The organism is Pseudomonas entomophila (genome assembly GCF_029193575.1).
In the GTDB taxonomy this organism is placed as follows: Bacteria; Pseudomonadota; Gammaproteobacteria; order Pseudomonadales; family Pseudomonadaceae; genus Aquipseudomonas; species Aquipseudomonas entomophila_G.
In genome coordinates this window covers 113,149-168,064 of sequence record NZ_JARGCS010000010.1, presented here as the reverse complement: position 1 = coordinate 168,064, position 54,916 = coordinate 113,149, and the positions used below count along the sequence as shown (strand labels likewise).

The 54,916-nt window shown below is 63.7% G+C and carries 55 protein-coding genes, 2 pseudogenes and 1 riboswitch (2 of these 58 running past the window's edge); of the genes and pseudogenes, 33 read left to right on the top strand and 24 right to left on the bottom strand.

Going from position 1 to position 54,916, the window contains the following annotated elements:
• Positions 1–783, bottom strand: partial view of a hypothetical protein gene (locus P0Y43_RS04635; RefSeq protein WP_275636128.1) — the 5' portion only. 264 nt of this gene lie to the left of the window's left edge; only the first 783 of its 1,047 coding nucleotides appear in the window; the start codon lies at positions 781–783; the stop codon falls past the left edge of the window.
• A gap of 209 nt (positions 784–992) precedes the next feature.
• Between P0Y43_RS04635 and P0Y43_RS04630 the strand changes: the two are divergent.
• Positions 993–1,172 (top strand): annotated as a pseudogene (locus P0Y43_RS04630) (DNA-3-methyladenine glycosylase I); the annotation flags it as partial.
• A 678-nt stretch (positions 1,173–1,850) separates the two neighbouring features.
• Here the strand turns inward: P0Y43_RS04630 and P0Y43_RS04625 are convergent.
• The 5 genes from P0Y43_RS04625 to P0Y43_RS04605 are packed head-to-tail and all read right to left on the bottom strand — an operon-like array spanning position 1,851 to position 7,991.
• Positions 1,851–3,806, bottom strand: a complete 1,956-nt coding sequence (locus P0Y43_RS04625) for a hypothetical protein (RefSeq protein WP_275636127.1) — start codon at positions 3,804–3,806, stop codon at positions 1,851–1,853.
• Entirely contained in the window at positions 3,803–4,687 is an 885-nt protein-coding gene (locus tag P0Y43_RS04620) for a TRAFAC clade GTPase domain-containing protein (RefSeq protein WP_275636126.1), read from the bottom strand. Before P0Y43_RS04620 ends, P0Y43_RS04625 begins: the two co-directional genes overlap by 4 nt.
• Before the next feature lie 2 nt (positions 4,688–4,689).
• Positions 4,690–5,607, bottom strand: a complete 918-nt coding sequence (locus tag P0Y43_RS04615; protein ID WP_275636125.1) for a TRAFAC clade GTPase domain-containing protein — start codon at positions 5,605–5,607, stop codon at positions 4,690–4,692.
• A 17-nt stretch (positions 5,608–5,624) separates the two neighbouring features.
• The gene (locus P0Y43_RS04610) at positions 5,625–6,695 is read right to left on the bottom strand and encodes a GTPase-associated system all-helical protein GASH (RefSeq protein WP_275636124.1); all 1,071 of its coding nucleotides are present in this window, start codon (positions 6,693–6,695) and stop codon (positions 5,625–5,627) included.
• 15 nt (positions 6,696–6,710) lie between these two features.
• Positions 6,711–7,991 carry a metallophosphoesterase gene (locus P0Y43_RS04605; RefSeq protein WP_275636123.1) on the bottom strand — a complete coding sequence of 427 codons (1,281 nt, stop codon included), beginning with the start codon at positions 7,989–7,991 and terminating at the stop codon, positions 6,711–6,713.
• A gap of 213 nt (positions 7,992–8,204) precedes the next feature.
• Here P0Y43_RS04605 and P0Y43_RS04600 point away from each other — a divergent pair.
• A pseudogene (locus P0Y43_RS04600) lies at positions 8,205–8,384 on the top strand (DNA-3-methyladenine glycosylase I); the annotation flags it as partial.
• 73 nt (positions 8,385–8,457) lie between these two features.
• Here the strand turns inward: P0Y43_RS04600 and P0Y43_RS04595 are convergent.
• Genes P0Y43_RS04595 through arsC form a run of 3 tightly spaced genes read right to left on the bottom strand, consistent with a single transcriptional unit; the run spans position 8,458 to position 9,825 of the window.
• Entirely contained in the window at positions 8,458–8,877 is a 420-nt protein-coding gene (locus P0Y43_RS04595) for a DUF2069 domain-containing protein (RefSeq protein ID WP_275636122.1), read from the bottom strand.
• Positions 8,870–9,475 carry an NAD(P)H:quinone oxidoreductase gene (gene wrbA, locus P0Y43_RS04590; protein WP_275636121.1) on the bottom strand — a complete coding sequence of 202 codons (606 nt, stop codon included), beginning with the start codon at positions 9,473–9,475 and terminating at the stop codon, positions 8,870–8,872. Before wrbA ends, P0Y43_RS04595 begins: the two co-directional genes overlap by 8 nt.
• The gene (gene arsC, locus P0Y43_RS04585) at positions 9,472–9,825 is read right to left on the bottom strand and encodes an arsenate reductase (glutaredoxin) (RefSeq protein WP_275636120.1); all 354 of its coding nucleotides are present in this window, start codon (positions 9,823–9,825) and stop codon (positions 9,472–9,474) included. The genes wrbA and arsC overlap by 4 nt, the downstream gene beginning before the upstream one ends.
• Before the next feature lie 86 nt (positions 9,826–9,911).
• Here arsC and P0Y43_RS04580 point away from each other — a divergent pair, with 86 nt between their 5' ends.
• A complete protein-coding gene (locus P0Y43_RS04580) occupies positions 9,912–10,379 on the top strand; it encodes a TlpA disulfide reductase family protein (protein WP_275636119.1) in 468 nt (155 codons plus the stop codon).
• 100 nt (positions 10,380–10,479) lie between these two features.
• Here P0Y43_RS04580 and P0Y43_RS04575 read toward each other — a convergent pair whose 3' ends face one another.
• From P0Y43_RS04575 to P0Y43_RS04560, 4 genes are all read right to left on the bottom strand, one after another.
• Complete coding sequence (locus tag P0Y43_RS04575; protein WP_275636118.1) at positions 10,480–10,884, bottom strand: META domain-containing protein; 405 nt, start codon at positions 10,882–10,884, stop codon at positions 10,480–10,482.
• A complete protein-coding gene (locus P0Y43_RS04570; protein WP_275636117.1) occupies positions 10,881–11,318 on the bottom strand; it encodes a hypothetical protein in 438 nt (145 codons plus the stop codon). Before P0Y43_RS04570 ends, P0Y43_RS04575 begins: the two co-directional genes overlap by 4 nt.
• Before the next feature lie 31 nt (positions 11,319–11,349).
• Positions 11,350–12,339 carry a 2-hydroxyacid dehydrogenase gene (locus tag P0Y43_RS04565; RefSeq protein ID WP_275636116.1) on the bottom strand — a complete coding sequence of 330 codons (990 nt, stop codon included), beginning with the start codon at positions 12,337–12,339 and terminating at the stop codon, positions 11,350–11,352.
• A 117-nt stretch (positions 12,340–12,456) separates the two neighbouring features.
• Positions 12,457–15,213, bottom strand: coding sequence for a response regulator (locus tag P0Y43_RS04560; protein WP_275636115.1), 2,757 nt, complete (start codon positions 15,211–15,213; stop codon positions 12,457–12,459).
• A 293-nt stretch (positions 15,214–15,506) separates the two neighbouring features.
• Between P0Y43_RS04560 and P0Y43_RS04555 the strand changes: the two genes are divergently transcribed.
• The 7 genes from P0Y43_RS04555 (at position 15,507) to P0Y43_RS04525 (ending at position 23,834) form a co-directional block, all read left to right on the top strand.
• Complete coding sequence (locus P0Y43_RS04555) at positions 15,507–16,223, top strand: response regulator transcription factor (RefSeq protein ID WP_275636114.1); 717 nt, start codon at positions 15,507–15,509, stop codon at positions 16,221–16,223.
• Between the two features lie 2 nt (positions 16,224–16,225).
• A complete protein-coding gene (locus tag P0Y43_RS04550; protein ID WP_275636113.1) occupies positions 16,226–17,638 on the top strand; it encodes a sensor histidine kinase in 1,413 nt (470 codons plus the stop codon).
• A 135-nt stretch (positions 17,639–17,773) separates the two neighbouring features.
• Complete coding sequence (gene cysM, locus P0Y43_RS04545) at positions 17,774–18,673, top strand: cysteine synthase CysM (RefSeq protein WP_275636112.1); 900 nt, start codon at positions 17,774–17,776, stop codon at positions 18,671–18,673.
• The gene (gene rlmD, locus P0Y43_RS04540; protein WP_275636111.1) at positions 18,673–20,031 is read left to right on the top strand and encodes a 23S rRNA (uracil(1939)-C(5))-methyltransferase RlmD; all 1,359 of its coding nucleotides are present in this window, start codon (positions 18,673–18,675) and stop codon (positions 20,029–20,031) included. Before cysM ends, rlmD begins: the two co-directional genes overlap by 1 nt.
• A 95-nt stretch (positions 20,032–20,126) precedes the next feature.
• Complete coding sequence (relA, locus tag P0Y43_RS04535; protein ID WP_275636110.1) at positions 20,127–22,367, top strand: GTP diphosphokinase; 2,241 nt, start codon at positions 20,127–20,129, stop codon at positions 22,365–22,367.
• A gap of 67 nt (positions 22,368–22,434) precedes the next feature.
• Positions 22,435–23,268 carry a nucleoside triphosphate pyrophosphohydrolase gene (gene mazG, locus P0Y43_RS04530; protein WP_275636109.1) on the top strand — a complete coding sequence of 278 codons (834 nt, stop codon included), beginning with the start codon at positions 22,435–22,437 and terminating at the stop codon, positions 23,266–23,268.
• Between the two features lie 26 nt (positions 23,269–23,294).
• Positions 23,295–23,834, top strand: a complete 540-nt coding sequence (locus tag P0Y43_RS04525; RefSeq protein WP_275636108.1) for a DUF2058 domain-containing protein — start codon at positions 23,295–23,297, stop codon at positions 23,832–23,834.
• Positions 23,835–23,879: 45 nt separating this feature from the next.
• Here the strand turns inward: P0Y43_RS04525 and P0Y43_RS04520 are convergent, their stop codons facing one another.
• From P0Y43_RS04520 to purM, 4 genes are all read right to left on the bottom strand, one after another.
• Complete coding sequence (locus tag P0Y43_RS04520) at positions 23,880–24,062, bottom strand: hypothetical protein (RefSeq protein WP_275636107.1); 183 nt, start codon at positions 24,060–24,062, stop codon at positions 23,880–23,882.
• Positions 24,063–24,300: 238 nt separating this feature from the next.
• Positions 24,301–25,011 carry a DUF3108 domain-containing protein gene (locus P0Y43_RS04515; RefSeq protein WP_275636106.1) on the bottom strand — a complete coding sequence of 237 codons (711 nt, stop codon included), beginning with the start codon at positions 25,009–25,011 and terminating at the stop codon, positions 24,301–24,303.
• Between the two features lie 8 nt (positions 25,012–25,019).
• Positions 25,020–25,673, bottom strand: coding sequence for a phosphoribosylglycinamide formyltransferase (purN, locus tag P0Y43_RS04510; RefSeq protein WP_275636105.1), 654 nt, complete (start codon positions 25,671–25,673; stop codon positions 25,020–25,022).
• Positions 25,673–26,731, bottom strand: coding sequence for a phosphoribosylformylglycinamidine cyclo-ligase (purM, locus tag P0Y43_RS04505; RefSeq protein WP_275636104.1), 1,059 nt, complete (start codon positions 26,729–26,731; stop codon positions 25,673–25,675). Before purM ends, purN begins: the two co-directional genes overlap by 1 nt.
• A 331-nt stretch (positions 26,732–27,062) precedes the next feature.
• Between purM and P0Y43_RS04500 the strand changes: the two genes are divergently transcribed.
• From P0Y43_RS04500 to P0Y43_RS04480, 5 genes are all read left to right on the top strand, one after another.
• Positions 27,063–28,118, top strand: coding sequence for a DUF2066 domain-containing protein (locus tag P0Y43_RS04500; protein ID WP_275636103.1), 1,056 nt, complete (start codon positions 27,063–27,065; stop codon positions 28,116–28,118).
• 12 nt (positions 28,119–28,130) lie between these two features.
• On the top strand, positions 28,131–29,204 hold the full coding sequence (locus tag P0Y43_RS04495) for an AI-2E family transporter (RefSeq protein ID WP_275636102.1): 1,074 nt from the start codon (positions 28,131–28,133) through the stop codon (positions 29,202–29,204).
• A 178-nt stretch (positions 29,205–29,382) separates the two neighbouring features.
• Positions 29,383–30,087, top strand: coding sequence for a DnaA regulatory inactivator Hda (gene hda, locus P0Y43_RS04490; protein WP_275636101.1), 705 nt, complete (start codon positions 29,383–29,385; stop codon positions 30,085–30,087).
• A gap of 127 nt (positions 30,088–30,214) precedes the next feature.
• The gene (locus P0Y43_RS04485; RefSeq protein ID WP_275636100.1) at positions 30,215–30,853 is read left to right on the top strand and encodes a C40 family peptidase; all 639 of its coding nucleotides are present in this window, start codon (positions 30,215–30,217) and stop codon (positions 30,851–30,853) included.
• A 143-nt stretch (positions 30,854–30,996) separates the two neighbouring features.
• Positions 30,997–31,533 carry a C40 family peptidase gene (locus P0Y43_RS04480; RefSeq protein ID WP_275636099.1) on the top strand — a complete coding sequence of 179 codons (537 nt, stop codon included), beginning with the start codon at positions 30,997–30,999 and terminating at the stop codon, positions 31,531–31,533.
• A gap of 58 nt (positions 31,534–31,591) precedes the next feature.
• On the opposite strand, the gene P0Y43_RS04475 is transcribed toward P0Y43_RS04480, so the two are convergent.
• Positions 31,592–32,908 carry a PQQ-dependent sugar dehydrogenase gene (locus P0Y43_RS04475; RefSeq protein WP_275636098.1) on the bottom strand — a complete coding sequence of 439 codons (1,317 nt, stop codon included), beginning with the start codon at positions 32,906–32,908 and terminating at the stop codon, positions 31,592–31,594.
• 73 nt (positions 32,909–32,981) lie between these two features.
• Positions 32,982–33,560, bottom strand: a complete 579-nt coding sequence (locus P0Y43_RS04470) for a hypothetical protein (RefSeq protein ID WP_275636097.1) — start codon at positions 33,558–33,560, stop codon at positions 32,982–32,984.
• 227 nt (positions 33,561–33,787) lie between these two features.
• A riboswitch (cobalamin riboswitch) is annotated at positions 33,788–34,006 on the top strand.
• Positions 34,007–34,153: 147 nt separating this feature from the next.
• On the opposite strand from P0Y43_RS04470, the gene cobO reads away from it, so the two are divergent.
• The 15 genes from cobO to P0Y43_RS04395 all read left to right on the top strand — a co-directional run bounded on the left by cobO (position 34,154) and on the right by P0Y43_RS04395 (position 46,629).
• Entirely contained in the window at positions 34,154–34,765 is a 612-nt protein-coding gene (gene cobO, locus P0Y43_RS04465) for a cob(I)yrinic acid a,c-diamide adenosyltransferase (RefSeq protein ID WP_275636096.1), read from the top strand.
• Positions 34,762–36,057 (top strand): cobyrinate a,c-diamide synthase, encoded by a 1,296-nt coding sequence (locus P0Y43_RS04460; protein ID WP_275636095.1) that lies wholly within the window; start codon positions 34,762–34,764, stop codon positions 36,055–36,057. The genes cobO and P0Y43_RS04460 overlap by 4 nt, the downstream gene beginning before the upstream one ends.
• Entirely contained in the window at positions 36,054–36,704 is a 651-nt protein-coding gene (gene bluB / locus P0Y43_RS04455) for a 5,6-dimethylbenzimidazole synthase (protein WP_275636094.1), read from the top strand. The genes P0Y43_RS04460 and bluB overlap by 4 nt, the downstream gene beginning before the upstream one ends.
• A complete protein-coding gene (gene cbiB, locus P0Y43_RS04450) occupies positions 36,701–37,609 on the top strand; it encodes an adenosylcobinamide-phosphate synthase CbiB (protein ID WP_275636093.1) in 909 nt (302 codons plus the stop codon). Before bluB ends, cbiB begins: the two co-directional genes overlap by 4 nt.
• Positions 37,602–38,594: a threonine-phosphate decarboxylase CobD gene (cobD, locus tag P0Y43_RS04445; protein ID WP_275636092.1), complete on the top strand. Its 993-nt coding sequence runs from the start codon at positions 37,602–37,604 to the stop codon at positions 38,592–38,594. Before cbiB ends, cobD begins: the two co-directional genes overlap by 8 nt.
• Positions 38,591–40,045 (top strand): cobyric acid synthase, encoded by a 1,455-nt coding sequence (locus tag P0Y43_RS04440; RefSeq protein ID WP_275636091.1) that lies wholly within the window; start codon positions 38,591–38,593, stop codon positions 40,043–40,045. The genes cobD and P0Y43_RS04440 overlap by 4 nt, the downstream gene beginning before the upstream one ends.
• 1 nt (position 40,046) lies before the next feature.
• Complete coding sequence (gene cobU, locus P0Y43_RS04435) at positions 40,047–40,568, top strand: bifunctional adenosylcobinamide kinase/adenosylcobinamide-phosphate guanylyltransferase (protein ID WP_275636090.1); 522 nt, start codon at positions 40,047–40,049, stop codon at positions 40,566–40,568.
• On the top strand, positions 40,565–41,620 hold the full coding sequence (gene cobT, locus P0Y43_RS04430) for a nicotinate-nucleotide--dimethylbenzimidazole phosphoribosyltransferase (protein ID WP_275636089.1): 1,056 nt from the start codon (positions 40,565–40,567) through the stop codon (positions 41,618–41,620). The genes cobU and cobT overlap by 4 nt, the downstream gene beginning before the upstream one ends.
• Positions 41,617–42,186, top strand: a complete 570-nt coding sequence (gene cobC / locus P0Y43_RS04425) for an alpha-ribazole phosphatase family protein (RefSeq protein WP_275636088.1) — start codon at positions 41,617–41,619, stop codon at positions 42,184–42,186. Before cobT ends, cobC begins: the two co-directional genes overlap by 4 nt.
• Positions 42,187–42,912, top strand: coding sequence for an adenosylcobinamide-GDP ribazoletransferase (locus tag P0Y43_RS04420; protein WP_275636087.1), 726 nt, complete (start codon positions 42,187–42,189; stop codon positions 42,910–42,912).
• A 108-nt stretch (positions 42,913–43,020) separates the two neighbouring features.
• Positions 43,021–44,199 (top strand): glycoside hydrolase family 5 protein, encoded by a 1,179-nt coding sequence (locus P0Y43_RS04415; protein ID WP_275636086.1) that lies wholly within the window; start codon positions 43,021–43,023, stop codon positions 44,197–44,199.
• A gap of 43 nt (positions 44,200–44,242) precedes the next feature.
• Positions 44,243–44,647, top strand: coding sequence for a MarR family winged helix-turn-helix transcriptional regulator (locus tag P0Y43_RS04410; protein WP_275636085.1), 405 nt, complete (start codon positions 44,243–44,245; stop codon positions 44,645–44,647).
• 62 nt (positions 44,648–44,709) lie between these two features.
• Complete coding sequence (locus P0Y43_RS04405) at positions 44,710–45,912, top strand: MFS transporter (protein ID WP_275636084.1); 1,203 nt, start codon at positions 44,710–44,712, stop codon at positions 45,910–45,912.
• Positions 45,909–46,031 (top strand): hypothetical protein, encoded by a 123-nt coding sequence (locus P0Y43_RS04400; protein ID WP_275636083.1) that lies wholly within the window; start codon positions 45,909–45,911, stop codon positions 46,029–46,031. Before P0Y43_RS04405 ends, P0Y43_RS04400 begins: the two co-directional genes overlap by 4 nt.
• A 46-nt stretch (positions 46,032–46,077) precedes the next feature.
• Positions 46,078–46,629 carry a glutathione peroxidase gene (locus P0Y43_RS04395; RefSeq protein WP_275636082.1) on the top strand — a complete coding sequence of 184 codons (552 nt, stop codon included), beginning with the start codon at positions 46,078–46,080 and terminating at the stop codon, positions 46,627–46,629.
• Between the two features lie 42 nt (positions 46,630–46,671).
• Here P0Y43_RS04395 and P0Y43_RS04390 read toward each other — a convergent pair whose 3' ends face one another.
• The gene (locus P0Y43_RS04390) at positions 46,672–46,932 is read right to left on the bottom strand and encodes a DUF2798 domain-containing protein (protein WP_275636081.1); all 261 of its coding nucleotides are present in this window, start codon (positions 46,930–46,932) and stop codon (positions 46,672–46,674) included.
• A gap of 116 nt (positions 46,933–47,048) precedes the next feature.
• Between P0Y43_RS04390 and P0Y43_RS04385 the strand changes: the two genes are divergently transcribed.
• Positions 47,049–47,981 carry a LysR family transcriptional regulator gene (locus tag P0Y43_RS04385; protein ID WP_275636139.1) on the top strand — a complete coding sequence of 311 codons (933 nt, stop codon included), beginning with the start codon at positions 47,049–47,051 and terminating at the stop codon, positions 47,979–47,981.
• A gap of 43 nt (positions 47,982–48,024) precedes the next feature.
• Here P0Y43_RS04385 and P0Y43_RS04380 read toward each other — a convergent pair whose 3' ends face one another.
• The 3 genes from P0Y43_RS04380 to P0Y43_RS04370 all read right to left on the bottom strand — a co-directional run bounded on the left by P0Y43_RS04380 (position 48,025) and on the right by P0Y43_RS04370 (position 50,386).
• Entirely contained in the window at positions 48,025–49,287 is a 1,263-nt protein-coding gene (locus P0Y43_RS04380) for an OmpP1/FadL family transporter (protein WP_275636080.1), read from the bottom strand.
• 145 nt (positions 49,288–49,432) lie between these two features.
• Positions 49,433–49,915 (bottom strand): hypothetical protein, encoded by a 483-nt coding sequence (locus P0Y43_RS04375; protein WP_275636079.1) that lies wholly within the window; start codon positions 49,913–49,915, stop codon positions 49,433–49,435.
• 246 nt (positions 49,916–50,161) lie between these two features.
• Positions 50,162–50,386 (bottom strand): hypothetical protein, encoded by a 225-nt coding sequence (locus tag P0Y43_RS04370; RefSeq protein ID WP_275636078.1) that lies wholly within the window; start codon positions 50,384–50,386, stop codon positions 50,162–50,164.
• A 951-nt stretch (positions 50,387–51,337) separates the two neighbouring features.
• Here P0Y43_RS04370 and P0Y43_RS04365 point away from each other — a divergent pair.
• Together P0Y43_RS04365 and rmuC are read left to right on the top strand one after the other, a co-directional pair.
• Positions 51,338–51,748 (top strand): tetratricopeptide repeat protein, encoded by a 411-nt coding sequence (locus P0Y43_RS04365; RefSeq protein WP_275636077.1) that lies wholly within the window; start codon positions 51,338–51,340, stop codon positions 51,746–51,748.
• 70 nt (positions 51,749–51,818) lie between these two features.
• Positions 51,819–53,291 carry a DNA recombination protein RmuC gene (rmuC, locus tag P0Y43_RS04360; protein WP_430540219.1) on the top strand — a complete coding sequence of 491 codons (1,473 nt, stop codon included), beginning with the start codon at positions 51,819–51,821 and terminating at the stop codon, positions 53,289–53,291.
• Here rmuC and P0Y43_RS04355 read toward each other — a convergent pair.
• On the bottom strand, positions 53,263–54,916 hold the 3' portion of the coding sequence (locus tag P0Y43_RS04355) for a hybrid sensor histidine kinase/response regulator (RefSeq protein WP_275636076.1). The gene runs 1,823 nt beyond the window's last position; 1,654 of the gene's 3,477 nt are visible here — the last part of the coding sequence; its start codon lies beyond the right edge, outside the window; the stop codon is at positions 53,263–53,265. The two genes, rmuC and P0Y43_RS04355, sit on opposite strands and share 29 nt — an antisense overlap.

The following is a 54,916-nucleotide window of genomic DNA, read 5'->3' as shown; positions in this document are numbered from 1 at the left end:
GTTATCGAGAGTGCTTTTGTCGAGATCTGCTTTGGCTAAAGTTTGATTTTTGACAAGTAGCTCTATGTGTGTGAGGGCGTCAAATAATAATGGTAATTTTTTCGCGTCTTGGGCTGAGGCTCTAAGTCGCTTAACTTTAGATACGTTGCTGGGGTCTGGAAATTTGGTCAAAAACTCAGGAACAAGCGACTCGAGAGTGCTAGTGTAAATAAGGACCTGTCGTAATCCATTTGAGTTTTCCTGGGAGGAATAGAGATTCTCTCTTAGATCGTCTTTGTTATAAAGATTTCGGGTCCAGTGAGTTCTTGTGGCTGGTTGGAATAACATTCTAATTCTGGACTTTCTAAAGCTGGCAAGACTATTGAATATGGTTGGTTTTTCATCTTTGAATGATGGTTCCCCAACATTTCTGAATTCGTCATAGCATAGCTGTCGCTGCAAGAGATCGGTTGGCTTTCCAGATTTATCAACTCTCAATGAAAGCATTCCACTTATCGGGTTGTCATCCTTCGACTCGATGGTTAGATTCTTCAGGTTGAACGCCGATCTAAGCCTTACCTCAATAATTCCTTTTTTTCCATCCTTGCTTTTTTCTTTGTATGTAAGCCAAGACATAACAATAATTATTAGTGTCAATGCTCCTGCGGAGAATGTCGTTGGCAGGTGAGCAGCACTGGAAACGGTTTTTTCGGGAAGCTTTGACCATGCGGTATAAACGAAGTGAAAAATGCCGATAAGCCCCGCTACAACTGGAAAAATGAAATATTGGAAAAATGTTTTCATAACTATCCGTAGTCAATGGTCCGCAAGGTTGGAGGTAATTTCTGGGTGTTGTCGCTTGTGTTGTTTAAGGTTCAATTTTTCTCAGCTTGGGTGACTGAGGTCGTGTATCCACTTGGGAGCGACTCACTGTTTGTTCAGACCGATATCTTCGGAGTTTAAAATACCTTCATTATCAACAAATTTTGCTGACATTGTAAATAACCTGGACCACCTTCATCCCCACCGAGGACATGGCGGCAGCGTTGATCGCGCAGAAGGTGATCGACAAGCAGCCGACCAGCCAGCGTGACCTGGCGCTGGTGCAGCAGGCGTTCAATCAATGGCATGAAGAGAGCGGTCGACCGCTGTGCCAGCTGTCGGTGATGCTGGCGCATACCGTCAACCATTGAGCCCTGTGTGGCCCTTTTCGCGGGCGGTGCGGCGTTCCGACAATCCTGCTCCTACAGGAAATCTCATAATGATTACTCTTGCCATTGATTGGAATGTTATAGCTACGGGGCTGATAGCGCCTGGTGCCGTGCTTTGTGTTAAGACTCTACTTGACTTCAGTTTGTCTCACTATTTCGTGAAGTATTTGCATTGGTTGCCAGTTCGAGGTTTTTTTAGGGATAGGCCACCTAAACTAGCGGGTAAGTGGGAGCAAGTGTGGGAGGCGCCAGGAAGCCCAAATTTTACCGAGGTCATGGATCGGCATAGCTATACGCACATAAAACAATTTGGAAGATACGTATATGCAGAGTTTGACGCTAAAGGAAAAAATTACTGCGTCTTTGGTGTTGTAAAGAATTCTTACATCACTGGAGAGTGGTACGATCGGGATGATCATCACGCGTATTTTGGAACGTTGCAGCTAAAGATCGTTGATGCCAGCCATCTCGATGGCCTATACATTGGCCACTCCCATCGAACAAGTTTGGTCGCGAGCGGTGCGTGGGTCTGGCGGCGTGTGAATAGATGATTTTGTTGCGGTTGATACGGGCTTCACTTACCCCTTGAACTCGTTTCTCATAAAAATCTGGGGCAGATTAGCTTGTTGTGCTCAACTTGCCCCTTGGCAGTATTTGTTACTAAAGTAAATTGGTGTCTACGAAATGCTCACCACCTGCAGTGTCTGATGCCGTTTCGGCAAGCATTTTTCGAACCTTTTTTCTAAGTGTAAGATTCAGGTAGCTATTTCGTGGCCAGTCGAATTTTATATATGCGTCTACCACGCTTAGCCTGAAGCGCAAGCCAAGATCCCAGCTTTTGAAAAAGTTAACGTCTGCCAAGTGGGGCAGAAGGAAATCTACAGTGCTTCGATTGAGGTCGGAGTCAATTATTCTTGAGTGCAATACATCAAAGAATCGCTCGACAATAAGCAGGCCGGGGCGCTGGCCGGTTTTTAAAGCAAGCACAATAAAGAAGGCGGCAAGATACTCCTCTTTTGGGCTAGGTATGTTTGGATTTAATATTTTAATGCCGCTTATCCATGGGGCGCATCCAGCCCTCTCTACCATTGGTGAGAGCCAGCCCAATCCATTAGCACATTCAAAGATCGCGTCCAAAGTTAATGCTGACTCAAGAACGCTCCCATCAAGCAGGAGTGAATTTCGCTTGAATAGTTCACGCACCCAGACGCTGGTGGTCATCCAGCTTGCCTCTGATAGTTTTCTCAGAACTGCCGCAGCAGTCGCTTTAGGGGTGAGATCAAATAAGGCGGCAGCCAAATTTTCATTTTCGCGAGCCAGAATATTTCCCACTAGAGCGGTAAAAGAATCTGAGGTGCCAACGATAAAAGGCAAGCTGTGAATTAAATCATCATCGCTCAGATGGCTGATGGTTTTTTCTGTAACCAAACTCGGCTTCCTCTTGCAAAGGAATCTTGCAAGATTGCTTGAGGCATTCTCTAGAATCCATATTTGAGAAGAGTTGCTTAATTTTTCGACCAACAGATTTTGTATTGCAGGGGCGAGCTGAGAAGTCGATGTTATAGCGTGGTCGGCAATCTGGATCAGCTCACTGGTGTTTCTAGGGTCTAGGTCGGCAATACGAGCTAGGCCGCTTGCATTCGGCATAGGCAAGGGCAGGGTTTCAAGTCGGCTATCAAGTAAATGCAGTATTAGACCAGGTTGTGCATTTGGGATGACATCGCCATTTACTAGATCTTGTTTTAGTATGCTCGCATCTTCTGTTATAGGAAAAGATTTGGTTAATATTTGCAAAACTTTTTCGCTAGCGCTCTCGGCCGCAGCGTTGTCGAGCAAGCTCAGTTCAACTAGAGGCCTGAAAGATGCTTTTTGTTTCTTGACGTCGGAGCCATACTTCCACAGGAACTTCCGTAGTGGGCCGCGCTGATCTTCATAAATATCTTTCTGGGCGGCACGAACCCAAGGCATTTGTGGGGGCTCTATATTAGTAAGCTCCGCAGTAGATACCAGTAGAGTAGTGATATCTAAGCGTATAGAGTTGCTGCTCGTCGAGCTTCTGGTGAGGGCTGTTTGGAATTTGAAATTGCGCCGTAATCTTGGCCATTGCTGAGACCACACCGAGAATAGTGGTGTCACTAATTCTCCGGGAGTTGCAGTTCTAATGACGGCTTCTTTCTGTCCGTAGAGGTTGAATATAAGATTTGCGGTGAGTCCACTGTCTGGGTAGTCTGATGCTGTGCTGGGTATGTTCAGAGGCATTAAAAATGCTTCTTTATACTTGTCTATATCCATCATGCTCGCTGGACGCCTTGCAAACTCCTTTAGAGCAGAAAGATCATCTAGCAATTCAAGTACCTTAGGATCAAGGAGCAGAGCATGTGTCCAGACACATCCGGGCCTTGGCATCTCTGGCGCGGGCCAGGTACGTAACAGTGCGTATTTTTTCATCGCGGGGAGTGGCAATCCAGTCCAGTATCCGTCGCCACTACCAAAAATTGCACCTGGTGCCAGATCACTGAGTTCTGTTAGAAGTGCGGCATCAAGCCCTAGGGGCAATGAGCTCGCTAGTAGTCTGTGGCCACCGTCGTAACCAAACAAAGCTTGATCAATTTTCATACTTTCGCCGACATCAGCCAAACTAATGGGCTGGTCAAGTCATGCCCATTTTCATCTATTTCCGGTCCAACAATTTGGATTCGCTTGCTTGGGGTAATGTCTGCAATCTCATCCACGGCTTCGTCATTCTCGAGCTCAACGCCTTGGGCAGATACACCATAAACTCTGTGCTCAAACAGTTCGGGGTTTGATCGAAGGAACTGATCGACAAGTGGCATGTTAGCCGTAAGCCACGCGTTTGGTGTCAGTGCTTGATCTTTTGCGAGATCCCAGGCGGAGATCATCAGGGCCAATCTTCTACGGCGATAGGTAAATGGCGGCCGTAGGAAGTCGCTCAAGAGTTGTACAATTTTTACTTGTGCGGGAGCGTATTTGGGCTCCCACTCTAGTTGCTGGACGCTTACGGTTGCTGAGGCTGAATCGGATTCTCCTTGCGCAGAAGCTACTTCTGTCGCTGGGATTCTTGAGTTCAAATCGTTAATTGTTAAGCCATCTTCCTTGGTATTGGCATTTACAAAAAAAAGAACACCATCATCTGCCGTGGCTTGCTCAATAAATTCTGAGCGACACCTGCGCTCTTCCACTTGAAGTTCAAATGTTTCACCTGCCAAGTCTGGAAATAGAGCAGTGCCGCGAGTGCCAGTTTCTCGATCTTTCAAGTGGATAACTACGTCAGTATTACCTACCTGCGACGTTCGAGGCACTTCTTTGAACGTACGCCAAGCATCTGAGATGAGCGTAAGGTAATTCAGGTCGCCCTTGTAGCTATCCATGGTAAGCCTGCAATCTGTTTCAGCCGACTCTATGAGGTGCCAGAGAGCTGCAAGAAAAGTAGTCTTACCGGAAGCAGGTAGCCCCATGATGACGAAATTGGCGTTCAATTCTAGGTCCTTCTCAGTACTAATTTATCGAATTCGCTCTCTAGAATCGGCATTTGCAGGTTCGGTTGAGTCGCCATCACTTTAGGCGCAAGCCAGGATCGAAGCAAATCTGCAACGCCATGTGCTGGTTCCAAGAGTCGGCGTGGATCTCTTGCCGCTACACGATGTGTTGACATCTGATGCTTGCCATCAACGAGCCGATGGATGGCCTCTTCAAATTCAATCAGCGCTACAAGTGCTTTTTTAGAACTATCATCTTGCAATAAGTCATATTTAGTTGTGATTAGCTGAATATGGACTTTCGCATTGATGCCGCCGTACTCAATAAGCGCTCTTGCAATATTTCGAATGGATGCGAAAACACCAGCGCGCTCACGAGAGTTGCACACTCGCTCACCATCAATTATCAAGGCAAGCACTTCTGACTTTGCAATTTCCAGCAAGCTCGCAGCGAGCTCCGGCCTATCCCTGATTTCCTTATAGGTTTCACCAGCACGCTCGGATATCAGTAGGTCCTGCTTAGATGAATCAGAAAGCAGGTCTGCTATCTGCAGATGAAAGAAGGTAAGACCTTCCTGGGCGGAGGTCCTCGGAGTGTCTGGTTGCAATAAGCCAGAGTCTACTCTGGACTGAAAACTCTTTTTTTCAAAGCCCATAAGACTGAGGCTATGAGAGAACATTAAATTTGCGAATGTTCCTTTTAGAAATTGTGCGTAAATTTCTGAGATTAAAGTCGTTTTTCCACCATTTCTTTCACCTATGATCGCAACCATAGATGCTCGTCTCCAACGCAGAAATGAATCAGCATCATCCACGGATAGTAAGCCCGCTTCAGGCAATTCTCGTAGTGCGATATGACTTTGAGACGCTTCTTCGGGTGGGTTCTCGAAAACGTCTAAGTCTTCGTCCAGTTCATCCATGTCATCAATTTCTTCTGTCACAGGAATTGACCCAGTAAGTGCTCGTAGTACAGCTGCTCGGCTAGTTCAAGTGGTGCTAGTTCAATTGAGGAACTTAGACCTGTTTTCTCTGTGAACAAATTTCCCCAAGCACCAACTCCCAGTGATCGAGAAAGCTCAATAGCTGTTGCGATAGGTGCAATTTGCGGTGGAAGTGCTTGGTGGTTTATCTCAAGTTTATTTAGATCCCCTTTGGGGATGCTGTCGAGCGTTTTATCAAGCTCGGAAGTCAAAGTATTTTTAGCTGGTCGCTTGGTCAAGCCCAAAATCCGTTCAAGCATTGCAGGGGCAGCAATAGGCCCATAGTGCGATGTTGTGAGGTTGCCCAGGTCAATAGCGCTTACTATTGCGGCTTGATTGGGTGTTAGAGTATTAAAGTTACGCTCCAGAGATGAACTGTGCCCGCCAAAAATCCACCATAGCATTTGGCTTTCTTCTCGTAGATTGCTATTGCCTTTTTTTAGAGCGGATAATGCACCTGCCGCTTGGTTGGAAATTGCCGTCAGTGACTGATGGCTTTCAGTGCGAATTTTTCCAAGTAGTGCAATCAAAGTGGGCCAGTCACCTTCACCAAGACCAGCGACCTCATCCTTAAGCTTCGCTGTAGGTGTGAAAGTTAATTTTGGTTCAAATTCAACAGGTTCTCTTTCTGCGACTGAAAGATCAAGGGCTCTTTGCTTTGCCTGCTGAAGAAGCCACTCACAGTCTTGGGGCTTTCGCAGTCCAGCTACCGAACCTGCTATCAAGGCGAGAATAGCTATGGGTTTTCCAGCTAAAATAAGCTCGCTTAGTACCAGTGCGGCTAAAAGAATGGTTTCATTTTGATTGTTTATTAGGCTGAAGCTTGGATCATCTTTTCTGAATTCATCTCTGAACCATGTCAGGTCGTGGCCGACATTGCCGAAGTAGATACTAACAAGCCCTAAGGTTTTCAACTTGTCGATGCTTTGCACAATCCGTTTGGCTGGCTCTTCGCGAGAAACAATCAGGGCTGGGGTTGGAGCAAGCCCAGCTGAAGCATAGCGATCAGCGAATGTCATATTGCTCATGTCTTTTCCTATTCTTTATTTTTCTGCTTCAATGACTGCTTGCTTGAGAAGTTCTAGCTGCCCACGTTCGTAAGCTCGAATGATCACTTGTCGAAAGCGCTCATGGTCCGGTTGCTTCATGTCTTCGGATTCTAAAAGCTGCAGCCTTCCCGCAATCTCAGATTTTTTACTGAACGATAGTCGGTAGAATCGCAGTGCTACATCGCGCATGGTCGTCAATGCAGGCTGCTCCTCCTCCGAGGGTATAGCACCATCTTCCATTGAAGATACCAACGAGCCATGCAGCAACCCTGATGGTGGGTGAGGATCAGGAGAAGCGCTCCAGTCTTCCAAAGCGGTGGTTAGCTCAAATGAATCCAAATCACCTCGATCCCTCTTGGCGAAGAAGCCACCTGGCGCGGTCTGCCATACTCTGACATGGGCTTTGACTATGAGTCTACGTGACGTATTCTCACCATCTACCGAAACATGTATAAAGTTATAACCAGGTTCCCATGTGGTATCACCACGTTCAGGCTGAGTTGCGCTGGCAGTTAGGCGCATGTAGTCTCGGTTCAGATCAATTCTGTTCGTGTGTACATGGCCAAATATTTGAATCGGTGCACTATCATTGAGGACATCTTCGAGATCTCGACTTTGTCTCAACCATGATAGATGGTGGTGAGCTACCACGAGATTGGTCACGCCCGGCTCGCGGGTAATTTGAAAGCTAGCACTGTCGACGAATAGGTCTCCGAGCTTATCATGCCGGCTAGATACCAGTGCTGTATTTAAACCCCATAGCCGCAAGATGGAACCATCATTAAGCGTTAGGTCTCGACTCGTGCAAGTCCGCTCAGGAGGAAGCAAATTGCAGAAAAACTGCCCTGCGAATTGATTATAATTGTCAAGGCTTCCATACAGTAGACGAGCTTCGTCTTTATTTGCTAGCTGTTTCGAAATTTGCTCTGTAGGATCGTCAGATTTTTTAATTTGATTGTGAAGGAGCTGAACCAGATTCTGATCTGCGTATGAGCGGAGGACGTCATGGTTTCCAGGTACGACGAATACAGCTTTCATATCGCAGCCAGCGACATCGCAGAGTGTGGTTAGCCAAGTAGTTGCAAATTGATACTCTTCAGGGTCGGCAGCAAATGCTATATCGCCTGAAATTATAATTGCACCAACTGGTCCCAGCCTCTTCCTTTGCGAACTTACATCTCTTAGGAGTTCGCTTCGAAGGCGAAAGTTGGGATCTTGAGCCGTAACAATTTCAGATTTTCTGAAGTGGATGTCGGAAAGGTGAAGCAATAGCATAAGGCCACTCCTTGGTTTTCTGTATGCTAGCGAATCCGATCCACGCTGAGAATCCCGAATTTGTGTCTTTAGACTGATCTTGGCAGTCCAGTCATCGGGTCTGATCCATGCGTGGAAGACTCCAGTCAGGAGGTCGACACGCTAGCCGTTCATTTTTGCGCCATTGTTGACTGCGGTGTGTTTCAACAAACCCCTTGTCAGATAACCTGGACCACGTTCATCCCCACCGATGACATGAGTGCCGCCTTGATCGCCCAGGGCGTGATCGACAAGGCGCCGACCAGCCAGCGGGACCTTGCGCTGGTGCAGCAGGCGTTCAACCAGTGGCAGGAAGAGAGCGGGCGACCGCTGTGCCAGTTGTCGGTGATGCTGGCGCATACCGTCAATCATTGAGCTCGGTGGTGATGCCATCGCTCCTTGTAGGTGCGGGCTTGTTCCGCGATTGGGCCGCACCGCGGCCCCCGCTTCATCCCTGTTCCTGCTCGCCCGCCAACCGCCGCTCCTGCTGAAACTTCCAGCGCACATACAGCAGCCCGCTGACGAACAACCCCAGGCTCACCAGCACCTCCACCCAGCCAAACACCGCCCGCGCCGGGTCGAACGCCGCCAGCACGCCCTTGATGAAATAGATGTTCACCACGAAGCAGGTCCAGGCATGCGCCCGGGCGCTGCCTGTCAGCATGCCCGGCAGCAACAGCAGCAGCGGCACCAGCTCGATCGCCAGGATCACCTCGACCCGCGCCCCGTGCAGGTCGGCGAACCACAGGTTGTTCACCGCCAAAAGCGCGATCAGGCCGAAGAAGCAGGCCAGGCTCAACGCCCGCGTCACCCGCAGGCGCGGCGCCAGCCAGTCGAGCGTCGGCAGGACCTTGGGCGTTCTAGCCACGCGTGTCACCCAGGGCCTTGGCGGTCTGCGCCAGGCGTTGGCCGAGGGCGCGGCACAGGGTGATCTCGTGTGGGTCGAGCTCGCGCTTGCCATCGGCGCCCGCGTGATGGCTGGCGCCATAGGGCGTGCCGCCGCCACGGGTTTCCAGCAGCGCCGACTCGCTGTAGGGCAGGCCCAGCACCAGCATGCCGTGGTGCATCAGCGGCAGCAGCATCGACAGCAGGGTGGTTTCCTGGCCGCCATGCAGGCTGGCGGTGGAGGTGAACACCGCCGCCGGCTTGCCGACCAGCTCGCCGCCCAGCCACAGGCTGCTGGTGCCGTCGAGGAAGTACTTGAGCGGCGCGGCCATGTTGCCAAAGCGCGTCGGGCTGCCCAGGGCGATGCCTGCGCAGTGGCGCAGGTCGTCGAGGGTGGCGTACAGCGCGCCGGTCGGCGGAATGTCCGGGGCCACGGCCTCGCACTCGGTGGAGATCGCCGGCACGGTGCGCAGGCGGGCTTCGAAGCCGGCCATCTCGATGCCACGGGCGATGTGCCGGGCCATCTCGCTGGTCGAGCCGTGGCGGCTGTAGTACAGCACCAGGATGTAGGGCTCGCTCACGGCAGGATCTCCAGCACTTTCTCCGGTGGCCGGCCGATCACGGCCTTGTCACCGGCGACCAGGATCGGCCGCTCGATCAGTTTCGGGTGCTGGGCCATGGCCTCGATCAACTGCGCGTCGGTCAGCGCCGGGTTGGCCAGGTCCAGGGCCTTGTATTCGTCTTCACCGCTGCGCAGCAGTTGGCGCGGGGCGACGCCCAGCTTGCCGAGCAGGGCTTTGAGGGTGGCGGCATCCGGCGGGGTTTCCAGGTAGCGCACCACGGTGGGCGCGAGGCCGCGTGCCTCGAGAAGCTCCAGGGCGCCACGGGATTTCGAGCAGCGCGGGTTATGATAGAGGGTCAGGTCGGTCATGACGGGTCGCATCCAGCTGGGTGTGGCGGCTATTCTAACCACAGCGATCGACTTTCAGGCTTTAAAACTTCGAGAAGGATTGACCCATGGCAAGGCGTTTGGCAGCTGCACTGGCCATCACCGCGAGCCTGTTGCTCGGCGGTTGCGGTGCGGACTACGGCGTGGACCAGCACGGTAATACGGTAAAGGCCGAGCAGCTCGACGGGCACTGGCTGGTGCTCAACTACTGGGCGGAATGGTGCGGCCCGTGCCGCACGGAAATACCCGAGCTCAACGCGGCGGCCAAGCAATGGGAGGGCCAGGGCATCCGGGTGGTGGGGGTGAACTTCGACGGGTTGCAAGGGGCGGACCTGAAGCAGGCGAGCGAGACCCTGGGCATCGGTTTCACCGTGCTGGCGCAGGACCCGGCCGAGCGCTATGAACTGCCACGCAGCGAGGCATTGCCGGTGACCTACATCATCGATGACAAGGGCAAGGTGCGGGAGCAGTTGCTGGGCGAGCAGACGCTCGAAGGGTTGCAGGCGAAGATCAAGGCGTTGAAGGGCGGGGCCTGATCGCGCGTCGGGGCTGCTGTGCAGCCCAATCGCGGGGCACGCCCGCTCCTATAGGGGCCACGTGGGGCCTTGTGGGCGCGGGCTTGCCCCGCGCTGCGTTTCAGCCTTCCTCAGGCCAGAACCGCAACGGCTTGCCCTCGGCCGGCCAGAACCGTACCTGCTCGATGGGCGATACATCCCAGCGCTGCACCGTCTCCAGGGCGTGCAGGAAGCGCGTTTCCTGCTCCATCAGTGCCGGCGCGCACAGCTTGCGGGTCTTGCCGACCTTGCCGAAGCTCAACCGCTCACCCTCCAGGCTGTAGCTGGCGAACCAATGGTTGCAGCCGGCATTGCCATAGGCGCGGCCATCGTTGGCCAAGGTCAGGGTCAAGTGGCTGTAGTCGATCAGCGGGCGCTCGCCGATCCACTCCAGCACGTAGCTGCGCTCGTGTTGCAGCTTCGCAGGCTCGGCGGCGCAGCCGAGCAGGCCGCTGGCGATCAGTGCGGCGGTCAACAGCTGTTTCACTGCGCGCTTCCCTGGCAACGTGGGCACAGGTGACCTTCGCCCTGGCTGGCCCAGCCCAGCTCGGCGACCCGGGCACGGGCGGCGGGTTGCTGGCCTTTCTTGCCGAGCTTGGCGTCCACCGCGAACTCGAAGTCGAGCTCGCTGGCGCAGCTGTCGCACTTGACCTTCCAGTTGAGGATTTCCAGCTCGTTGAATGCCGGCCCGCTGGCCACCGCGACCCACTGGCCGCGGGGGTTGATCAGGTGGCGCACGGTTTCGACGGTCAGGCGCATGGACAAGTCCTTGCTGCCCTTGAGGGTCACCAGCAGGACGTCATCCTTCTGGATCGAACCGCCGTTGCCGGTCACCTGGTAGCGGCCCGGCACCAGCGCGCGGCATTCGATCAGGGTGTGTTGCGGGTTGAATAGGGTGTAGCGGAAATCGTGCTCGACCATGGGTCCTCCAGAAATGCCGCGTATCCTAGCATCAACCTGTCACCAGATTCTGCGGATTGCCAGCCGCCCAGCGGATCACGTTGTCCAGGGTGGTCGCGGCGATGGCGTCCAGCGCCTCGCGGGTGAGGAACGCCTGGTGCGCGGTGACGATGACGTTGGGGAAGGTCAGCAGGCGCGCCAGCACGTCGTCCTGCAGCGGCAGGTCGGAGCGGTCCTCGAAGAACAGCTGCGCTTCTTCTTCATATACATCCAGCCCCAGGTAGCCGAGCTGGCCGCACTTGAGCGCGTCGATCAGCGCCGGGGTGTCGACCAGCGCGCCGCGCCCGGTGTTGATCAGCATGGCGCCGTGCTGCAACTGGGCCAGGCTGCTGGCGTTGATCAGGTGGCGGGTGTGCTCGGTGAGCGGGCAGTGCAGGCTGATGACCTGCGACTGGCTCAGCAGCTCGGGCAGTTCCAGGTAACGCGCGCCGAGGGCCAGCAGCTCGGGGTTGGGGTAGGGGTCGTAGGCCAGCAACTGGCAGCCGAAGCCGGCCATGATGCGGGCGAACGCGGCGCCGATCTGGCCGGTGCCGACCACGCCGACGGTCTTGCCGTGCAGGTCGAAGCCGGTCAGGCCATGCAGGGTGAAGTCGCCTTCGCGGGTGCGGTTGTAGGCGCGGTGCAGGCGGCGGTTGAGGGCCAGGATCAGCGCCACGGCGTGCTCGGCCACGGCATGCGGCGAGTAGGCAGGCACCCGCGCCACGGCCAGGCCCAGGCGCGCGGCGGCGGCCAGGTCGACGTGGTTGTAGCCGGCCGAGCGCAGGGCGACCAGGCGCGTGCCGCCGTCGGCCAGGCGCTGCAGCACTTCGGCGTCGAGCTCGTCATTGATGAAGGCGCAGACCACTTCGAAACCCTGGGCCAGGGGCGCAGTGTCGCGGGTCAGGCGGGTGGGCTGGAAGTGCAGGTCCAGGGCGCTGCGGGTGGCGGCCTGGGTGAAGCTTTCCTGGTCGTAGTGCTGGCTGCTGAACAACAGGACGCGCATGGTCGGGTTCCTTCGACGGGGCATGGGAGTGTGATGTTCTGGGGCGGCCCTATCGCGGGGCAAGCCCGCTCCTGCAAGGATGGCGTGCCCCGCGAGAGGGCCGCCGCTGTTTTACGCTCAGGCGCTCAGGTGCGCCTGCGCCGCCAACCGGCTGATGGCCCGGTCCAGCTCCTCCAGCGCTTGCACCGCCTGCGGGCTCTCTTGCTTGAGCAGGGTCTCGCTGCGCTGGCAGGCCGCGCGCAGCTGCGGCACGCCGCAATAGCGCGAGGCGCCGTTGAGGCGATGCACGCGTTCGATCATCTGGGTGCGATCACCCGCCTCACGGGCCGCGCGAATCGCCTCGCGGTCCCCCTCCAGTGAGGCAAGCAGCATGGCCAGCATATCCGCGGCCAGGTCGGCCTTGCCCGCTGCCAGGCGCAACCCCTCCTCGGGGTCGAGCACCTTCAGCTCGCTGCTGTCGACCAACCGCTCGGCCGGGCGCTCCTTGGGCGGCGCCCCAAGGTTCAGGCCGGTCCATTTCATCACCACCTGGGCCAGTTGACGTTCGCTGATCGGCTTGGTCAGGTAGTCGTCCATGCCGCTGTGCAGCAGGGCGCGTTTCTCGTTGGCCATGGCGTGTGCGGTCAGCGCCACGATCGGCAGCGGTTGACCGCTCTGGCTGCTTTCCCAGTGGCGGATCTGCTCGGTACAGGCGCAGCCGTCCATGCCGGGCATCTGCACGTCCATCAGCACCAGGTCGAATGCCTCGTCCTGCACGGCCTGCACCGCGGCAAAGCCGCTGTCCACCGCCTGCACCTCGGCGCCCATGCCTTCGAGCAAGGTCTGCACCAGCAGCAGGTTGGCCGGGTTGTCGTCCACGCAAAGCACCTTGGGCATCCGCTGGTTGCTGATGACCCGCGCCTCGCTGCCCGGGCGCGCGGGTTGCACCAGTTCCATCAGCAGGCGACGCAGCTTGCGCGTGCAGGTCGGCTTGGACAGCAACTGGCCGTGGCCATTGGGCAGGAAGGGGGGGTACAGCGCCTGCTCGGTGGTCGGGCACAGCACCACGCACTGGCAACCCAGGCGCTCGAGCTGCTGGTGGTAATGGCCGAGCTGTTCCGGGGTGAGCACGCCAACATTGGCCCCGAGCACCGCGAACTCGAACGGCAGGCCCGCCTGGCTGGCGGCCTGCACGCCTTGCACCAACTGCTCGAAGGACGAGAACAGGCTGACGCTCAAGCCGCAGTCTTCCAGTTGATGCTCCAGCGCCTGGCGCGCCAGTTCGTGGTGGTCGACGATTGCCGCGCGCTGGCCGAGCAACGGTTGCAGCGGCAGTTCTTCGGCATCGTCGTGCGCCTTGGGCAGGCTCAGGTTGATCCAGAACTGCGAGCCTTCGCCCGGGGTGCTGTCGACGCCGATCTCACCGCCCATCTGCTCGATCAGGCGCTTGGAGATCACCAGCCCGAGGCCCGTGCCACCCGGTTGGCGCGACAGCGAGTTGTCGGCCTGGCTGAAGGCCTGGAACAGCGTGCGTACGTCCTGGTGCGACAGGCCGATGCCGGTGTCTTGCACGCTGATGCGCAACTGCGCGGTGTCTTCGTGCTCATCCTCGACCATCGCGCGCACGACGATGGTGCCTTCGCGGGTGAACTTGATCGCATTGCTGACCAGGTTGGTGAGTATCTGCTTGAGCCGCAGCGGGTCGCCGATCAGCGACAGCGGGGTGTCGCGGTACACCAGGCTGACCAGCTCCAGTTGCTTGGCGTGGGCGGCCGGGGCGAGGATGGTCAGGGTGTCGTGGATCAGGTCGCGCAGGTTGAAAGGGATGCTGTCGAGCACCAGCTTGCCGGCCTCGATCTTGGAGAAGTCGAGGATCTCGTTGATGATCCCCAGCAGGTTGTCGGCGGACTTCTCGATGGTGCCCAGGTAGTCGAGCTGGCGCGGGGTCAGCTCGCTCTTCTGCAACAGGTGGGTGAAGCCGAGGATGCCGTTGAGCGGGGTGCGGATCTCGTGGCTCATGTTGGCCAGGAACTCGGATTTGATCCGGCTCGCCTCCAAGGCCTCCTTGCGCGCCATGTCCAGTTCGATGTTCTGGATCTCGATGGTTTCCAGGTTCTGGCGCACGTCCTCGGTGGCCTGGTCGATGCTGTGCTGCAGTTCCTCGTGGGCGTTGTGCAGGGTTTCGGCCATGCGGTTGATACCGCCGGCCAACTCGTCCAGTTCGTAGCTGCCCATGGCTGGCAGGCGTTCTTCGAGGTTGCCGTCCTTGAGCTGGTTGACCGCGTGCTTGATACGCCCGATCGGGCCGTTGATCGCCCGGCTCATGCGCAGGGCGAGCAGGGTGGTCAGGCTCAGGCAGGCGAAGATCAGCACCAGGCTGGTGAACAGGTTGCGGTAGCCGCGCAGCAGGGTGCCGTCGTGGGACAGTTCGATCTCGACCCAGCCCAGCAGGCGTTCGGTCTCGGCGGGCACGGCGTTGGTGGCCAGGTCGCGGTGATGGCCGAACACTGGCATGAGGTAACGCGTGGCGTCGTTGCCGCTGCGTTGCAGCAGTTGCGTGCCGGTGCCACCGCTGGGCGCCTGGTTGAGCATGCTGGGGCCGGCGTGGGCCAGGCGCGAACGGTCCGGGGTGAGGAACGCCACGGCGCGCACGTCGGCCTGCTCCAGGGCCTGGGAGGCGATGCGCTCGAGGTGTTCCTGGGCCAGCTGCGCCAGGGCCGGGGCGGCCAGCGGGGCGAGCTGCTCGGCGATCATCTTGCCGCGCTGCAGCAGTTGGCTGCGCAACTCATTCTGCTGCAACCAGGTGAAATAGCTGCCCAGCACCAGCGCCATGAGGCCGGCGGGCAGCAGGGCCAGCAGCAGGACCCGGCTTCTGATTCCCAAACGATCGAGCACACTGGTCTCCTGTCATGTGCGTGTCGGTGGTCGCGTGTGGATCCACCTCCGGGGAACGTTACTCCCGCGTGGGCGCTAATGCACTTATTTGTATCGGTTTTTGTGGCCCTCTCGCGGGGCAAGCCGGCTCCCAAAGGCCCCCGCTGATTTTGAAGACAACGGTTGCCTGTGGGGGCGGGCTTGTCCCGCGAGAGCGCCGGCGACTGCACAGGTGATGCTTTGGTCGCGATCAGGTTGCCAGATCACCGGGCCTGCCCAATAATCGCGCAATTGAGAATCCATGGCAGTTGCCAATGAATAGCGTATCCATTCACGACTCCTCCATCCTCGCCATCGAGGACGACCCGGTCCTTGGCGCCTACCTGCACGACGAATTGCAGCGTGGCGGTTTTCGCGTGACTTGGTGCCGCAATGGCCTGGACGGTTTGGAGACCGCGGGCCGACAGGCGTTCGACGTGGTCCTGATGGACATTCTCCTGCCCGGCCTCAATGGCCTCGATGCCCTCGCCCAGTTGCGCCGGCACAGTGCCACGCCCGTCATCCTGATGTCCGCCCTCGGTGCCGAGGCCGATCGCATCACCGGCTTTCAACGCGGTGCCGACGACTACCTGCCCAAGCCCTTCAGCCTGGCCGAGTTGCGCGTGCGCATCGAGGCGATCCTGCGCCGCGTCGCCCTGGAGCGCCGCCACCCGTTCCCGCTCGAGGCGCTGCCGGGGCAATTGCGTTTCGACGAACAGGCCTGCGACGTCGCCCTCGGCACGCGTTGGGCCGGCCTGACCCCTAGCGAGTACCGCCTGCTCGACACCCTCAACCGCAGCCAGGATGAAGTGCTGAGCAAACCCTTCCTTTATCAGCAGGTGCTGCAGCGCGGCTATTCGCGCGACGACCGCAGCCTGGACATGCACGTCAGCCAGATCCGCCGCAAGCTCAAGGCCATCGGCTACCACGAGCGCCAGGTGCGCACGGTATGGGGCAAGGGCTACGTGTTCTGCCTCGGCGAGGCGGACTGAAGGTGCTCGACCGCCACTCGCTGTTCTGGAAGCTCGCCGTGCTGTTGGTGGGCTTCTGCCTGTTGATGATCGGCCTGAGCTACACTTGGGGCCGGCACATGGAGACCCAGGATGCCTTCCTCTCCGGCTCAGCCCGCCAATTGCTGCGTGGCTACGCCGCCGAGGCCGAGCAGGCCTGGCGGCAAGGTGGGCGCGAGGGGGTCGACCGTTGGCTGGTGACCCTGCGCCAGCGCGAGCCGGGTTGGGCCGGAGTGCTCGATACCGGCTTGCATCCGCTGGGCACCACCACCCTGGCCCGTGAAGAAATCCAGCACTTGACCCGCCTGCGCGGCGTCGACTGGCCGATGAGCCGGCGCAGCGTCGGCCAGCCCTGGTTGAGCCTGCCGTTCCCCGGCATGCCGGAGCAGGGCATGCTGGTGATCGAGCTGCCCAAGCGCTTGAACCCTGGGCAATACCGGCTGTTCTGGCGGGTCATCACCAACGGCGTGATCCCAGGGCTGTTCACCCTGCTGCTGTGCGTGGGCCTTTACCGCATGTTGATCGTGCCGCTGAACCAGTTGCGTGAGCAGGCCAACGCCTGGCGCGCCGACCAGCTGTCGGCGCGCCTGGAGCCACGCACCCTGGATCGCCACGACGAACTGGGCGAACTGGCCCGCGCCTTCGACCAGATGGCCGAGCGCCTGCAGGGCACCGTGGCGTTGCAGCAACAATTATTGCGTGACCTTTCCCACGAGATGCGCACCCCGCTCAGCCGCCTGCGCGTGGCCGGCGAGGGCGAGACCGACCTGCAGCGTCTTCGCGAGCGCCTGCTGCGCGAGGTGGACGGCATGCAGCAGTTGGTCGAGGACACCCTGCAACTGGCCTGGCAGGACGCCGAACGCGCACCGATGAGCCTGGAGCCGATCCAGCTTCAGGCGCTGTGGGACCTGCTGGTGGAAAACGCCTGCTATGAAAGCGGCTGGTCGCCAGCGCGCCTGCGTTGCGAGCTGCCGGCCAGTTGCTGGGTGCAGGGCAACCTCAACCACCTGGCCCAGGCCTTGGAGAACATGCTGCGCAACGCCGTGCGCCACTCGCCGGAGGGCGCAGGGGTGACCCTGGGCGGGCAGCGTGAGGGCAACCACTGGCGCATCGCCCTGGAAGACCAGGGCGGTGGCGTGGACGAGGAGGAACTGGAGCGGATCTTCGCGCCGTTCTCGCGGCTGGACGGTTCGCGGCCCGGGGATGGTGGGTTCGGGCTGGGCTTGAGCATCGCCCGCAGCGCGGTGCGGCGCCAGGGCGGTACGGTGTGGGCGGAGAATGGGGCGCGCGGGCTGCGGGTGTGCATGCGCCTGTTGGCGGCAGTGCCGGCCCCCTCGCGGGGCGAGCCCGCCCCCACAGGCGCGCGGCTGCCTTCAGGCTCGGCGCGGTGCTTGTAGGAGCGGGCTTGCCCCGCGATGGCCTCACTCCCGGCTTATAGCTGTCGGCTATATGCACTGCAGATTGCGTGATATGGCCAAGAAAGGTTTGCCGGTATGATAGGCGCCCCTGCCGCCCGGATTGTGAAATACGCCATGACCCTGCAGTACCCAACCATCGCCGATTGCGTCGGCCACACCCCCCTGGTTCGCCTGCAGCGTATCGCCGGGCAGACCAGCAATACCCTGCTGCTCAAGCTCGAAGGCAACAATCCGGCCGGGTCCGTGAAGGACCGCCCGGCGTTGTCGATGATCACCCGCGCCGAATTGCGCGGCCAGATCAAGCCCGGTGACACCCTCATCGAGGCCACCTCCGGCAACACCGGCATCGCCTTGGCCATGGCGGCGGCGATCAAGGGCTACAAGATGATCCTGATCATGCCCGACAACTCCACCGCCGAGCGCAAGGCGGCGATGACCGCCTACGGCGCCGAGCTTATCCTGGTGACCAAGGAAGAGGGCATGGAAGGGGCCCGCGACCTGGCCGAGAAGCTCCAGGCCGAGGGCCGTGGCCTGGTCCTCGACCAGTTCGCCAACGGCGACAACCCGATCGCCCACTACACCAGCACCGGCCCGGAAATCTGGCAGCAGACCCAAGGCACCATCACCCACTTCGTCAGTTCCATGGGCACCACTGGCACCATCATGGGCTGCTCGCAGTACCTCAAGGAGCAGAACCCGGCGGTGCAGATCGTCGGCCTGCAACCGATGGAAGGCTCGGCCATCCCCGGCATCCGCCGCTGGCCCGAGGAATACCTGCCGAAGATCTTCGACGCCACCCGGGTCGACCGCGTGGTCGATATGTCGCAACAGGAAGCCGAAGACACCACCCGCCGCCTTGCCCGCGAAGAGGGCATTTTCTGCGGCGTGTCCTCCGGCGGTGCGGTGGCGGCCATGTTGCGCCTGTCCCGTGAGGTGGAAAACGCGGTGATGGTGGCGATCATCTGTGACCGTGGCGACCGCTACCTGTCCACTGGCCTGTTCGACGCGACCTGATGAGCAAGAAGAAAAGCAACGGCGGCCTGCGCTTCCAGCCGGCCGGTGGCAACCGCGCGCCGCAGGTGCCGGTGGGCAAGAAGCAGCGCCTGGATATCGAGCGCCTGGCCGGTGACGGCCGCGGCATCGCCTTCCTCGAGGGGCGCACCTGGTTCGTCAGCGGCGCCTTGGGCGGCGAAGCGGTCGAGGCGCGGGTGCTCAACGCCCGTGGCAAGGTGGTCGAGGCGCGCCTGGAGCGTGTCCTGCAGGCCAGCCCCGAACGCCGCGAGGCACCGTGCCGGCACTACGCCCGTTGCGGTGGCTGCAACCTGCAACACCTGCCGCACGACGGCCAATTGGCGCTCAAGCAGCGCCTGCTGGCCGAGCAGTTGCAACGGGTTGCCAACGTGCAGCCCGAGGAATGGGCCGCGCCGCTGGCGGGCCCGGAATTCGGTTATCGGCGCCGCGCGCGGCTGGCGGTACGCTGGGACCCCAAGGCGCGTCAATTGGACGTCGGCTTCCGTGCCGAGGCCAGCCAGGAGATCGTCGCAATCGATGATTGCCCGGTGCTGGTACAGCCCTTGCAATCGATTCTGCGTCACCTGCCGACCGTGCTGCGCAGCCTGGGCAAGCCGCAGGCCCTGGGGCATGTCGAGCTGTTCAGCGGCAGCGCCGAGGCGGTGCTGGTGCGCCACGTCGCGCCGCTGCCGGAAGCGGACATCGCACGCCTGCGGGCGTTCTGCGACCAGGCCGGCGCGCAGCTATGGCTGCAGGGCGAAGGCGAGCCGGCGCCGCTCGACCCCGCTGCGACGCTGGGCTTTGCCCTGGAACCGTGGGGGCTGGAGCTGGCCTGGCGGCCGGGCGATTTCGTCCAGGTCAACGCCCAGGTCAATACCGCGATGATCGAGCAGGCCCTGGCCTGGCTCGCGCCGCAGGCCGACGAGCGGGTGCTGGACCTGTTCTGCGGCTTGGGCAATTTCGCCCTGCCGCTGGCCCGCCAGGCCCGCGAAGTGGTGGCGGTGGAGGGGGTGCAGGCCATGGTCGACAGGGCCGCGGCCAACGCCCGAAACAACGAAGTGCATAATGCGCGTTTTTTTCAGGCCGATTTATCGCAGCCTTTGGCCGGCGCCGGATGGGCCGCCGATGGCTTTTCTGCGGTACTCTTGGACCCACCGCGCGACGGTGCTTTCGAGGTGGTGCGTGACATCGCTCGCCTCGGGGCGAAACGGCTGGTCTACGTATCGTGCAACCCGGCCACACTGGCGCGAGATGCGCAGGTGCTGGTCGGCCAGGGGTACCGGTTAAAAAGGGCCGGGATTCTCGACATGTTTCCTCAGACGGCGCATGTCGAGGCCATGGCGTTATTCGAAGTGGGCTGAACGCAGCCCCTTGGTGCGGCTTCCAGGGAAGTGGAAACGTACGGTTGATTGCCAGCGCGCCCGCGTGGCGTGCTGTATGGAAAGGTAAACGAAACATGGTACAGGTGAGAGTCCACCAGCCGGTCAACACCGACGGCAGTATCAATCTCGAAGCATGGCTGGATCATGTGGTGAGCGTCGATTCGGCGCTCGACCGAACGGCGCTCAAGCAAGCGTGCGAATTCGCCCAGGAAGTCGAGAAGAAGGGCAACCCGGCCAAGCACTCCTGGGCCGATGGTACGTCCAGCTTCCAGGCGGGCCTGGAGATCGCGGAAATTCTCGCCGACCTGAAGCTCGACCAGGACTCGCTGGTCGCCGCTGTGGTCTACCGCTCGGTGCGCGAAGGCAAGGTCACCCTCGCCGAGGTCGGCCAGCGTTTCGGCCCGGTGGTCTCCAAGCTGATCGATGGCGTGCTGCGCATGGCCGCCATCAGCGCCAGCCTCAGCCCGCGGCAGTCGCTGGTGCTCGGCTCGCAGGCGCAGGTCGAGAACCTGCGCAAGATGCTCGTGGCCATGGTCGACGACGTGCGCGTGGCACTGATCAAGCTGGCCGAGCGCACCTGTGCGATCCGCGCGGTCAAGGCCGCCGATGAAGAAAAACGCATGCGCGTGGCCCGCGAGGTGTTCGACATCTATGCGCCACTGGCCCACCGCCTGGGCATCGGCCACATCAAGTGGGAGCTGGAGGACCTGTCCTTCCGCTACCTCGAACCCGACCAGTACAAGCAGATCGCCAAGCTGCTGCACGAGCGCCGGCTCGACCGCGAGCGTTTCATCAGCGACGTGATGAACCAGTTGCAGAACGAGCTGCTGGCCACGGGCGTGAAGGCCGACATCAGCGGCCGGGCGAAACACATCTATTCGATCTGGCGCAAGATGCAGCGCAAGGGGCTGGAGTTCAGCCAGATCTACGATGTGCGCGCGGTCCGCGTGCTGGTGCCGGAGATCCGCGACTGCTACACCGCGCTGGGCATCGTCCACACCCTCTGGCGGCACATTCCCAAGGAGTTCGACGACTACGTCGCCAACCCCAAGGAGAACGGCTACCGCTCGCTGCACACCGCCGTGATCGGCCCCGAAGGCAAGGTGCTGGAGGTGCAGATCCGCACCCACGGCATGCACGAGGAAGCCGAGCTGGGCGTCTGCGCCCACTGGAAGTACAAGGGCACCGACGTCAAGTCCAGCTCCAACCACTACGAAGAGAAGATCTCCTGGCTGCGCCAGGTGCTGGAGTGGCACGAGGAACTGGGCGACATCGGCGGCCTGGCCGAGCAGTTGCGCGTGGACATCGAACCCGACCGGGTCTACGTGTTCACCCCCGACGGCCACGCCATCGACCTGCCCAAGGGCGCCACGCCGCTGGACTTCGCCTACCGCGTGCACACCGAGATCGGCCACAACTGCCGGGGCGCGAAGATCAACGGGCGCATCGTGCCGCTCAACTACAGCCTGCAAACCGGCGAGCAGGTGGAGATCATCACCAGCAAGCACGGCAGCCCGAGCCGTGACTGGTTGAACTCCAACCTGGGCTACGTCACCACCTCGCGGGCGCGGGCGAAGATCGTCCACTGGTTCAAGTTGCAGGCCCGTGACCAGAACGTCGCCGCCGGCAAGACCCTGCTCGAGCGCGAGCTCAGCCGCCTGGGCCTGCCGCAGGTGGACTTCGAGCGCCTGGCCGAGAAGGCCAACGTCAAGACCGCCGAAGACATGTTCGCCGCCCTCGGCGCCGGGGACCTGCGCCTGGCGCACATGGTCAACGCCGCCCAGCAGTTGCTCGAGCCGGAGCGCATCGAGCAGGTCGAGCTGATTCCGCGCCAGGCGCGGGGCATCCGCTCGGGCAAGCGTGGCGACATCCAGATCCAGGGCGTGGGCAACCTGTTGACGCAAATGGCTGGCTGCTGCCAGCCGCTGCCGGGCGATGCCATCGTCGGTTACATCACCCAGGGTCGTGGCGTGAGCATTCACCGCCAGGACTGCGCCTCGGTGCTGCAACTGGCGGGCAAGGAGCCGGAGCGCATGATCCAGGTGAGCTGGGGGCCGATCCCGGTGCAGACCTACCCGGTCGACATCGTCATCCGCGCTTACGACCGCCCGGGCCTGCTGCGCGACGTGTCGCAGGTGCTGCTCAACGAGAAGATCAACGTGCTGGCGGTCAACACCCGCTCGAACAAGGACGACAACACCGCGCTGATGTCGCTGACCATCGAGATTCCCGGCCTGGACGCGCTGGGGCGTTTGCTGGGGCGGATCTCGCAGTTGCCGAACATCATCGAGACGCGGCGTAATCGTACGCCTTGAGATCGCGTCGCCTTTATCGCGGTGCAAGTCGCAGCGATGAAGGCGCCACCGAAGGACCTGCCAGACCATGACCTACACCCTCAACGACCTGCTCCACCTCATGGCCCGCCTGCGCGACCCGCAGCACGGCTGCCCCTGGGACCTGCAGCAGGACTACGCGAGCATCGTCCCGCACACGATCGAGGAAGCCTACGAAGTCGCCGACACCATCGAACGCGGCGACTTCGAGCACCTGCAAGGCGAGCTTGGCGACCTGCTGTTCCAGGTCGTCTACTACAGCCAGCTGGCCCGCGAGGAGGGGCGTTTCGCTTTCGAGGGCGTGGTCGACGCGATCACCCGCAAGCTGATCCGCCGCCATCCGCACGTGTTCCCCACGGGCGACCTCTACGCGCCGCTCGACACGCCAAGCCTCAGCGAGGCCCAGGTCAAGTCGCGCTGGGAAGCGATCAAGGCCGAGGAGCGCGCCGAGAAAAGCACCCCCGAGCAACTGTCGTTGCTCGACGACGTGCCCGCCGCCTTGCCCGCGCTGTCGCGCGCGGCCAAGCTGCAAAAGCGCGCGGCCACCGTCGGTTTTGACTGGCCCGAGGCGCTGCCGGTGCTGGACAAAGTCCGCGAGGAGCTCGACGAAGTGCTCCAGGCCATGGCCGACGGCGACGCCGAGGCGCTGGAGGACGAGGTCGGCGACCTGCTGTTCGCGGCCGTTAACCTCGCCCGCCACCTCAAGCAAGACCCGGAAAACGCCCTGCGTCGCGCCAACCGCAAGTTCGAGCGGCGCTTCCGCTTTATCGAACAGGCATTGCGCGACAGTGGCCGCCCCATCGAGAATTGTAACCTTGACGAGCTGGATGCCCTCTGGGGCGAAGCCAAGCGTCAGGAAAAGAACCTGCCCAGCTGCGGCTGAGCCGATGCATAAGTGAGTGAACACCGATGAGCCTTTCCCTTCGCGATCAATTGCTCAAGGCCGGTCTGGTCAACCAGAAGCAGGTCTCCCAGGCCAACAAGGCCGAGAAGAAACAGAAACGCCTGGAGCACAAGGGCCAGGTCGAGGTCGACGACAGCCAGCAGCGCCTGGCCAAGGACGCCATGGCCGATAAGGCCAAGAAAGACCAGGAGCTGAACCGCCAGGTCCAGGAAAAAGCCGAGCAGAAGGCCCGTGCCGCGCAGGTCAAGCAACTGATCGAGGCCACCCGCCTGCCCAAGCTCAACAGCGAGGACTACTACAACTTCGTCGATGACAAGAAGGTCAAGCGCATCGCCGTCAACGCCCTGATGCGCAGCAAGCTCAGCAGCGGCTCGCTGGCGATCGTCGCGCATGGCGGCGGCTACGAGGTGATCCCGCGCGAGGCGGCGGTGAAGATCCAGGAGCGTGACCCCAAGCGCATCCTGCTGCTCAACACCCAGGTCGAGGAGCCGGATGAGGACGATCCTTACGCGGCCTACAAGATCCCTGACGATCTCATGTGGTAAGCAGCAAAAACCCCGCCTAGGCGGGGTTTTTCATTGAAGTCGGTCTTATTGTCGGGGGCGCTGGTTCTCGAGGTATTCGAGTTCCATGCGGTACTGGTGGGCGGTTTGTTCGTCGTGGAACATGCCGACCAGTTGGCCTTGCTGGTGTACGTCCCAGATCCGCACGCCAGCGGCCAGGCCTTCGTGGGACATTCTCGATTCGTCGCGTTCGGTTACTTGGACTGTCATCGGTAAACTCCACTTTCAGTTAGCTGCGGCACTGTGTCGCAGGTCTTCTTTATAGAGTTTGTTAGCAGGCTAAGTAAATAAAACAGCCATGAAACAATGTTCATGAAAGGTGTCTGGGCCGGCCCGCGCCTGCCGGGATCACGCTGTGCTTGTAGGCGCGGGCTGGTACCGATAACACAAAAAGCCGGGCAAAAGAAAACCCCGCACCAGGCGGGGTTTTCCATTACCAGGACAGCGATCAGTTACCCTTAACCGTCTTGCCATCCACCGTGCCATCCTGCAGCACGATCACGTATTCCTTGCCATCGGTCTCCACCTGGCGCAGTTGCACCAGCAGGTAGTCCCAATCCTTGGCGAACCACAGCTCGGTGATGCGCTTGCTCTGGCTCGGGTCGCGCACGCGCTCGACCTTGATCGCATCGACCTGGCCGGTCTTGGTGGTGACCTTCTCGGTCCCCAGCACGCGGAAGTCGTAGGTGTCGATCTCGTCACCGTCGACCACCTGGTAGGTCATGCTCTTCTTGCCCGCCGCCACGTCATGCTGCAGGGCCAGCTGGTACGAGGACTTGTCCAGCACGCCACGGTTCAGCGGCAGGTTGATGGCATCGCCACGGTCGCTGCCGGTGACCTTCTTGCTGGCCCAGTCGAAGTCCAGGTCGACCTTCTTCGCCTTGCCCAGGCCGCCACGTTCGAAGTGGTAGCTCTGCGGCAGCAGGGTGTCTTTGTCCAGGCGCAGGGTGCTTTGTTCGGTGAGGCTGGCGATCATCATGGAGGCCTTGAAGTTCAGGCTCCAGGTACCGTTGGCGTTCTTTTCCAGGCTGCGTTCGGCGGTGCCGCTCATGGGCAGCTGCTTCCAGTCGGCGGTGTAGCTGGCCGAGAAAGGCTTCAGATCAGCTGCCTGGAGGGGCAGGGCGAGCACGGCGAGAGCCAAGAGCAGGGCGCGACGCATAAATTCTCCTAGGGTCGAATCAAGTGACCGCTGGCCGCCAGCGGCTGGCCATCCAGTAATGCACCGTGCTCGCCCAGACGCAAGCGTCCTTCGGCGAACCAGCGCACCGCCAGCGGGTAGATCTGGTGTTCCTGGTGGTGGACCCGTTGGGCCAGGGCCTCGGGCGTATCGTCCGCCGCCACCTTGACCACTGCCTGTACGACCAAGGGCCCGCCATCGAGTTCCTCGGTGACGAAGTGCACGCTGCAGCCGTGTTCGGCATCACCCGCTTCCAGCGCCCGGCGATGGGTATGCAGGCCTTTGTACTTGGGCAGCAGGGAGGGGTGGATATTGAGCAGGCGGCCCTGGTAGTGGCGCACGAAGTCGCCACTGAGGATACGCATGAAACCGGCCAGCACCACCAGGTCCGGGGCGAAGCCGTCGATCAGTCGCACCAGCGCCGCGTCGAACGCCTCGCGCCCCTCGAAACCGCCGTGCTCGAGCACGGCGGTGTCGATGCCGGCCGCCTTGGCCCGTTCCAGGCCAAAGGCGTCGGCGCGGTTGGCGATCACCGCGCGGATCCGCGCAGGCCCACCCTCGACGTGCAGGCTGTCGATCAGCGCCTGCAGGTTGCTGCCGGAACCCGACAGCAGTACCACCACGTTACAGGTCTTGCCTGGCATCAGTGTGCCTTGAGGTTCTGCAGCTCGACCTGGGCGGCGCCTTCGGCGGCCACGTCGATGCGACCGATCACCCATGGCTGCTCGCCGGCCTGGCGCAGTACGTTCAGGGCGTTGTCGACCTGGTCCTGGGCCACGCAGATGACCATGCCCACGCCACAGTTCAGCACGCGGTGCATCTCGTGCTCGTCGACGTTGCCTTTTTCTTGCAGGAAGTCGAACACCACCGGGCGCTGCCAGCTGGCCACGTCGATCACCGCCTGGGCGTTGTCCGGCAGTACGCGCGGGATGTTGTCCAGCAGGCCGCCGCCAGTGATGTGGGCCATGGCCTTGACCGCGCCGGTCTGCTTGATCAGTTGCAGCAGCGGCTTGACGTAGATGCGGGTCGGCGCCATCAGCAGGTCGGCCAGCGGCTTGCCGTCGAGCTGGGTGTTCTCGATGTCGGTGCCGGAGACCTCGAGGATCTTGCGGATCAGCGAGTAGCCGTTGGAGTGCGGGCCGGAGGAGGGCAGGGCGATCAGCGCGTCGCCGGTGACCACCTTGGAGCCGTCGATGATCTCGGCCTTTTCCACCACGCCGACGCAGAAGCCGGCCAGGTCGTAGTCCTCGCCTTCGTACATGCCCGGCATCTCGGCGGTTTCACCACCGACCAGCGAGCAGCCGGCCAGTTCGCAACCGGCACCAATGCCGGTGACCACGGTGGCCGCCACGTCGACGTTGAGCTTGCCGGTGGCGTAGTAGTCGAGGAAGAACAGCGGCTCGGCGCCGCACACCACCAGGTCGTTGACGCACATGGCGACCAAGTCCTGGCCGATGCTGTCGTGCTTGTTCAGGTTCAGCGCCAGGCGCAGCTTGGTGCCGACGCCGTCGGTGCCGGAGACCAGAACCGGCTGCTTGTAGCCGGCCGGGATCTCGCAGAGGGCGCCGAAGCCGCCCAGGCCACCCATGACCTCAGGGCGTGCGGTGCGCTTGGCCACGCCCTTGATGCGTTCGACCAGTGCTTCGCCGGCGTCGATGTCTACACCGGCGTCTTTGTAGCTCAGGGAGGGTTGCTTGCTCATTGATCCAGGCCTTTAGGAGGGAGGGATTCGGGAAAACGACCAGCGCGGCCAAGGCCGGCTTGCGAGGCGGCGGCTGCCTGTACGTGACTGGTCTGCGAAGGCGCGCGATTTTATCAGGGTTGCCGGGCAGCGGCCATCCTCAGGCCGACGGGCAGGGGCGGAAATCGGTAAAAATCCTGTTCCGGGCCTTGTGGGTGGTTGGCATGGCACCTTCTGTATAAGCTGCGAGTCATAAGCGGCGAGCTGCAAGAAAAGGCGGGTCGGTGTAGGGCCTGCTTTTTCTTGCCGCTCGCAGCTCGCGACTCGTCGCTCATCTGGACAGGAATCCTCCATGCGTGCTCTCAATTACCTGGCAGTCGCCTGCCTGGGCCTGGTCGGGGCGGTGGCCCAGGCCGAAACCGTCTCCGGCCTGTATCAGGTTCGTGAACCCCTCGAAGGGCAGGGCGGCGAAGCCCGCACCCAGGCCACCAGCAAGGCCCTCGATACCCTGGTGCTGCGCTTGACCGGCGACCCCAAGGCGGCGCAGAACCCGGCCCTGGCAGCCCTGCGCAAGGACCCGCAGCAGCTCATCAATCAGGTTGGCACCGATGCCGGCCCGCCCGAAAGCGTGGTGGTGGAATTCGACCCCGGCAGCACCGAGCGCGCGCTGCGCCAGGCCGGGCTGGCCCTGTGGGGCAGCAACCGACCGTCGATCATCGGCTGGTGGCTGAACGACAGCGTCGAGGGCAGCAGCCTGGTCGGCGATGGCCAGGCCAGCGCCGATCCGCTGCGCCGCGCCGCGCAGCACCGTGGCCTGCCGCTGCGCCTGCCGCTGGGCGACTTGCAGGAGCAACTGGTGGCCAATGCCAAGCAACTGGAAGGCAACGACCCGGCGCCGCTGCGCGAGGCCTCCGAGCGCTACGGCGCCGATGCCCTGTTGGCGGTGCATGCCCACGAAGCCGATGGCAAGTGGCAGGGCAAGTGGCAGTTGTGGCTGGGTGAGCAGCGCGAGCAGGGCAGCGCCGAGGGCGCCGACCAGGCGGCCCTGGCCGATGCGGTGATGCTGGCCGTGAGCAGCCGCCTGGCGCCGCGCTACGTGACCCGCCCAGGGGCCAGCAGTGAGCTGCAGGTCCAGGTGCAGGGCATGAACCTGCAACGCTACGCCGAACTCAGCCGTGTGCTCGAACCTTATGGCCCGCGCTTGCAGATGGCTGACGGCGGCACCCTGACCTACGCGGTCACCGGCAACCGTGAGCAGTTGCGCGCGCAATTGGGCCTGGCCAAGTTGCAGGAACTGCCTGGCGAACCGGCCCCGCTCGCCCCTGCGCCTGAGGCCGCGCCGGGCCAAGCGGGCGCAGCTCAGGCCGCCGCGCCCAAGCCGTTCGACGGCCTGCGTTTTCGCTGGTAAGGAGTGCCACGCATGACCGATCTGCGCCGTTGGGTGTGGCTGGGCGTGGCCCTGCTGGTCGCCCTGCTGTTGTATTGCCTGCACAACATTCTCTCGCCGTTCCTGGTGGGCATCCTCCTGGCGTACCTGGCCGACCCGCTGGTCGATCGCCTGGAGCGCCTGGGCCTGTCGCGCACCTGGGGCGTGGTGGCGGTGTTCTCGCTGTTCACCCTGATCTTCCTGGCCTTGCTGCTGGTGCTGATCCCGATGCTGGCCAAGCAGTTGGTGCGCTTGTACGAGTTGGCGCCGCAGATGCTCGACTGGCTGCAGCACGTGGCGCTGCCGTGGGTGCAGGCGCGCCTTGGTCTGGCCGACGGCTTCTGGAAGTTCGACAAGATCAAGGCCGCCATCGGCGCGCACATGGGCCAGACCACCGATATCGTCGGCATCGTGCTGTCCCAGGCCACCGCCTCGAGCCTGGCGCTGTTGGCCTGGCTGGCCAACCTGGTGTTGATCCCGGTGGTGGGTTTCTACCTGCTGCGTGACTGGGACTTGATGATGGCCAAGCTGCGCAGCCTGCTGCCGCGCCAGCGCGAGGAGCAGGTGGTGGGCCTGGCCGGCGAGTGCCACGAAGTGCTGGGCGCCTTCGTGCGCGGGCAGTTGCTGGTGATGCTCGCCCTGGGCGTAATCTACGCCGCCGGGCTGATGCTGGTGGGGCTGGAGCTGGGGCTGTTGATCGGCTTGCTGGCCGGCCTGGCGGCGATCGTGCCGTACATGGGCTTCATCATTGGTATCGGCGCGGCGCTGGTGGCGGGGTTGTTCCAGTTCGGCGGCGAGTTGTACCCGATGCTGGGCATCGTCGCGGTGTTCATGGTCGGCCAGGCCCTCGAGGGCATGGTGCTGACACCGCTGCTGGTGGGCGATCGCATTGGCTTGCACCCGGTGGCGGTGATCTTCGCCATCCTCGCCGGCGGCGAGTTGTTCGGCTTCACCGGGGTGCTGCTGGCGTTGCCGGTGGCGGCGGTGATCATGGTGCTGCTGCGCCATGTGCACGACCTGTACAAGGAGTCGGACATGTACGGCGGGGATATCGACCCGCAGTTGTGAGCCGGGCGGTGTGACCCTGGCGGGCTTGGCCCGCGAGGGCGACACCACCAACCCCATGCAACCCATTGATTTTGCTAACGCTATTCCCCACCCCGATTGTGCCGCCCGCGCTGCGGGTATAGACTTTGCACACTGTTCTCCAAAGGCCCCCTCGTGGTCCTCGCGACCGTCAGCCAGCATGAAACCGATCCAGTTGCCCCTGGGTGTGCGCCTGCGCGATGACGCCACCTTCATCAACTACTATCCGGGCGCCAATGCCGCGGCATTGGGCTACGTCGAGCGGCTGTGCGAAGCCGACGCCGGCTGGACCGAGAGCCTCATCTACCTGTGGGGCAAGCAGGGCGTGGGCCGTTCCCACCTGTTGCAGGCCGCCACCCACCGTTTCCAGCAACGCGGCGAACCTGCCGTCTACCTGCCCCTGGCGCAATTGCTGGAGCGTGGCGTGGAGTTGCTGGACTACCTGGCCCAGTACGAGCTGGTGTGCATCGACGACCTGCACGTGATCGCCGGCAAACCCGACTGGGAAGAGTCGATGTTCCATCTGTTCAACCGCCTGCGCGACAGTGGCCGGCGCCTGTTGCTGGCGGCGTCCAGCTCGCCCCGTGAGCTGCCGATCAAACTGCCCGACCTCAAGTCGCGGCTGACCCTGGCGCTGGTCTTCCAGATGCGCGGGCTGTCCGACGAAGACAAGCTGCGCGCCCTGCAACTGCGCGCCTCGCGCCGTGGCCTGCACCTCACCGACGAAGTCGGCCACTTCATCCTCACCCGAGGCGCGCGCAGCATGAGCGCGTTGTTCGACCTGCTCGAACGCCTCGACCAGGCCTCGTTGCAGGCCCAGCGCAAGCTGACCATCCCGTTCCTGAAGGAAACCCTGGGTTGGTAACCCCCTGAAAACATTGGGCTAGAGCGGCAAAACGCAAAAGTCACATTTTTCTTAATAAAATTTGCAAATGGTCCTGATAGAAGGCATAGTTTCCCCCTTCTAAAGGATTACAGACACGGTCGTGCCCATGCTCAAGCGCTTCGCACCCCTCGTGCCCCTCGCACTCGTGACCCTGCTTTTTGGCTGCGCGGCCCAAGGCCCGGTTTCCCAGCCCCAGGATCACCCCTCGGTCACCGCACAGTCCGCGGTCAAGGCCAAGGCTTCGCCTTCCTCCGTGTTCGGTGAGGAAGACCTGGCCACCGAAGACGACCTTCAAGCCTTCTCCAGCTCCAGTAAGCCCTACCAGTTGCCTGTCCTGGCGGACAGCATCCTGGAGCGTGGCATGGCGCTGATCGGCACCCGCTACCGCTTCGGCGGCACCTCCGAGGCCTCTGGCTTCGACTGCAGCGGCTTCATCGGCTACCTGTTCCGCGAAGAGGCCGGCATGAACCTGCCGCGCTCGACCCGCGAGATGATCAACGTCGACGCTCCTACCGTGTCGCGCAACAAACTCAAGCCGGGCGACCTGCTGTTCTTCAGCACCAACGGCCGCGGCCGGGTCAGCCACGCCGGCATCTACCTGGGTGACAACCAGTTCATCCACTCCAGCAGCCGCCGCAGCGGTGGCGTGCGCATCGACAGCCTCGGTGACCGCTACTGGAGCAAGACCTTCATCGAGGCCAAGCGCGCCCTGGCCATGGCGCCGACCACGATCTCGCGCAATTGATTTGATATCAAAATGCTGTACCCTGCCACGGCGGCGTAGCTGAAAAAGCTCGCCGCCGTGCGCATTTACGAAAAGCGTCTAATCTAATTTCTCAACTCTTTTTCGGCTGAGGCCTGCTCGCCTCAGACAGGAAGGCCCGGCCCATGGCGATGATGACGCGCTTCGCACTCCTTTCCCTGGCGGCACTGCTCGCCGCCTGCTCCAGCCGCGCCCCGGCGCCGGCCCCCGTGGTCCAGCCACGGGTGACCTTCAGCGAACAGCCCGCTGCGTCTCCCGCCGCCTACGATGTGCTGTTCCGGGCCATTGGCCTGGTCGGCACGCCATATCGCTGGGGTGGCAACACGCCGGATTCCGGGTTCGATTGCAGTGGCCTGATCGGCTACGTGTACCGCGATGCGGCGGGCATCAGCCTGCCGCGCTCGACCCGCGAAATGATCGTGATGCGTGCGCCGAGCGTGGATATCCATTCGCTGCAGTCCGGCGACCTGGTGTTCTTCGCCACCAATGGCGGTGGGCAGGTCAGCCATGCCGGGATCTACGTCGGCGAAGGGCGCTTCGTGCATGCGCCGTCGACGGGTGGGACGGTGCGGCTGGACTACCTGAGCAACAGCTACTGGGCCAAGTCGTACCTGCAGGCCAAGCGCGTGTTGCAGGCGGGGCATCTGGCACAGAATCCCTGAAGGGGGCGCGGGCACTATCGCGGTCTTGCCCCGCGATAGAGCCCGCACAGGCACCTGGCTAGCGCGCCTTGCTCACCCGCCAGATCACATTCCCCACATCATCGGCCACCAGCAGGCCCCCCTGCTGGTCATTGATCACCCCGACCGGCCGCCCCATGGCCTTGTTGTCTTCATCCAGGAACCCGGTCAACAGGTCCACTGGCTTGCCCGCTGGTTTCCCCTCGGTGCTGAACGGCACGAAGATCACCTTGTAGCCACTGTGCGGCTTGCGGTTCCACGAACCATGCTGGCCGATGAACACGCCCTGCTCGAACGGCGGTGGCAGCACCCCCGGCCGGGCGAACTCCAGACCCAGCGACGCGGTGTGCGGGCCGACGGCGTAGTCCGGGGCGATGGCCGTGGCGACCTTGTCCGGGGCGGGTGGCGACACACGGGCGTCGACATGCTGGCCGTAGTAGCTGTAGGGCCAGCCATAGAAACCACCGTCCTTGACCGAGGTGATGTAGTCCGGCACCAGGTCGCTGCCGATCTCGTCACGCTCGTTCACCGCCGTCCACAGCGCGCCGCTGTGTGGCTCCCAGGCCAGGCCATTGGGGTTGCGCAGGCCAGTGGCGAACAGTCGCTGCCGTCCGCTGGCCGGGTCCACCTCCCAGATCGCGGCGCGACCTTCTTCCTGGTCCAGGCCGTTCTCGCCGACATTGCTGTTGGAGCCCACGGTGACGTACAGCTTACTGCCGTCGGGGCTGGCGATGACGTTCTTGGTCCAGTGGTGGTTCAGCGGCCCGCCCGGCAGGTCGACCACCTTCTGGCCTTGCTCGCGGATCTGCATCGTGCCCGGCTCGTAATGGAAGCGCAGCAGCTTGTCGGTGTCGGCGACATAGAAGTCCTTGCCCACCAGGGCCATGCCGAACGGCGAGTTGAGCCCCTCGATGAAGGTGGTGCGGATCTCCGCCACGCCATCATGGTCGCCATCGCGCAGCAGGGTGATGCGATTGGCGCTGGGCACGCCGGCGCCGGCGCGGGCCATGACCTTCTTCATCACCCAGCCGCGGAGGCCGCTGCTGTCCTCGGGCTTGGGCGGGGCATTGGTCTCGGCCACCAGCACGTCGCCATTGGGCAGCACATAGAGCCAGCGCGGGTGGTCGAGTTGGTCGGCGAAGGCCACCACCTGCGTGCCGCTGGCCGCCTTGGGCTTAGCGCCGTTAGGCCAGCCGATGGCGGGGGCGATGTTGACGGTGGGGATCAGCGTCTTGTTCGGTTCCGGCAGTTGCGGCGCGGGGCCGCTGCCGTCACTCACATCGAGGCGCGCGGACTCGCCGCAGGCGCCCAGGGCGCTCGCCAGGGCCAGCAACGCCGCAATACGTATCCTGTCCATGCTCGGGGTTCCTCGTCAGGTGGCCTATGGGTGAGAGCGGCCACCGCGTGAGGAGGTTCAACCCGGGCGATCGTCAGGCCTGCTTGAGCAGCAATGCCACCCCAGGGTGGTACTGGCCCAGCTCGTTGTGCAGCTTGCGGTAGGCGTAGGGGAAGTACCAGGCGATGGCGCAGGCGGTGTGTTTGTGCAGGTCGTCGACCAGGTCTTGCAACTCTTCGGGGCTGGCGTGCTGGCCGGCCTTCCATGGGCTGACGAACAGCGCCCCGGCCTTGAGCTGGCTGGGGTAGGCGACCTGGCGGGCGAGGCTGGCGGTTTCCGCCAGGGCCGAGGTCAGGTCCAGGCGGGCGATGCGCGGCCAGCGCTGGCTGGCGCGCAGGTGGATGGACTGCTCGGCGTCGGCGATGGACAAATCGCCACGGCCCTCGCGCTCGCCCTCGTCGCGCTGTTTCTTGCTCTGGTACTGCTGCAGCGCTACCAGCTCGCCCTGCCAGGCCGCTGCTGCAAGCAGGCCGATGTTGGCCGCCGTGCCGTGCCAGTAGGGCGCTTCGTTCTCACCGTGGACCTGCTGGAAGCGGTCGATGCAGTCTATCCAGCGTTCCAGGGCAGGGCGCAGGAACTCCAGGTGCGGGTTGTGGATGATCAAGCCTTGCATGCGGCGCTCTCCTTGTAATTGTGGTCGCGTACTGCCAGGTGATGGCTATGTGATATCACTGCTCGAATGCCGATACAAGCACTGCGCCCGGTGGGGAGGGGATTGCTCCGCGATACCGCCCGCCCAGGCACTACCGTTGGTCGGGAGGGGCCTGTCGCGGGGCGCGCCCGTGGCTGCGCAAGGACTGGCAGGCCGTTGTGAATTGACGCTCCGGGCCCAACCCTCTAACCTTCGCGCGTGTTTCAGGTGCCCTGTCAGCCTTGTCCTGGCAGGGTGAAACTGGGAAGCCGGTGAGCGCCAGCAAGGCGCGATTCCGGCGCTGCCCCCGCAACGGTAGGTGAGTCAACGCCGCGCAAGGCCACTGGGTGTCGACCCCGGGAAGGCGCGCGGTGCAGGGGCCGACCCCGCTCACGAGCCCGGAGACCGGCCTGTCACTGCCAACGGCATCACGGAGGGTGATGCGCGGTGCACCGTGGCGCCTGCCGCGGCTCCTGCGCGTTCGTTCTTCGCCTGCCTGCCCCATTTACCTGTCGTTGCCTGGCGCCCGCCCGTGTGTGCCGAGCCTGCGTGCCGACAGCCTGCGGAGAACCCTGATGAGCGAACCCACCGACCGCGACGAACGCCACCTGGCGCGCATGCTGCGCAAGAAGGCGATCATCCACGAGCGCATTGCCAACGCCCCCAACGAGTGCGGCCTCCTGCTGGTGCTCACCGGCAACGGCAAGGGCAAGAGCAGCTCGGCCTTCGGCATGCTCGCCCGGGCGTTGGGCCACGGCATGCAGTGTGGCGTGGTGCAGTTCATCAAGGGTCGCAACAGCACCGGTGAGGAGCTGTTCTTCCGGCGCTTCCCCGAGCAAGTGCGCTACCACGTGATGGGCGAGGGCTTCACCTGGGAAACCCAGGACCGCCAGCGTGACATCGCCGCCGCCGAGGCCGCCTGGGCGGTGTCGCGGCAATTGTTGCAGGACCCGTCGATCCAGTTCGTGGTGCTCGACGAGCTGAACATCGCCCTCAAACACGGCTACCTCGACCTCGACCAGGTGCTGTCCGACCTGCAAGCGCGCCCGCCGATGCAGCACGTGATCGTCACCGGCCGCGCGGCCAAGCCCGAGATGGTCGAGCTGGCCGACACCGTCACCGAGATGGGCATGCTCAAGCATGCGTTCCAGGCGGGCATCCGCGCGCAGAAGGGCGTCGAGCTGTGAGCCCAGCGCGCCAATGCCCGGCGGTGCTGATCGCCGCACCGGCCTCCGGCCAGGGCAAGACAACGGTCACCGCCGCCCTGGCGCGCCTGCACCGCAACCTCGGGCGCAAGGTGCGGGTGTTCAAGTGCGGGCCGGACTTCCTCGACCCGATGATCCTCGAACGCGCCAGCGGCGCGCCGGTGTACCAGCTGGACATGTGGATGATCGGCGAGCAGGAGAGCCGGCGCCTGCTGTGGGAGGCGGCCGCCGAGGCCGACCTGATCCTCATCGAAGGGGTGATGGGCCTGTTCGATGGCACGCCGTCCAGCGCCGACCTCGCGCGCCACTTCGGCGTACCGGTGCTGGCGGTGATCGACGGCACGGCCATGGCCCAGACCTTTGGCGCCCTGGCCCTGGGCCTGGCGCGCTACCAGCCCGACCTGCCGTTCGCCGGGGTGCTGGCCAATCGAGTCGGCAGCCTGCGCCATGCGCAGTTGCTCGAAGGCAGCCTGAGCGAAGGCCTGCGCTGGTACGGCGGGCTCTCCCGCGAGCGCGGCATCGAACTGCCCAGCCGCCACTTGGGCTTGGTGCAGGCCAGCGAGCTGAACGACCTGGACGCGCGCCTGGACGCCGCCGCCGAGGCCCTGGGCGCCAGCTGCGACGCCGCGCTGCCACCCGCGGTGCGTTTCGCCGCGCCGGACCTCGTGCCACCCGCGCCGTCACTGCGCGGTGTGCGCATTGGCGTGGCCCGCGACGAAGCCTTTGCCTTCCTCTATGGCGCCAACCTCGACCTGCTGCGTGCCCAGGGTGCGCAACTCACGTTCTTCTCACCCTTGCATGACCAAGCCTTGCCCGCCGTCGACAGCCTGTACCTACCGGGCGGCTACCCCGAGCTGCATCACCACGCCCTGGCCGCCAACGCAACGATGCGCGAGGCGATCCGCGCCCACCATGCCCAGGGTAAGCCGCTGCTGGCCGAATGCGGTGGCATGCTCTACCTGCTCGACGCCCTCACCGATGTGTCCGGCGAACGCGCCGAACTGCTCGGCCTGCTGCCGGGCGAGGCAGTGATGCAAAAGCGCCTGGCAGCCTTGGCCTTGCAGGCCGTGGAACTGCCCGAGGGCACCCTGCGCGGGCACACCTACCACCACTCCCTGACTACCACCGCGCTCGAGCCCATCGCCCGTGGCCTGAGCCCCAACGGTGGACGCGGCAACGAGGCGGTGTACCGGGTTGGCCGGCTGACGGCGTCCTACGTGCACTTCTATTTCCCTTCCCACCCCGAGGCGGCGGCGGCGCTGTTGCGACCATGAGCGACCAGGCTTTCAGCGACGACGAACGCGCGGCGGTGTACCGCGCCATCGGCGAACGCCGCGACATGCGCCACTTCAGCGGCGGGGAGGTGGCCCCCGAGCTGCTCGCGCGCCTGCTGGCTGCCGCGCACCAGGCGCCCAGCGTCGGTTTGATGCAGCCCTGGCGCTTCATCCGCATCACTCAACGCGCGTTGCGCGGGCGCATCCAGGCGCTGGTCGAGGAGGAGCGGGTGCGCACCGCCGAGGCGCTGGGCGAGCGCTCCGATGAATTCATGAAGCTCAAGGTCGAAGGCATCGACGCCTGCGCCGAGGTGCTGGTGGCGGCCTTGATGGACAACCGCGAGCCGCACCTGTTCGGCCGCCGCACCCTGCCGGAAATGGACCTGGCGTCGCTCGCCTGCGCCATCCAGAACTTCTGGCTGGCCGCCCGCGCCGAAGGGCTGGGGATGGGCTGGGTGTCGCTGTTCGACCCGCAGGCGCTGGCCGACCTGCTGCGCATGCCGGTGGGCGCCAAGCCTGTCGCGGTGCTGTGCCTGGGCCCGGTCGAGGCGTTCTACCCGGCGCCGATGCTGGTGCTGGAGGACTGGGCGCGGGAGAAACCCTTGAGCGAGATGCTCTACGAGAACCACTGGGGGGAGCGCCCATGAGCGTCGCCTTGCTGACAATGGCGGGCGTGGCGCTGGACGCCTTGCTCGGCGAGCCGCAACGGCGCCACCCGCTGGTGGCGTTCGGCAATTTCGCCACGCGTCTGGAGCAGCGCTTCAATGCCGGTGGCCGTGGCTGGCGCAGCCATGGCGTCAGCGCCTGGTGCCTGGCCGTGGTGCCGCTGACGCTGCTGGCGCTGATCCTCTCGTGGCTGCCGATGATCGGCTGGCTGGTGGAGGTGCTGGCGTTGTACTGCGCCTTGGGCATGCGCAGCCTCGGCGAGCACGTGCTGCCGGTGGCCGAGGCCTTGCGCCGGGGCGACCTGGAAGAGGCGCGACGGCGTGTCGGCTACCTGGTCAGCCGTGAAACCCGCGAACTGGATGAGCCCGCCGTGGCTCGCGCGGCCACCGAGTCGGTGCTGGAGAACGGCAGCGACGCGGTGTTCGCCGCGTTGTTCTGGTTCGTCGTGGCGGGTGCGCCGGGCGTGGTGCTGTACCGCCTGAGCAATACCCTGGATGCCATGTGGGGCTACCGCAACGAGCGCTTCGAGCGCTTCGGCTGGGCTGCGGCACGCATCGACGACCTGCTCAACTATATTCCGGCGCGGCTGGTCGCGCTGACCTACGCCGTGCTCGGCAAGACCCGCCTGGCCCTGGCCTGCTGGCGCAACCAGGCGCCGCTGTGGGACAGCCCCAACGCAGGCCCCGTGATGGCCTCCGGCGCGGGCGCCCTGGGTGTCGAACTGGGAGGGCCTGCGGTGTACCACGGCGAGTTGCACGAGCGCCCGCGCCTGGGCGAAGGCCCGGTGGCCGACGCCGATGCCATCGTGCGCGGCTGGAGCCTGGTGCAGCGCGGGGTATGGTTGTGGCTGTTGCTGATCTGCCTAGGGGCGTACATCAATGCTTGAGCATGGCGGTGGCCTGCTGCGCGCCATGCGCCAGTACGGCATCGCGCGTGAACGGTGGCTCGACCTGTCCAGTGGCATCGCGCCCTGGCCCTTCGAGATTCCGCCGATTCCCATGGACGCCTGGGCGCGGCTGCCCGAGACCGGGGATGGCTTGGAGCAGGCCGCCCGCACTTACTATGGCGTCGCCGACCTGCTGGCGGTGGCCGGCTCCCAGGCGGCGATCCAGGCGCTGCCGACGTTGCGTGCGCGGGGCCGGGTCGGGATATTGTCGCCGTGCTACGCCGAGCACCCGCATGCCTGGCAGCGCGCCGGGCATGCGTTGGTCGAACTGGCGGATGCACAGGTCGAAGACGCCCTCGACAGCCTCGATGCGCTGGTGCTGGTCAACCCCAATAACCCCACCGGCCGCCGCGTGCCGCGCGAGCGGCTGCTCGACTGGCATGCGCGCCTGGCTCGGCGCGGCGGCTGGCTGGTGGTGGACGAAGCGTTCATGGACAACACCCCTGGCCATAGCGTGCTCGATGCCGCAGGGCGCCCTGGGCTCATCGTGCTGCGCTCGTTCGGCAAGTTCTTCGGCCTGGCGGGCGTGCGCCTGGGGTTCGTGATGGCCGAGGGCGGTGTGTTGCAACGCCTGGACGACGCGCTCGGGCCATGGGGCGTCAGCGGCCCGACCCGGGTGCTGGGCCAGGCCTGTTTCGCCGACGTCGCCGCGCAGCAGGCGCAGATCGTGCGCTGCGCCGAGGCCAGCACACGCCTCGCGGCGCTGCTCGGGCAGGCCGGGCTCGCGCCCAGTGGCGGCTGCGACCTGTTCCAGTACGTGCGCGGCGAACGCGCCACCCAGCTGCACGATTTCCTCGCCCGGCGTGGCATCCTCGTGCGCCTGTTCAACTCACCGCCCGCCGTGCGCCTGGGCCTGCCGCCCAGCGCGGCGGACGAACAGCGCCTGGCCCAGGCCCTGGCGGACTACCAGGAGGAACCGGCATGACCACCCTCATGGTGCAAGGCACCACTTCCGATGCCGGCAAGAGCACGCTGGTCACCGCCCTGTGCCGCTGGCTGTTGCGCCAGGGCGTCGCCGTGGTGCCGTTCAAGCCGCAGAACATGGCGCTCAACAGCGCGGTGACCGCCGACGGCGGCGAGATTGGCCGCGCCCAGGCGGTGCAGGCGCAGGCCTGCCGCCTGGCGCCGCACACCGACATGAACCCGGTGCTGCTCAAGCCCAACAGCGACACCGGCGCCCAGGTCATCGTCCACGGCCGCGCGGTCACCAGCATGAACGCCGTCGCCTATCACGACTACAAGGCCATCGCCATGCAGGCCGTGCTGGCCTCGCACCAGCGCCTGAGCGCCGCCTACCCGGTGGTGATGGTCGAGGGCGCGGGCTCGCCGGCAGAGATCAACCTGCGCGCCGGCGACATCGCCAACATGGGCTTTGCCGAGGCGGTCGACTGCCCGGTGATCCTGGTGGCCGACATCAACCGTGGCGGGGTGTTCGCCCACCTGGTCGGCACCCTGGAGCTGCTGTCGCCGAGCGAACAGGCGCGGGTCAAGGGCTTCGTCATCAACCGCTTCCGCGGCGACATCGCCTTGTTGCAACCGGGCCTGGACTGGCTGGAGCAACGCACCGGCAAGCCGGTGCTGGGTGTGCTGCCCTACGTCACTGACCTGCACCTGGAGGCCGAGGACGCCATCGACGCGCGCCAGCCGACCAAGGGCGAGCGCCTGCTCAAGGTGATCGTCCCGGTGCTGCCGCGCATCAGCAACCACACCGACTTCGACCCCCTGCGCCTGCACCCGCAGGTGGACTTGCAGTTCATCGGCCCTGGGCAGACGATCCCGCCGGCCGACCTGATCATCCTGCCCGGTTCCAAGAGCGTGCGCGCCGACCTGGCGCAATTGCGCGCGCGGGGTTGGGGCCAGGCCATCGCCCGGCACCTGCGCTACGGCGGCAAGGTCATCGGCATCTGCGGCGGTCTGCAGATGCTGGGCCGTGAGGTGCACGATCCGCTCGGTCTGGAAGGCCCGGCCGGTTCCAGCCCAGGGCTGGGCTTGCTGGACTACGCCACCGTGCTGGAGGCCGACAAGCAGTTGCGCAACGTCGCCGGCACCCTTGACCTTGAGCAGTCCCCGGTGACGGGTTATGAAATCCACGCCGGCGTCACCCGTGGCCCGGCCCTGGAGCGCCCGGCGGTTCTGCTCGCCGATGGCCGCGCCGATGGCGCGATCAGCGCCGACGGGCAGGTGCTGGCCACCTACCTGCACGGCCTGTTCGAAGGCAGCCAGTCGTGTGCCGCGCTGCTGCGCTGGGCGGGGCTGGAAGAGGTGCAGGCCGTCGACTACGACGCCCTGCGTGAACGCGACATCGAGCGCCTCGCCGACCTGGTGGGAAAACACCTCGACACCGCGCGCCTGCTTCAACTCTGTGGAGTCGCCTGACATGCGTAACCTCATCCTCGGCGGCGCCCGCTCCGGCAAGAGCCGCCTGGCCGAGCAACTGGCCATGGCCAGCGGCCTGCCGGTCACCTACATCGCCACCAGCGAGCCGCTGGACGGCGAAATGAACGAGCGCGTGCGCCTGCACCGGGCGCGCCGGCCCGCCGACTGGGGGCTGATCGAAGAACCCCTGGCCCTGGCCGCCGTGCTGCGCGCCGAAGCCGCCGAAGGCCGCTGCCTGCTGGTGGATTGCCTGACCCTGTGGCTGACCAACCTGCTGATGCTCGAAGACGACGCGCGCCTGGCCGAGGAGCGCGATGCGCTGCTCGATGGCCTGGAGCAACTGCCAGGCACGCTGATTCTGGTCAGCAACGAAACCGGCCTGGGCGTGGTGCCCATGGGCGAGCTGACCCGGCGCTACGTCGACCAGGCCGGCTGGCTGCACCAGGCTGTCGCCGAACGCTGCCAGCGCGTGGCGCTGACCGTGGCCGGCCTTCCCCTCATGCTCAAAGGACCCGCTCTATGAACCAACCCTGGTGGCGCGACACCTGCCAACCCCTCTGCCGCGATGCCATGGAGCAGGCCCGCGCCCGTCAGCAGCAACTGACCAAGCCTGCCGGCTCCCTGGGCCAGCTGGAGGCCGTGGCGGTCACCCTGGCCGGGTTGCAGGGCCGTGAGCGGCCAAGCCTGGAGCGTGTGGCGATCAGTATTTTCGCGGGCGACCATGGCGTGGTGGAGGAGGGCATCTCCGCCTATCCGCAGGCCGTCACCGGGCAGATGCTGCGCAACTTCGTCGGTGGTGGCGCGGCGATCAGCGTGCTGGCGCGCGAGCTGCAAGCGACGCTGGAGGTGGTCGACCTGGGCACCATCGACCCTGAACTGCAACTCCCGGGCGTGCATCACCTGCGCCTGGGTGCTGGCACCGCCAATTTCACGCGCCAACCGGCCATGACCGAGGTGCAGTGGGAGGCGGCCTTGGCTGCTGGCCGCGCCAGTGCGCAGCGTGCGGCGGAGCAGGGCGCGCAGCTGTTCATCGGCGGCGAGATGGGTATCGGCAACACCACCGCCGCGGCCGCCTTGGCCAGCGCCTTGCTCGGCTGCCCGGCCAGCGCGCTGAGCGGCCCCGGCACCGGTCTGGACAGCGCCGGGGTGCGCCACAAGGTCGAGGTGATCGAACGCGCCCTGGCGCTGCATGGCCTGCGCGCCGATCAGCCCGCGCACGCCCTGGCCTGTGTCGGTGGTTTCGAAATCGCCGCCCTGGCCGGCGCCTACCTGGCCTGCGCCCAGCAGGGCATCGCGGTGCTGGTGGATGGCTTCATCTGCAGCGTCGCCGCGCTGGTGGCGGTGCGCCTCAACCCGGGGTGCCGGACCTGGCTGCTGTTCGCCCACCAGGGCGCCGAGCCCGGCCACCGCGCCCTGCTCGCCGCCCTGGAGGCCGAGCCGCTGCTGGCCCTCGGCTTGCGCCTGGGCGAGGGCAGTGGCGCGGCGCTGGCGGTGCCGCTGCTGCGCCTGGCCTGCGCCCTGCACGGGCAGATGGCGACCTTCGCCGAGGCCGCGGTGGCGGATCGCCCGGCATGATCCTCGACCTGTTGCGCCATGGCGAGACCGAGCGGGGGGGCGGCCTGCGCGGCAGCCTGGACGATGCCCTGACCGAACGCGGCTGGGCGCAGATGCGCGACGCCGTGGCCGGCGTGGGGCCGTGGGACGTGCTGGTCAGCTCGCCCTTGCAGCGTTGTGCGCGCTTCGCCGATGAGTTGGGCGCGCGCCTGGGCCTGGCGGTGCAACAAGAGTCCGGCGTGCGCGAGTTGCACTTCGGCGACTGGGAAGGGCGCAGCGCGGCGCAGATCATGGAGCACCAGGCCGATGAGCTCGGGCGCTTCTGGGCCGACCCCTACGCCTTCACCCCGCCCGCTGGCGAGCCGGTAGGCGTGTTCGCCGAGCGGGTGCTGGCGGCCATCGATGGCCTCGGGCGCGCGTATGCCGGCAAGCGCGTGCTGCTGGTCACCCACGGCGGCGTGATGCGCCTGCTGCTGGCTCGCGCCCGTGGCCTGCCGCGCGAGCAACTGCTGCAGGTCGAGGTCGGCCATGGCGCCTTGGTGCGCCTGGCGTTGCTGGCCGACGGCCAACTGCACGAGGTGTCGTGAATGCTGCCGTTCTGGATCGCCCTGCAATTTCTCAGCAGCCTGCCGGTGCGCCTGCCGGGCATGCCCGAGCCCCGGCAGATGGGGCGTTCGTTGCTGTACTACCCGGTGGTGGGCGTGTTGTTCGGCTTGCTGCTGTGGCTGGCCAGCAGCCTGCTGCACGGTACCGCTGCCCCGCTGCTGGCCGCGCTGCTGCTGACCCTGTGGGTGCTGCTCAGTGGCGCCCTGCACCTCGATGGGCTGGCCGACAGCGCCGATGCTTGGCTGGGCGGCTTCGGCGACCGCGAGCGTACCTTGCAGATCATGAAAGACCCGCGCAGCGGGCCGATCGCCGTGGTGACGCTGGCGCTGGTGCTGTTGCTGAAGTTCTGCGCGCTGTGGGTGCTGGTCGAGCGTGGCGTGGGCGTGGAGTTGCTGCTGGCCCCGGTGCTGGGGCGCGCCGCGTTGCTCGGCCTGTTCCTCGGCACGCCATACGTGCGTGCCGGCGGGCTGGGTGCGGCGCTGGCCGAGCATCTGCCGCGGCGGGCCGCGGGTGGGGTGTTGCTGGTTACCTTGGGCGCTTGCCTGTGGATCGGTGGCGCGCTCGTGTTGGTCCTGGCGCTGCTGGTGTTCTTCGGGCTGCGGCGCCTGATGTGCAAGCGGCTCGGGGGCACCACCGGTGACACGGCCGGGGCACTGCTTGAGTTGTTGGAGATGACCGTGGTAGTGGGGTTGGCGCTGTTGCGCTAAGGGTGGCGCCTCGACGAGCCGATACCCCTGGAAATCTCCCACATCAATCTCGGAAATATTTCGATCAAAGCCCCCGTAACCTAGGGCTCCCGTCAACGGAGCCCTTTCATGCGCCCTTGGATACTCGCCTTTCTCCTGGCCTTGCCGACCCTGCCTGCCCAGGCCGCCGACCTGATCGATTTCTGGGATACGCCGCGCCAGGGGGGTAACAGCTTCAACCGCCTGCCGCCCGAGCGGGCCTATTTCGAGGCGCTCGCGGGGTATGGCGCGACCTGGGTCCGCCTGTCCTACGACAAGTGGGCTTGCAGCGGGCGCGATTGCCTCATGGGCGATGCCGATGCCTACACGCAACTCGACCCCGCCGACCTGGCCCAGCTCATCCAGGTCCTCGACCGTGCCCATGCCGCGGGCCTGAAGGTGGTGATCGCGCCGCTGTCATTGCCCGGCATGCGCTGGGCGCAGAACAACGCCGGTCGCTTCGACGAGCGCCTGTGGCGCGACAAACGCTACTGGGCCCAGTCGGCAGCGTTCTGGCGCGACCTTGCGCAGGCCCTCAAGGACCACCCGGCCGTCGCCGCCTATAACCTGGTCAACGAGCCCGCCCCGGAAAAGGGCGCCGGCCTGGCCGAGCACGCCGACCCGCACACCATGCGCCAATGGTATGCCCAGCAGCGAGGCGGGCTGCGCGACCTGCCGGCCTTGTATCGACAGTTGCTGGCGGCGATTCGCGAGGTCGACCCCCTGACCCCGGTGATGCTCGACGCCGGCTGGTACGCCGCCGCCGACGCCTTCAGTTACTGGCCCGAGCCGTTGGCGGACGAGCGTGTGCTGTACAGCGTGCACATGTACGAACCCTACGCCGCCACCAGCGCGCCGAACCAGTCGCGCCAGCAGCCGTTCGCCTATCCGGGGGCGGTGCCCTTCGCCCGGCGCAGCGAGCAGTGGAATGCCATGCGTGTGGCTGATTACCTGGCGCAGCCGGTGAAATGGGTCGATGCCATGGGCCTGCCTCGCTCGCGCCTGGTGGTCGGCGAATTCGGCTGCATGCGCCGTTTGCCGGGGTGCCGGCAGTACTTGGAAGATGTGCTCACGGTGCTCGACCAGCACCGGTTGCATTGGGCGTTCTACAGCTTCCGCGAAGACAACTGGGATGGCATGGATTACGAACTGGGTTCAGCCAAGGCCCCTTGGGCCTATTGGCAAGCCATCGAAGCGGGTGCGCCTGACCCGCTGCCGCGTGGGGCGACCCCCGAGTTCGAGCCGATCCGGCGTCGCTTGCAGCCATAGAAACTTCTTGCAACATCCTAAGTGCGGGTATATACACGTATTCATGTTGACCAGCGAATGCATCTGCACCCATCTGCGTCGCGCCGCCCGTGGGGTGAGCCGGCATTACGACGAGGCCCTTGCCGGCTTCGGCATCAATGTCGCGCAGTATTCCCTGCTGCGCCATCTGCAGCGTCTCGACCAACCCACCATCACCCGCCTGGCCGAGGCCATGGGCCTGGACCGCAGCACCCTGGGCCGCAACCTGCGGGTGCTGGAGGCCGATGGCCTGGTGTGCCTGGGCGAAGGCAGCGACCAGCGCAATCGTGTGGTGCGCTTGACCGATGCCGGCGCACAGTGCGTGGCCGCTGCCTACCCTGCCTGGCAGCTCGCGCAGGACCAGTTGGTGGAGCGTCTGGGGCGGGAGCAGCGTGACGAGTTGGTGCGCCTGCTGGAGCGTCTGGCCTGAAGAATCACGATAAAAGCGGGTATATACCCGCATAACCTTGCGATGGCTCGGAGATAACCACAATGACTTCTGTTTGGCGAACCAGCGGCTGGGTGCTGCTTGGCGCGGCGCTGATCCTGGCCCTGTCGCTGGGTGTGCGACACGGCTTCGGCCTGTTCCTGGCGCCGATGAGCGCCGAATTCGGCTGGGGGCGTGAGGTGTTCGCCTTCGCCATCGCCTTGCAGAACCTGATCTGGGGCCTGGCCCAGCCGTTCGCCGGGGCCCTGGCCGACCGCTTGGGGGCCGCCAAGGTGGTGGTCGTTGGCGGTATTCTCTATACCGCCGGCCTGATCCTGATGGGCATGGCCGACTCGGCCTGGTCGCTGTCGCTGAGCGCGGGCCTGCTGATCGGCATCGGCCTCTCTGGCACCTCTTTCTCGGTGATTCTCGGCGTGGTCGGGCGCGCGGTGCCGGCGGAGAAGCGCAGCATGGCGATGGGCATCGCCAGCGCTGCCGGCTCGTTCGGCCAGTTCGCCATGCTCCCCGGCACCCTCGGCCTGATCCAGTGGCTGGGCTGGTCGGCGGCGCTGCTGGTGCTCGGCCTGCTGGTGGCGCTGATCGTGCCGTTCGTGGGCCTGCTGCGCGACCGCCCGTTGCCCAGCCACGGCAATGAGCAGACCCTCGGCCAGGCATTGCGCGAGGCGTGCTCGCACAGCGGTTTCTGGCTGCTGGCGCTGGGCTTCTTCGTCTGTGGCTTCCAGGTGGTGTTCATTGGCGTGCACCTGCCGGCCTATCTGGTCGACCAGCACCTGCCGGCGACCATCGGCACCACCGTGCTGGCGCTGGTCGGGCTGTTCAATATCGTCGGCACCTACACCGCGGGTTGGCTCGGCGGGCGGATGTCCAAGCCGCGCCTGCTGACGGCGTTGTACCTGTTGCGGGCGGTGGTCATCGTGCTGTTCCTCTGGGCGCCGGTGACCGCGTTCAGCGCCTACCTGTTCGGTATCGCCATGGGCCTGCTGTGGTTGTCCACCGTGCCGCTGACCAACGGCACCGTGGCCACGCTGTTCGGCGTGCGCAACCTGTCGATGCTCGGCGGTATCGTGTTCCTGTTCCACCAGTTGGGTGCCTTCCTCGGTGGTTGGCTGGGTGGCGTGGTATATGACCAGACCGGCAGCTACGACCTGGTGTGGCAGATCTCGATCCTGCTCAGCCTGTTGGCCGCCGCGCTCAACTGGCCGGTGCGCGAGCGCCCGGTTGCCCGTCTGCAGGCCAGCGCCGCATGAACCGCCACTTGGCCCACGGACTGCTGGCGGCGGGCGCGCTGCTGGTGCTGGCCCTGGCCTGGTGGGGTTGGCACCAGGGTGGTTTGGCGTTGATGCAGCTGGGCATGAGCGTTTGTTAGGCGCTACCCTGCAAGTTCAGGCTCTTTCTTGCAGGAGAAGCAGATCATGCTGACGCGCTGGCTTACCGTTCCCTTGTTGGCCCTGGCCGCCGCCACCTCGACTTCGGCCGCGGAGTGCCCGGCCCTGCTGCAAGGCAGCCTGCCGGAGTTGCGTGGCAAGGGGCAGGTCGACCTGTGCCAGCGCTTCGCCGGCAAGCCGCTGGTGGTGATCAACACCGCCAGCTATTGCGGCTTCGCCCCGCAGTTCGAGGGGTTGGAGGCGACCTACAAGGCGTACCATGAGCAGGGCCTTGAGATGCTCGGGGTGCCGTCCAACGACTTCAAGCAGGAAGATGCCGACGCCGAGAAGACCGCCAAGGTCTGCTACGCCAACTACGGCGTCACCTTCACCATGACCAAGACCCAGGCCGTGCGTGGCAAGGACGCGGTGCCGCTGTTCGTCGAACTGGCGCGCCAGAGCAGCGCGCCGAAGTGGAATTTCTACAAGTACGTGGTGGATCGCAAAGGCAAGGTGATCGGTAATTTTTCGAGCCTGACCAAGCCGGATGACCCGGCGTTCCGGGCTGCGATCGAGAAGGCGATTGCGTCGGGGCCGTGAAGCCTGTATCTCAGGTTTGCCGTACGGTGGGTTCGCGACGGCTTACCCCACCCGCACCGTCACCGCCACCAACCGCACCACCAGCGGTCGCACCATCAGCACGCAGACGAACGCCACTGGCATCGCCAGTTGGTACGCTTTGAGCACCTTGCCCAGGTAGTCCCCTTCCATGCCGCCATTGGCCGCAGTGATCACGAAGCACATCAGCAACGCCATGATTGCCGACATGTAGAACGCAAATACGTAAGGCGTGGTGGCGGGGTGCAATTTGCGCGGGTTGCGCGAAGTGGAAGCCTTGTTCATCGATAGCGCCTCGTTGATGAAAGGACGCGCAGGTTAACAATGCTTGGACGCAGCGCTGTAGACCATGGGAGGTGAGTTCTTTATAAATGGATTCTTACGAATCCAAAGGGCTCTCCATGGACCTGCTCAATGCCATACGCAGTTTCATCAAGGTCGTCGAGGCGGGCAGTATCGCTGCGGCCGCCCGGAGCCTGGGCCTTACTCCTGCCGCGGTGAGCCAGAACCTGGCACGCCTGGAAAGCCACCTGCAGGTGCGCCTGCTGTCGCGCACCACCCGTAGCATGGCCCTTACGCCCGCTGGCAGCCTTTACTACGAGCGGGTCAAGCATGTCGAGCGCGAACTGGTTCTGGCCGAGCAGGTGGTGACCACGCCCGACAGCGAGCCCCAGGGCCGCTTGTGCATCGCCGCTACCTCGGCATTCGGCCGGCATGTGCTTGCGCCTCTCATTCCCGCCTTCAGCGCACGCTACCCCTTGCTTTCGATAGAGTTGGTGACGACTGATCGTAAGGTGAACCATGCTCGAGAGGGTATTGACGTCAGCCTGCGTATCACCCCACAACTGCAGGACAACCTGATTGCCCGGCACATCGCGCGTATTCCGTTCATCTGCTGCGCCTCGCCTGGTTATCTTGCCGCTGCCGGGCACCCCGGAACCCCCGAGGCCCTGCGTGAGCACCGCTGCCTGGTGTTCCGTTACCCAGTGGATGGCCGTTTTCTTCGTTGGGGCTTCGTGCGTGACGGTCTGCGCTTCGAGGCGGAATTCGGTTCCGTGCTGATCAGCGACGACATCGATGCGTTGGCGCAGATGGCAGTGAATGACGGAGGGATCGCCCGCATGTCTGAGTTCATCGCCCGGCCGTACTTGGACAGCGGTCGCCTGGTACCGCTGTTCGAGCGGCGCGACGACGGCCAGGCCTACGCCCAGACCGAACCGATGGACGTCTACCTGTGCCTGACCGACCGCTTCGCCATGACCACCAAGGTGCGTGCGTTCATGGATTTCCTGCAGCAGGCCTTGGGCGACACCTGGCTGGTGCGCCAGGTATGAAAAAACCGCCACGAGGGCGGTTTTTTCATGCAGCGGGAACGGCTTAGAAGCGGTAGGTGAGCGAGGCACCGACGCCGTGGGCTCTGTTCTCGTACTTGGCCTGGTAGGTGCCCTTGGTCGAGCTGGCCAGGTTGACCTTGGTGTCTTCTTCCCAGAGGTAGGAGTAAGCCACGTCGATGGTCATGTCGTCGGTCGGGCTCCAGCCGGCACCGATGCTGAAGATCTTGCGATCGCCAGTAGGAATGCGCGGGGAGCGGTCGTGGTTGTTGGTCGGCGACTGGTCGACGGTGAAGCCGGTGCGCAGGGTCCACTCCTTGTTCACCTTGTAGGACGCGCCAATGGCGTGTGCCCAGGTGTCGTGCCAGTTCTGTTCTTCGGTGATGGTGCCGAACTGGCCGGCCAGCGGTGCAGGCACCTCGTTGGTGACGGTGATGTCCTTCAGGCGGCTCCAGCGGGTCCAGGTGCTGCCCGCGTACAGGGTCCACTGATCATCCAGTTCGTGGGTGACCGAGACGTCCACCGACTCCGGGGTCTTGATCTTCAGCTCGGCGTCGAACTTGCTGCCGCTGAACGGGCCGATCAGGGCGTTGTTGATCTTGGTCTTGCCTTCGAGCTTGTAGTCGACCATCGAGTGGTAGGTCAGGCCCACGCGGGTGCTGTCGGTGGCCTGGACCAGGATACCGATGTTGTAGCCGACCGCGGTGTCGTCACCCTTGATCTTCACTTCGCCATCGTTACGGCCTGGGGTGAACGGGTTGATGGTGTTCGAACCCAGCTCGCCCTTGATGCGGTTGATGGTCGGGCCGAAGCCGATCGACACCTTGTCGTTGAAGGCATAGCTGACGGTGGGCTGGAAGGTGACCACTTCGACGTGGCTCTTCTTGCCCCAGTAGCGTGCCGCGTCGCCGCTGCCATAGTCGGTCACCAGGCCGAACGGCACGTAGACGCCGAAGCCGACGCTCCAGTTGTCGTCCAATGGCTTGACGTAGTAGCCCATAGGCACGCCAACCACAGGAACCATGTCACCGTCGGTTTCACCCCCCAGGTTGCTGCCACGGCCCGAAATGTCGGTCTTGGCGATGACGGCGGCGCCGCCCACGGTGATTTGCTCGCGCTTGAGGCGCGACATGCCGGCAGGGTTGCCGTAAACGGTCGAGGCGTCATCGGCAGAGGAAGAACGACCCGCAAAACCTGTGCCCATGCCACTGACACTTTGTTCGTTGAGGGCGAAGCCGCTGGCGAACAGGTGGCTGGAAGCGAGCGCGATGGCTACGCCGAGAGAGGTTTTGAGCATTACTTTTTTCATTATTAGAAACTCCTTGGGATCTCCGAGGCGAAAAGCTACCAACAATTCACGCACTGCGCCATAGGCTGAAACCATGGAGATAGAGCGGTTTTGTAGGACAATCCGACCAAAATTCCCTTTTTTCCGGCTAGGTGTAGGAAGTGTCTCAGGAGGCCTGGGGTATTTTCTGAGCAACGCAGGCATACCAGGCTTGGGTGAAATCTCGCAGGCGACCCTGCGGATGGAAGGTCTGTCGCCAGATACGCGCCTGGCCCAGCAGATCGTCGGCAGCGGGCAGGCTAGTGGCTTGCTCCTCGATGAGCATCCAGGCGATAGCGGTGGCGTAGCGTAAGTTGACGGTCAGCTCCAGGTGCGGGCCGCCGAGGAAGGCGTGCTGGCTGGCCAGGCCGCGCACCAAGCTGGCCAGCTCGGGGTCGCGGGCGAGGAAGTCGTCCCACAGCAACTGATGACGGGTTTCGCCGATGCGATAAAGGCCATGCCCGCGCCGGTCGTGCAGGGCCGCGCCCAACGCTGACTGGCTGGCTGCGACGCCCAGCAGCAAGGCCTCGGCGCTTGCACAGTGGCGGCCCAGGTAGACCAGGGTGGGACGGATGACGTATTGACTCAACTCGTTCGCAGCGATGCCCATGATGCCCTCGAACAGATCAGGGGCCGACGGGCGCTGGAGCTTGGCAGCTGGTGAGTGTTCAGGCCCGCCGGAAGCGGCTCGCACCGCTCGAGTTGAAGTGTAGTGTGATAATCATGGTGTAAAGGGCTGTTTTTAAATCGATTGCTGCCTGTCGCCCTTTGCCATATGCCCTGTGGCGATTAAGGCAAGAGCGTTCAGGCAGCCTTCATGCAGAGGTATTCATGGGGTGAATCGGCCCCCATTCATTCATGCGGTCAGCGATTGGCGGGTGCGATTGATCACGGCTTGCAGCGGTTCCGTGCCCGTGTATTGCTCAGGGTACAGGCGCTCGGTGTGGCGGGCCACGCCGTGTTCGTCGACCAGGGTGAAGCTGAAGCTGCCCTTGCGGGGCGCCACGATCAGGCACTGCAACGGTGCGAAGGCCTGGGAAAGCGTGCCGATGGCGCGCTGGATATGAGGATGAGTAGTCATGTTGTTGGAGGTTCCTGCTCAAGACACGGTTTCGATCCGTGCACAATAGAAACGTTCCAGTGACGCCATTATTAAGGGGGCGCAAAACCTGCCTGGAACAAGGCAGCCAGTGAGGCGCAAGCAAAGGTGGGCGCTGGGCTGACTGGTAGGTACTTCAGAAGGCGGGCAGCATGCCAGGGCCAAGGTCCATGGCCGCTGGAGAAGATCCCGATCAATCTGCTACGTGATTCGCGCTGGAGCGGTGGGTTGCCGTCGAGTGAATCATCGAGGGGGCCGGTCCTGGTTTCAGCGATAGCTGCCCGGGGAGGGCGGCTTGGCGCAAGGACACTTGAGGCCAGAATTGACTTTCAGCTGGGTACTAACGCCGGCCACCCTACAGCGCGTTAAAGAGGATGGCAAGCTTTATTTGGTTTTTCTTCGGGGAAGCCGACTATTATCTCGTTAATCACCGCTCTTGGGAAGCGTGTGGAAAGGTGTGAAAAACGAGCGAATGGGCCGCGTTCCCGCACGGCGGTGCGCATTTGCGGTGCACTTGTACACACGAGCGGTGCGACTTGTAAGCGCTTTGTAACAACCCCCGGACGCCCCGCCAATGCCTTGACTGGTCACTTAAGTCAATGAAAAAAAACACTAATTTGGGTTGGTGAAAAAATCGACAGTTTGAGCGCGAGCCCCATTCCATAGGGGTTTGCGGGTGCCTTGGGGGGGTTGTCCACCGAGTTATCCACAGCTTCTGTGGATTGTCCCGAGCGCTTGCTCTAGGACGGGCGTGCCAGCAGTTTTGCGAAGTATCCGACGATCATCTGCGAAGTGCGCGCGGGTCGATCCGTTGACCGGAAAACGTCAAGAAAAGATCAATGAAAATTTTCCCGGTCCCCACGCTTTCATCCGGGCCTTTGTCAGAAAAAAGGAGTAGAGTGGCGCGCCTTTCGAGTCACGTCGCTGTTGGTCATGAAGTTTCGCGGTAAACCCCTCACGCACCCCCCTGCACATACCTCCCCCCAGCGTTTTTCCCTGAAGGTGGCCCTCTGGCTGCTCGACAGCCCGCGCCTGGGCGCTAAGCGCAGCATCAAGCACCTGGCCGGGCGCCTGCTCAAGCAGCCGGCGCGCCAGGGAGTGGTGGTGGCGCAGAGCCGACTGGGGCAGATGCTCTGCCGCGATTGCGGCAATGCCCGCGACCGGCGTATTGGCCACGAGCTGTTGCGCCAGGCTGCGCGCGCCGGAGACACGCGGGCACAGTTGGAGTACGGGCGGTTGTGTCAGGCACAGGCGCCGGAGCAGGCCCGCTATTGGTTGGAGCTGGCGGCGGGGCAGGGGTCGCAAGAGGCGCGGCGGTTGCTTGGGATGTGGAACTCGGCGTGACGGGGCTGCCCCTGTCGCGGGGCAAAAAACCTGTAAGCTGCACAGATTCCAACCGTCGATCGGAGCAAGCATGGCAGTGGATCTGGCCAGTATTCTGTTGGGGATCGTCGCCGCTGCGGTGCCGTGCCTGGGGTGGGTGTTGCAAGTGCAGCGGCGCCTCGCCGCGCAGCAGGGCGAAAGCGCCCTGAGAGAGGAACGCCTCGGCGCCGCACAACTGGCCCAGGAAGGCCTGCAAGCGCAGTTGGAGGCCAGCCGCGACGAGATCAGCGACCTCAGCGAGGCCAACAGCCACAAGCAGGCCAGCCTGGCCGCCCAGGGGCGCGAACTCGAACTGCTGCAGATCGAGCGCGACAATGCCCGCGACGCCGCCCATGCCTGGCAACTCGAGCGGGCCACCCGCGAGGCCGAACTGCGCCGCCTGGAAGCCCAGGCCGCGCGCCTTGAGGCCGAACTGCGTGAGCAGCAGGAAAACCATCAACAGCGCCTGGACGACCTGCAAGACGCCCGTGACACCCTGCGTGCGCAGTTCGCCGAGATGGCCACGAAGATCTTCGATGAGCGCGAGCAGCGCTTCACCCAGACCAGCCAGCAGCACCTGGGCCAGTTGCTCGACCCGCTCAAGGAGCGCATCCAGGCGTTCGAAAAGCGCGTCGAGGAAAGCTACCAGCAAGAAGCCCGCGAGCGCTTTTCCCTGGGCAAGGAACTGGAGCGCTTGCAGCAACTCAACCTGCGTTTGTCCGACGAAGCCACCAACCTCACCCAGGCGCTCAAGGGCCAGAAGACCCAGGGCAACTGGGGCGAGTTGATCCTTGAGCGGGTGCTGGAGCACGCTGGCCTGGAGAAGGGCCGCGAGTACCAGACCCAGGTCAGCCTCAAAAGCGCCGACGGCGAGCGCTTCCAGCCTGATGTATTGATCATGCTGCCGGGCGACAAGCAGGTGGTGATCGACGCCAAGGTCAGCCTCACTGCTTACCAGCAGTTCGTCGCTGGCAACGACGAGGCGGCGCTCAAGCAGCACGTGCAGTCGCTGCGCAGCCACGTCAAGGGCTTGTCGAGCAAGGACTACAACCGCCTCGAAGGCCTGCACAGCCTGGATTTTGTGCTGCTGTTCGTGCCTATCGAGGCGGCGTTCTCCGCCGCGTTGCAGGCTGAGCCGACGCTGTTCCAGGAAGCCTTCGACCGGCAGATCGTGATCGTCAGCCCGACCACCTTGCTGGCCACCCTGCGGGTGATCGACAGCCTGTGGAAGCAGGAGCGCCAAGGCCAGAACGCCCGCGAGATCGCCGAGCGTGCCGGGTGGCTGTACGACAAGTTCGTGCTGTTCATCCAGGACCTGGACGAGCTCGGTGCGCGCCTGCAGCAGGTCGACAAGGCCTATGCCGCGGCGCGCAACAAACTGTGCGAGGGGCGCGGCAACCTGGTCAGCCGCAGCGAGCAGCTCAAGTTGCTCGGCGCCCGCGCCAGCAAGAGCCTGCCGGCCGAACTGCTGGAGCGCGCGCTGAACGACGAAGCCGTCACTGAACCAGGCTCAGATGCCGGTTGAGCAGGGCGCGCAGGGCTGCCGGCTTGACCGGCTTGGCCAGGTAGTCGAGGCCTGCGGCATGCACTTGGGCGATGGTCTCGCTGCGCCCATCGGCGCTGATCACCACGCCGGGCACTGGTTCACCCAGGCGAGTACGTAGCCAAGCCATCAGGCCGGTGCCGGTCTCGCCGTCGTCCAGGTGGTAGTCCACCAGCGCCAGGTGCGGGCGCATGCCCTTGGCCAGCAGTGCTTCGCACTCGGCCTGGTTGCGCGCCGTCCACACTTGGCAGCCCCAGCGCCCGAGCAGGCTGTTCATGCCGATCAGGATGCTGTCCTCGTTGTCCACGCACAGCACCTGCAAGCCGGCCAGCGGCTGGCCCTGCTGCTCTATCGGCGCAGGGGCAGAGGCGACCGGGTGGCGGGCGATCGATACGCCGACGCGGAACACGCTGCCCTTGCCGGGCCAGGAGCGTACCTGCAGTGAATGCCCCAGCACCCGGCACAGGCCGTCGGCGATCGCCAGGCCCAGGCCCAGGCCCTTCTCGGCGCGGGTCTGGTGACTGTCCAGGCGCTTGAACTCCTGGAAGATCACCTGCAGCTTGTCGTCTGCGATGCCCGGGCCGCGGTCCCACACTTCCAGCCACAGGCGCTCGCCCTGGCGACGCGCGCCGAGCAGGATCGGGCCCTGGCCGTAGCGCAGGGCGTTGGTCAGGAAGTTCTGCAGCACCCGGCGTAGCAGCTTGATGTCGCTGTGCACATGCAGGCGGCTGCCGCGCAGGCGGAATTCCAGGCCTTTCTCGGCGGCCAGCACCTTGAACTCGGCACCGAGCGTGTCGAACAGGTCGTTGAGGGCGAAGGGCTTGGCATCGGGGGTGATCTTGCCGTTCTCCAGGCGCGAGATGTCGAGCAGGTCGCTGATCAGTTCCTCGGCCGAGCGCAGCGAGCTGTCCATGTGCTGCACCAGTTGCTGGGCCTCGTTGCTCAAGCCTTCGGCCTGTTGCGACAGGGCTGCGGAGAACAGCCGCGCGGCGTTCAGCGGTTGCATCAGGTCGTGGCTGACCGCCGCGAGGAAGCGGGTCTTGGACTGGCTGACCGCCTCGGCCTGGCTCTTGGCCTCGGACAGTGCCTGGTTGAGCTGCGACAGTTCGTGAGTGCGCTCGGTGACGCGCTGCTCCAGCCCTTCATTGGCGTCCTTGAGCGCTTGCTCCGCCTCGCGGAACGGGGTGATGTCGGTGAAGCTCATGACGAAGCCGCCGCCGGGCATCGGGTTGCCGATCAGTTCGATCACCCGGCCATTGGGGAACAACCGTTCGGAGGTGTGCGCGCGACCCTGGCGCATCCAGTGCAGGCGCCGCGCCACGTGTACTTGCGCCTCGCCCGGCCCGCACAGGCCGCGCTCGGCGTTGTAGCGGATGATGTCGGCGATGGGCCGGCCCACGCTGATCAGCCCGTCGGGGTAGTTGAACAGTTCCAGGTAGCGGCGGTTCCAGGCCACCAGGTGCAGGTTCTGGTCGACCACGCTGATGCCCTGGTTGATGTTCTCGATGGCCCCTTGCAGCAGTGCGCGGTTGAACTGCAGCACCTCGCTGGCTTCGTCGGCGATGCGCACCACGTCTTCGAGCTGCATGTCGCGGCCCTCGATGGCG

Bases quoted from the DNA above. Each gene is read 5' to 3' on its own strand.
- P0Y43_RS04625 (WP_275636127.1), bottom strand. From the start codon at position 3,806: ATGAAAATTGATCAAGCTTTGTTTGGTTACGACGGTGGCCACAGACTA.
- P0Y43_RS04615 (WP_275636125.1), bottom strand. From the start codon at position 5,607: ATGGATGAACTGGACGAAGACTTAGACGTTTTCGAGAACCCACCCGAA.
- P0Y43_RS04610 (WP_275636124.1), bottom strand. From the start codon at position 6,695: ATGAGCAATATGACATTCGCTGATCGCTATGCTTCAGCTGGGCTTGCT.
- P0Y43_RS04605 (WP_275636123.1), bottom strand. From the start codon at position 7,991: ATGCTATTGCTTCACCTTTCCGACATCCACTTCAGAAAATCTGAAATT.
- arsC (WP_275636120.1), bottom strand. From the start codon at position 9,825: ATGACCGACCTGACCCTCTATCATAACCCGCGCTGCTCGAAATCCCGT.
- P0Y43_RS04580 (WP_275636119.1), top strand. From the start codon at position 9,912: ATGGCAAGGCGTTTGGCAGCTGCACTGGCCATCACCGCGAGCCTGTTG.
- P0Y43_RS04570 (WP_275636117.1), bottom strand. From the start codon at position 11,318: ATGGTCGAGCACGATTTCCGCTACACCCTATTCAACCCGCAACACACC.
- P0Y43_RS04565 (WP_275636116.1), bottom strand. From the start codon at position 12,339: ATGCGCGTCCTGTTGTTCAGCAGCCAGCACTACGACCAGGAAAGCTTC.
- P0Y43_RS04555 (WP_275636114.1), top strand. From the start codon at position 15,507: ATGAATAGCGTATCCATTCACGACTCCTCCATCCTCGCCATCGAGGAC.
- cysM (WP_275636112.1), top strand. From the start codon at position 17,774: ATGACCCTGCAGTACCCAACCATCGCCGATTGCGTCGGCCACACCCCC.
- rlmD (WP_275636111.1), top strand. From the start codon at position 18,673: ATGAGCAAGAAGAAAAGCAACGGCGGCCTGCGCTTCCAGCCGGCCGGT.
- relA (WP_275636110.1), top strand. From the start codon at position 20,127: ATGGTACAGGTGAGAGTCCACCAGCCGGTCAACACCGACGGCAGTATC.
- mazG (WP_275636109.1), top strand. From the start codon at position 22,435: ATGACCTACACCCTCAACGACCTGCTCCACCTCATGGCCCGCCTGCGC.
- P0Y43_RS04525 (WP_275636108.1), top strand. From the start codon at position 23,295: ATGAGCCTTTCCCTTCGCGATCAATTGCTCAAGGCCGGTCTGGTCAAC.
- P0Y43_RS04520 (WP_275636107.1), bottom strand. From the start codon at position 24,062: ATGACAGTCCAAGTAACCGAACGCGACGAATCGAGAATGTCCCACGAA.
- P0Y43_RS04515 (WP_275636106.1), bottom strand. From the start codon at position 25,011: ATGCGTCGCGCCCTGCTCTTGGCTCTCGCCGTGCTCGCCCTGCCCCTC.
- purN (WP_275636105.1), bottom strand. From the start codon at position 25,673: ATGCCAGGCAAGACCTGTAACGTGGTGGTACTGCTGTCGGGTTCCGGC.
- purM (WP_275636104.1), bottom strand. From the start codon at position 26,731: ATGAGCAAGCAACCCTCCCTGAGCTACAAAGACGCCGGTGTAGACATC.
- P0Y43_RS04500 (WP_275636103.1), top strand. From the start codon at position 27,063: ATGCGTGCTCTCAATTACCTGGCAGTCGCCTGCCTGGGCCTGGTCGGG.
- P0Y43_RS04495 (WP_275636102.1), top strand. From the start codon at position 28,131: ATGACCGATCTGCGCCGTTGGGTGTGGCTGGGCGTGGCCCTGCTGGTC.
- hda (WP_275636101.1), top strand. From the start codon at position 29,383: ATGAAACCGATCCAGTTGCCCCTGGGTGTGCGCCTGCGCGATGACGCC.
- P0Y43_RS04485 (WP_275636100.1), top strand. From the start codon at position 30,215: ATGCTCAAGCGCTTCGCACCCCTCGTGCCCCTCGCACTCGTGACCCTG.
- P0Y43_RS04480 (WP_275636099.1), top strand. From the start codon at position 30,997: ATGGCGATGATGACGCGCTTCGCACTCCTTTCCCTGGCGGCACTGCTC.
- P0Y43_RS04475 (WP_275636098.1), bottom strand. From the start codon at position 32,908: ATGGACAGGATACGTATTGCGGCGTTGCTGGCCCTGGCGAGCGCCCTG.
- P0Y43_RS04470 (WP_275636097.1), bottom strand. From the start codon at position 33,560: ATGCAAGGCTTGATCATCCACAACCCGCACCTGGAGTTCCTGCGCCCT.
- cobO (WP_275636096.1), top strand. From the start codon at position 34,154: ATGAGCGAACCCACCGACCGCGACGAACGCCACCTGGCGCGCATGCTG.
- bluB (WP_275636094.1), top strand. From the start codon at position 36,054: ATGAGCGACCAGGCTTTCAGCGACGACGAACGCGCGGCGGTGTACCGC.
- cbiB (WP_275636093.1), top strand. From the start codon at position 36,701: ATGAGCGTCGCCTTGCTGACAATGGCGGGCGTGGCGCTGGACGCCTTG.
- cobD (WP_275636092.1), top strand. From the start codon at position 37,602: ATGCTTGAGCATGGCGGTGGCCTGCTGCGCGCCATGCGCCAGTACGGC.
- P0Y43_RS04440 (WP_275636091.1), top strand. From the start codon at position 38,591: ATGACCACCCTCATGGTGCAAGGCACCACTTCCGATGCCGGCAAGAGC.
- cobU (WP_275636090.1), top strand. From the start codon at position 40,047: ATGCGTAACCTCATCCTCGGCGGCGCCCGCTCCGGCAAGAGCCGCCTG.
- cobT (WP_275636089.1), top strand. From the start codon at position 40,565: ATGAACCAACCCTGGTGGCGCGACACCTGCCAACCCCTCTGCCGCGAT.
- cobC (WP_275636088.1), top strand. From the start codon at position 41,617: ATGATCCTCGACCTGTTGCGCCATGGCGAGACCGAGCGGGGGGGCGGC.
- P0Y43_RS04420 (WP_275636087.1), top strand. From the start codon at position 42,187: ATGCTGCCGTTCTGGATCGCCCTGCAATTTCTCAGCAGCCTGCCGGTG.
- P0Y43_RS04415 (WP_275636086.1), top strand. From the start codon at position 43,021: ATGCGCCCTTGGATACTCGCCTTTCTCCTGGCCTTGCCGACCCTGCCT.
- P0Y43_RS04410 (WP_275636085.1), top strand. From the start codon at position 44,243: ATGTTGACCAGCGAATGCATCTGCACCCATCTGCGTCGCGCCGCCCGT.
- P0Y43_RS04405 (WP_275636084.1), top strand. From the start codon at position 44,710: ATGACTTCTGTTTGGCGAACCAGCGGCTGGGTGCTGCTTGGCGCGGCG.
- P0Y43_RS04400 (WP_275636083.1), top strand. From the start codon at position 45,909: ATGAACCGCCACTTGGCCCACGGACTGCTGGCGGCGGGCGCGCTGCTG.
- P0Y43_RS04395 (WP_275636082.1), top strand. From the start codon at position 46,078: ATGCTGACGCGCTGGCTTACCGTTCCCTTGTTGGCCCTGGCCGCCGCC.
- P0Y43_RS04390 (WP_275636081.1), bottom strand. From the start codon at position 46,932: ATGAACAAGGCTTCCACTTCGCGCAACCCGCGCAAATTGCACCCCGCC.
- P0Y43_RS04385 (WP_275636139.1), top strand. From the start codon at position 47,049: ATGGACCTGCTCAATGCCATACGCAGTTTCATCAAGGTCGTCGAGGCG.
- P0Y43_RS04380 (WP_275636080.1), bottom strand. From the start codon at position 49,287: ATGAAAAAAGTAATGCTCAAAACCTCTCTCGGCGTAGCCATCGCGCTC.
- P0Y43_RS04375 (WP_275636079.1), bottom strand. From the start codon at position 49,915: ATGGGCATCGCTGCGAACGAGTTGAGTCAATACGTCATCCGTCCCACC.
- P0Y43_RS04370 (WP_275636078.1), bottom strand. From the start codon at position 50,386: ATGACTACTCATCCTCATATCCAGCGCGCCATCGGCACGCTTTCCCAG.
- P0Y43_RS04365 (WP_275636077.1), top strand. From the start codon at position 51,338: ATGAAGTTTCGCGGTAAACCCCTCACGCACCCCCCTGCACATACCTCC.
- rmuC (WP_430540219.1), top strand. From the start codon at position 51,819: ATGGCAGTGGATCTGGCCAGTATTCTGTTGGGGATCGTCGCCGCTGCG.